A 57671-nucleotide genomic window follows, 5' to 3' on the forward strand; every position below is an offset into this window, starting at 1 on the left:
ACTCCGGGCTGCGCGGCCGGGGCGGCGCGGGCTTCCCGACCGGTCTGAAGTGGGGGTTCATCCCGCAGGGCGACGGCAAGCCGCACTATCTGGTGGTGAACGCCGACGAGGGCGAGCCGGGCACCTGCAAGGACCTGCCGCTGATGACCCACGACCCGCACTCGCTGGTCGAGGGCGTCATCATCGCCTCGTATGCGATCCGGGCCAACCGGGCGTACATCTACATCCGCGGTGAGGCGGTGCACGCCGCCCGGCGGCTGCGCAGCGCCGTCGACGAGGCGTACGCCAAGGGTTACCTCGGCCGCAACATCCTCGGGTCGGGCTTCGACCTGGACCTGGTGGTGCACTCCGGCGCCGGTGCGTACATCTGCGGTGAGGAGACCGCGCTGCTGGACTCGCTGGAGGGCTTCCGCGGCCAGCCCCGGCTGCGCCCGCCGTTCCCGGCGACCCACGGCCTGTACGCCAGCCCGACCGTCGTCAACAACGTCGGCACCATCGCCAGCGTGCCGTACATCGTGCTCGGTGGCGCGGACTGGTGGAAGACGATGGGCACGGAGAAGTCGTCCGGCCCGATGATCTACTCGCTGTCCGGCCGGATCGCCGAACCGGGCCAGTACGAGTGCTCGATGGGCATCACGCTGCGCGAGCTGATCGAGCTGGCCGGCGGCATGAAGCCCGGGCACAACCTGAAGTTCTGGACCCCGGGTGGCTCGTCGACGCCGCTGCTGACGGCCGAGCACCTGGACGTGCCGCTGGACTTCGAGGGGGTGGCGGCGGCCGGCTCGATCCTGGGCACCACGGCCACGCAGATCTTCTCCGACCAGGACTGCCCGGTGTACGCGACCTACCGGTGGCTGGAGTTCTACCACCACGAGTCGTGCGGCAAGTGCACCCCGTGCCGGGAGGGCAACTACTGGATGGTCCGGGTCTACCGGCGCATCCTGGCCGGCCAGGGCACCCACGAGGACCTGGACACCCTGCTCGACACCTGCGACAACATCCTCGGCCGCTCGTTCTGCGGTCTGGGTGACGGCGCTACCAGCTCGGTGACCTCGTCGCTGAAGTACTTCAAGCAGGACTACCTCGACTACATCGAGGGACGTACCGCGCCGAAGCTGTCGGACAAGCAGCTGGTGGGAGCCCACTAATGACCGACGTAGCCAAGCAGACCGAGACCGTCACGCTGACCATCGACGGCGTCGAGGTCACCGCGCCCAAGGGCGCGCTGCTGATCCGCGTCGCCGAGCAGCTCGGCACCGAGATCCCGCGCTTCTGCGACCACCCGCTGCTGGCCCCGGCCGGCGCCTGCCGGCAGTGCCTGGTGGAGGTGGAGGGCCAGCGCAAGCCGGTCGCCTCCTGCACCCAGACCGTCGCCGACGGCATGGTGGTGCGGACGCAGCTCACCTCCCCGGTCGCCAAGAAGGCCCAGGAGGGGGTGATGGAGCTGCTGCTCCTCAACCACCCCCTGGACTGCCCGATGTGCGACAAGGGCGGCGAGTGCCCGCTGCAGAACCAGGCGATGTCCACCGGCCGGACGGACTCGCGGTTCCACGAGCACAAGCGGGAGTACCCGAAGCCGCTGCCGATCAGCACCCAGGTGCTGCTCGACCGCGAGCGTTGCGTGCTCTGCCAGCGGTGCACCCGGTTCTCCGAGGAGATCGCCGGGGACAAGTTCATCGACCTGATGGGACGCTCCTCGCACGAGGAGATCAACATCTACCGGGACGACGCGTACGGCGAGGAGGGCGACGAGGGGGACGTCCCGTTCAACTCGTACTTCTCCGGCAACACCGTGCAGATCTGCCCGGTGGGCGCGCTGACCGGCGCCCAGTACCGGTTCCGGGCCCGCCCGTTCGACCTGGTCTCCACGCCCAGCGTCTGCGAGCACTGCTCGGCCGGCTGCGCCCAGCGCACCGACTGGCGGCGCGGCAAGGTGCTGCGCCGGCTGGCCGGCGACGACCCGGCGGTGAACGAGGAGTGGAACTGCGACAAGGGCCGCTGGGGCTTCCAGTACACCCGCGCGTTCGACCGGATCAGCACGCCGATGGTGCGCGACGAGAAGACCGGTGAGCTGCGCGAGGCGTCCTGGAGCGAGGCGCTCACCCGGGCCGCCGAGGGGCTGCGCGCGGCCCGTGACGGCGCGACCGGCACGGCGGTGCTGACCGGCGGCCGGCTCACGGTCGAGGACGCCTACGCGTACGCGAAGTTCGCCCGCATCGCGCTGCACACGAACGACATCGACTTCCGGGCCCGCCCGGTCTCCCGCGAGGAGGCCGACTTCCTGGCCAGCAGCGTCGCCGGGGTCACCGACGTGACCTACACGGACGTGGAGAACGCGCCCGCTGTGGTACTCGTCGGCCTGGAGCCGGAGGAGGAGTGCCCGATCCTCTTCCTGCGGCTGCGCAAGGCGTACCTGAAGAAGAAGCTCACCGTGTACGCGCTCGCGCCGTTCGCCACGCGCGGCCTGGAGAAGCTCGGGGCCAAGCTGGCCCGGGTGGTGCCCGGCGAGGAGGCCGGTGTGCTGGCCGAGCACGCCACGGTGGCCGAGGCGCTGGGTCAGCCCGGCGCGATCCTCATCGTCGGCGAGCGCCTGGCCGAGGTGCCGGGCGGGCTGTCGGCGGCGGCGGACGTCGCCCGGCGTACCGGTGCCCGGCTGGTCTGGGTGCCGCGGCGCGCGGGTGACCGCGGCGCTGTCGACGCGGGCTGCCTGCCCAACCTGCTCCCCGGCGGCCGGGTCGTCACCGAGCCGGCCGCGCGCGCGGAGCTGGGCGAGGCGTGGGACATCCCGGCCGGGGTGATCCCCAGCCAGGCCGGCCGCGACACCGACGGCATCCTCACCGCCGCCGCGAACGGCCAGATCGGCGCCCTGGTGGTGGCCGGCGTCGACCCGGCCGACCTGGCCGACCCGCGCCTGGCCGAGTCCGCACTGGACGCGGTGCCGTTCCTGGTCAGCCTGGAACTGCGGATGAGCGCGGTGTCCCGCCGCGCCGACGTGGTCCTGCCGGTCGCGCCGGTGGTCGAGAAGGCCGGCAGCTTCCTGGACTGGGAGGGCCGGCTGCGCACGTTCGAGAAGGTGCTGGACACCGGCGCGATGACCGACGCCCGCATCCTCGACGCGCTCGCCGCGCAGCTCGACGTGCGGCTCGGCACCGGTGACGTGCCGAGCATCCGGCGCGAGCTGGGCGCGCTGCCGCGCACCCGGGTCGAGCGGCCGTCGGCGCCCTCGGTCGAGCCGGCCGCCGTGCGGCAGCCCGGACCGGGCGAGGCGGTGCTCGCCACCTGGCACCAGCTGATCGACCTGGGCAGCCTCACCGACGGCGACGAGCACCTCGCCGGCACCGCCCGCCCGCCGGTGGTCCGGCTCGGCAAGGGCACCGCCGAGGCGCTCGGTGTCGCCGACGGTGACCCGGTCACGGTGGGCACCGACCGCGGCGCGATCACGCTGCCGGCGGCGATCACCGAGATGCCCGACGGCGTCGTCTGGCTGCCGACCAACTCACCCGGCTCCACCGTGCGGCGCGGCCTCGGCGCGACGTCCGGCGACGTGGTGAGCGTCTCCGCAGTCGGGAACGAAAGGTGGGTGCAGTGAACCCCGTCATCCTCGCGGCGCAGGACCCGACGCTTGCCGACTTCGGCAAGGACCCGTGGTGGCTGGTCCTCGGCAAGATCCTGTTCGCGTTCGTCGTCGCCGTGGCGGCCACGCTGCTCGGCGTCTGGTTCGAGCGCCGGGTCGTCGGCCGCATGGCGGTGCGGCCCGGCCCCAACCAGGCCGGCCCGTTCGGTCTGCTCCAGACGCTCGCCGACGGCGTGAAGCTGGCCTTCAAGGAGGACATCCTCCCGCGCAAGGCCGACAAGGTCGTCTACTTCTTCGCCCCGGTGATCTCCGTGGTCTGCGCGGTCACCGCGCTGTCGGTGATCCCGTTCGGGCCGATGGTGAGCATCTTCGGGCACCGGACGCCGCTGCAGGTCACCGACGTGTCGGTGGCGGTGCTGGTGGTGCTGGCCTTCTCCTCGCTCGCCGTCTACGGCATCGTGCTCGGCGGCTGGGCCAGCGGCTCCACCTACCCGCTGCTCGGCGGTCTGCGCTCGGCGGCCCAACTGGTCTCGTACGAGGTCACCATGGGCCTGAGTGTGGTCGCGGTGTTCATGACCGCGGGCACCATGTCGACGAGCGGGATCGTCGCCGCGCAGGGTGACGGCACCCGGCTGAGCATCGGCGGCTTCGACCTCGCCGCGCCCGGCTGGTACGCGATCCTGCTGCTGCCCAGCTTCATCATGTTCTTCATCGCCATCGTCGGTGAGACGAACCGGGCGCCGTTCGACCTGCCCGAGGCGGAGTCGGAGCTGGTGGCCGGCTTCCAGACCGAGTACAGCTCGCTGAAGTTCGCGCTGTTCATGCTCAGCGAGTACGTCGCGATGGTGACCATGTCGGCGTTCACCGTGACGCTGTTCCTCGGCGGCTGGCACGCGCCGTGGCCGATCACGATCTGGTCGGGCGCCAACGACGGCTGGTGGCCGATGCTGTGGTTCTTCGGCAAGGTCATCCTGCTGGTGTTCGTCTTCGTCTGGCTGCGCGGCACGCTGCCCCGGCTCCGGTACGACCAGTTCATGCGGTTCGGCTGGAAGGTGCTGCTGCCGCTGAACCTGGTCTGGATCATGGTGCTCGCCGGGCTGCGCTCGATCGAGGACTGGCAGACCCGGGACCGGCTGCTCGTCACCGCGATCGGCGCGGGCGTGCTGCTGCTGGCCACGCTCTTCTGGCCGTCGCGGAAGAAGGAGCCGAAGCCGTCGCTGCAGGAGCAGGCGGACACCCGGCCGTACGGCAGCTTCCCGCTGCCGCCGATGGATCTTCAGGTTCCGCCGAGCCCGCGTACCAAGCGCGTGCTCGCCGAGCGGGAGCCGGCCAACGTGGTCGCCGGCCCGGACTCCAGGGAGGTGTGACGTGGGCGCGATCACCGGAACGTTCAAGGGCTTCGGTGTCACCTTCTCGCACATGTTCAAGAAGGTCGTCACCACCGACTACCCGTTCAAGCCGCCGGTCTCGGCGCCGCGCTACCACGGGCGGCACATCCTCAACCGGCACCCGGACGGGCTGGAGAAGTGCATCGGCTGCGAGCTGTGCGCCTGGGCCTGCCCGGCCGACGCGATCTACGTGGAGGGTGGCGACAACACCGAGGAGCAGCGCTTCTCCCCGGGTGAGCGGTACGCCAGCACCTACCAGATCAACTACGCCCGGTGCATCTTCTGCGGGCTCTGCATCGAGGCCTGCCCGACCCGTTCGCTCACCATGAGCAACGAGTACGAGCTGGCCCGCGACAACCGGCAGGACCTGATCTTCACCAAGGAGCAGCTGCTCGCGCCGCTGCTCGAAGGCATGGAGCAGCCGCCGCACCCGATGCGGCTGGGCGACAGCGAGAAGGACTACTACGTCGGCGCGCTCACCAACCCGGGCACCTCGGCCGGCGCCGAGCACTCGCCGATGGGCCCCGGCCGGTACCAGGTGGAGGAGCACCCGGGCGTGACCTTCCCCGGCGCCGAGCAGGCCGAGCAGCGGTCCGCCGCCGCGGCGGGCAAGGGAGGCAAGGCATGACCTCGGCAACGGTGCTCGCCGCCGCCGGCCAGGTGTCCGGGGGCGAGGAGGTCACCTTCTGGATCCTCGCCCCGCTGGCCCTGCTCGGCGCGGTCGGCATGGTGTGGGCACGCAACGCGGTCCACTCCGCGCTCTGGCTGGTGCTGACCATGCTCTGTCTGGGCGTGTTCTACGTGCTCCAGGCCGGGCCGTTCATCGGCATGGTGCAGATCATCGTCTACACCGGCGCGATCATGATGCTGTTCCTGTTCGTGCTGATGCTCGTCGGCCGGGACGCGTCCGACTCGCTCATCGAGACGCTGCGCGGCCAGCGGGTCGCTGCCGTGGTCCTCGGGCTCGGCTTCGCCGGCCTGGTGGGCACCGGCCTCTACCGCGCGCTCGACGGCGTCCAGCCGGTCGGGCTCGACGAGGCGAACGGCGAGGGCAACGTCCAGGGCATCGCCCGGCTGCTGTTCACCAAGTACGTCTTCGCCTTCGAGCTGACCTCGGCGCTGCTGATCACCGCCGCCGTCGGCGCGATGGTGCTGGCGCACGTGGAGCGGCGCAAGGCGGACCGGATGGACCAGATCGCCACCATGAAGGCGCGGTTCCGCCCCGGCAACTACCCCGGACCGAAGCCCGGCCCGGGTGTCTACGCCACGTCCTCCTCGGTGGCCACCCCGGCCCGTCTGCCCGACGGCCGGCTGACCGACCGCAGCATCCCGGAGATCATGCCGGTGCGCGAGCTGACGGCCGAGGAGACCGCACCGAAGGGGACTGATCGGTGAGCGCGAGGAGTGCAGCGAAGCGGAGCCCCGCAGTCGCGAACGAAAGGCTGGCACGGTGACCCCGGACTACTACCTCATCCTCGCGGCGGTGCTGTTCACCATCGGCGCCGTGGGCGTGCTGGTCCGGCGCAACGCGATCGTGCTGTTCATGTGCATCGAGCTGATGCTCAACGCGGCCAACCTGACCCTGGTCACGTTCAGCCGGATCAACGGCGACCTGAACGGCCAGATCATGGCGTTCTTCGTGATGGTGGTCGCGGCGGCCGAGGTCGTGGTCGGGCTCGCGATCATCATGGCGATCTTCCGGACCCGGCGCTCGGCCAGCGTCGACGACGCCAACCTGCTGAAGTACTGAGGGGCTCGTGGTGGAACAGATTCTGACGATCGCCCAGTCTGAGCCAGCCGAAGCCGTCACCTTCGCCACGGCGGACGGGATGCTGGGCAGTGTCTGGCTGCTGGTGGCGATCCCGCTGGTCAGCGCGGCGATCCTGCTGCTGCTCGGCAAGCGGGCCGACCGCTGGGGCCACTGGCTGGGCGTGGGCGCCATCGGCGCCGCGTTCGTGCTCGGGCTGACCTACTTCCTCCAGCTGCGCGGTCTGGAGAACAAGCAGGTCGAGCTGAGCCTCTGGGACTTCATGGCGGTCGGCAACCTGAAGGTGGACTTCGGTCTGCTCTTCGACCCGCTGGCCGCGGTCTTCGTCCTGCTGATCACCGGGGTGGGCTTCCTTATCCACCTCTACGCCGTGGAGTACATGGCGCACGACGCGGGCCGGCGGCTGTTCTTCGCGTACTTCAACCTGTTCGTCGCCGCCATGCTCCTGCTGGTGCTCGGCAACAACTACGTGATGCTCTACTTCGGCTGGGAGGGCGTCGGTCTGGCGTCGTACCTGCTGATCTCCTTCTGGTACGGCCGGCCCAGCGCGGCCACCGCCGGCAAGAAGGCGTTCCTGATGAACCGGGTCGGCGACGCCGGCCTGGCCATCGGCATCTTCATCATGTTCGCCATGCTCGGCACCACCCAGTACGACGAGGTGTTCAACGGGGTCGGCTCGATGACCTCGACCACCGTGCTGGTGCTCGGCCTGCTGCTCCTGCTCGGCGCGGCCGGCAAGTCCGGTCAGTTCCCGCTCCAGGCGTGGTTGCCGGACGCGATGGAGGGCCCGACCCCGGTGTCCGCGCTCATCCACGCGGCCACCATGGTCACCGCGGGCGTCTACCTGATCGCCCGCTCCAACGCGATCTTCTCGGCCAACGAGACGCTCCAGCTCGTGGTGGTCAGCGTCGGCGCGCTCACGCTGCTGATGGGCTGCATCATCGGCGCGGCCAAGGACGACATCAAGCGCGTGCTGGCCTGGTCGACGGTGAGCCAGATCGGCTACATGTTCCTCGGCGTCGGTCTCGGTGGCGGCGCGTACGCGCTGGCCATCGTGCACCTGCTGGCGCACGGCTTCTTCAAGGCCAACATGTTCCTCGGCGCCGGCTCGGTCATGCACGGCATGAACGACCAGGTGGACATCCGCCGCTTCGGCGGGCTGTCCAAGTACATGAAGGTCACCTGGCTGACGTTCATGATGGGCTGGCTCGCCATCATCGGCATGTTCCCGTTCTCCGGCTACTTCTCGAAGGAGCCGATCATCGTGGCCGCGTTCGAGCGGGAGGGCTGGACGGCCTGGCTGTTCGGCATGGCCGCGCTGCTCGGCGCCGGGCTCACCGCGTTCTACATGACGCGGCTGTTCGTGCTCACGTTCCACGGCCCGAAGCGCTGGACCGAGGACATCGAGCACCCGCACGAGTCGCCGAAGCTGATGACCATCCCGCTGATCCTGTTGGCGGTCGGCTCGGTCGGCGCGGGCTTCCTGCTCGCCACCTCCGTGCCGGACTGGCTCACCGCCACCAACGGGCTCGCCGCCGAGAGCGGGGAGCACGCGCCGGTGCTGGCGCACTGGCTGCTCACCGCGCTGTCGCTGCTGCTCACCGTGCTGGGCGCCGGGCTGGCCTGGTTCCTGTTCCGCTCCGGTACGGCCACCGAGCCGCAGCCGGCCGGCGTGGTGGTCACCGCCGCCCGCCGGAACCTCTACACGGACGCCTTCAACGAGGCGGTCTTCGAGAAGCCGGGCATCTTCCTCACCCGGGCGCTGGTGTTCCTCGACAACCGGGGCGTGGACGGGCTGGTCAACGGCCTGGCCGCCGCCGTGGGCGGGGGCTCGGGCCGGCTCCGGCGGCTCCAGACCGGCTTCGTGCGGTCGTACGCGACCTCGATCCTGACCGGCGCGCTGCTCGTGGTGGCGGCGTTCCTGGCGGTACAGGCGGGGTGGTTGGCGTGATCGACCTCAACGCGGCCGCCCCCGCCGGCGGGCCACGCAGTCACGACGGAGGTAAGGCCGAATAATGTCCAACTTCCCGTTCCTCTCGGTGCTGACCGTGGCGCCGCTGGTCGGCGCCCTGGTGGTGGCACTGCTGCCCCGCAGCCGCCCGGACCTGGCCAAGCTGGTGGCGTTCGGCTGGTCGCTGCTGGTGCTGGTGCTTTCGGTGGTGATGTGGTTCGCCTTCTCCGCCGGTGGTGACCGGTTCCAGTTCCGCGAGTCGTACCCGTGGATCCCGAACTGGGGTGTGAACTTCACCTTCGAGGTGGACGGCATCGCGCTGGTCATGCTGATGCTGATCGCGATCCTGGTGCCGCTGGTGATCCTGGCGTCCTGGCACGACGCCGAGGCGTCGAAGCGCTCGGTGCCCGCGTACTTCGCGCTGCTGCTCGTCCTCGAATGCACGATGATCGGCGTCTTCGCCGCCGCCGACGTCTTCCTGTTCTACGTGTTCTTCGAGGTCATGCTGGTGCCGATGTACTTCCTGATCGGCAGCTACGGCGGCCACCAGCGGCAGTACGCGGCGGTGAAGTTCTTCCTCTACTCGCTGGTCGGCGGTCTGTTCATGCTGGCCGCGGTGATCGGCCTCTGGGTGGTCGGCGGGAAGACCTTCGACTGGCAGGCGCTGAGCCAGGCGGAGTTCGCCACCGACACGGCCCGCTGGCTGTTCCTCGGCTTCTTCGTGGCGTTCGCGATCAAGGCGCCGTTCTTCCCGTTCCACACCTGGCTGCCGGACGCCGGTGGCGCGGCGCCGGCCGGTGCCGCCGCGCTGCTCGTCGGCGTGCTGGACAAGGTCGGCACGTTCGGCATCCTGCGCTACTGCCTCCCGCTGTTCCCGGAGGCGTCGCGCTGGTTCGCGCCGTGGGCGCTGGCGCTCGGCGTCATCGGCATCATCTACGCCGCGCTGCTGGCGGTCGGCCAGAACGACCTGAAGCGGCTGGTGTCGTACACCTCGATCGCGCACTTCGGGTTCATCGGCGTCGGTATCTTCGCGTTCACCACCCAGGCCGGCACCGGCGCGGTGCTGTACATGCTCAACCACGGCCTGGCCACCGGCCTGCTGTTCCTGGTGGTCGGCATGCTGATCGCCCGGCGCGGCTCGGCGCTGATCAGCGACTTCGGCGGCGCGGGCAAGCTGGTGCCGGTGCTGGCCGGTGTGCTGTTCTTCGCCGGTCTGGCCTCGCTGGCGCTGCCCGGTACCGCACCGTTCGTCTCCGAGTTCCTGGTGCTGATCGGCACGTTCACCGTCAACAAGCCGGTCGCGGTGATCGCCACGCTCGGCATCATCCTGGCGGCGGCGTACGTGCTGTGGATGGTGCAGCGCACCACCCAGGGCACGCTGAACCCGGCGCTGACCGAGGTCGAGGGCATGCGACGCGACCTCACGCTGCGCGAGAAGGTGGTCGTCGCGCCGCTGATCGCGCTGATCGTGCTGCTCGGCTTCTATCCCAAGCCGGTCACCGATGTCATCAATCCCGCCGTCCAGGCGACCATGCAGGACGTCGGCAAGTCCGATCCCGCCCCTGAGGTCGGCAGCGTCCAGGAGGCCGCAAAATGACCGAGCTCAAGCTGCCGTCGATCGACTACGCGGCGCTCGCTCCCATCCTGATCATGCTGGGCGCGGCGCTGCTCGGGGTCCTGGTCGAGGCGTTCGTGCCGCGCCGTCTGCGCAACGCGGTGCAACTCGGGCTCGCCCTGGTGGCGATGCTCGCCGCGATCGTCATGGTGATCCTGAACGCCGACGACCGGCTGATCACCATCGGCGGCGCCATCGCGATCGACGGCCCGACGCTGTTCCTGCAGGGCGCCATCCTGGTGCTCGCGGTGATGGCGCTGCTGCTCGTCGGCGAGCGCACGGTGGAGCGGGGCGGCGCGTTCGTGGCGCACGCCGCGGTCACCGCCGAGTCGGCGGAGGACCGCCGGCAGGCCGAGGGCGTCGGCGGTGCCACCGAGGTCTACCCGCTGATGTCGTTCGCGATCGGCGGCATGCTGATCTTCGTGGCGGCGAACGACCTGCTGACCATGTTCGTGGCGCTGGAGGTCTTCTCGCTTCCGCTCTACCTGCTCTGTGCGCTGGCCCGCCGCCGGCGTCTGCTGAGCCAGGAGGCGGCGCTGAAGTACTTCATGCTCGGTGCGTACGCCTCGGCGTTCTTCCTGTTCGGTGTGGCGCTGATCTACGGCTTCACCTCCGGGATCCCGGGCCGTACGGCGGGCGTCGACTTCGCCACCGTGCACGCCGCGGTCACCGACTCGCCGTCCAGCCCGGTGCTGCTGTTCGCCGGTATGGCGCTGCTCGCCATCGGTCTGCTGTTCAAGGCCGCCGCCGCGCCGTTCCACGTCTGGACGCCGGACGTCTACCAGGGCGCGCCGACCCCGGTCACCGGCTTCATGGCGGCCTGCACCAAGGTCGCCGCGTTCGGTGCGCTGCTGCGCGTCTTCCACGTCGCGTTCGCCGGGGCCTCCTGGGACTTCACCCCGGTGCTCGGCGCGATCGCGGTGCTGACCATGCTGGTCGGCGCGGTGCTGGCGGTCACCCAGACCGACATCAAGCGCCTGCTGGCGTACTCGTCGATCGCGAACGCCGGTTACCTGCTCGTCGGTGTGCTGGCGCCCAGCCGTGAGGGTCTCTCCGGCACCATGTTCTATCTGGCCGCGTACGGCTTCTCGGTGCTCGCCGCGTTCGCCGTGGTGACGTTGGTGCGCGACGCCGACGGGGAGGCCACCCACCTGTCCCGCTGGGCCGGGCTGGGCCGCCGCTCGCCGTTCTTCGCGGCGATCTTCACGTTCATCCTGCTGGCCTTCGCCGGTATCCCGCTGACCAGCGGCTTCACCAGCAAGTTCGCGGTCTTCGGCCCGGCCCTGGAGGCGAACCAGGCGTGGCTGGTGATCGCCGGCGTGCTGACCAGCATGGTGCTGGCCTTCCCGTACCTGCGGGTCGTCGTGATGATGTGGCTGTCCGAGCCGGGCGAGTCCACCCCGACGGTGACCGTGCCCGGCGCGCTCACCTCGGCCGCCCTGGTCATCGGCGTGCTCGCCACGCTGGTCCTCGGCGTGGTGCCGGGTCCGCTGCTCGATCTGACCACCGGCGCCGCCGAATTCGTCAGATGACAGAGGTGTTCCCACCGGGGGCCGGTACGCCGTGGCGTACCGGCCCCCGGCCCGTATCCCCGTCGACGAGCAGGTCGAACGGGTGTGGCATGGTTGAGGACGTGGCGAACCCGGCTGGCGAGCGTTCAGGTCAGTTCGGCGCGCTCGGCCTGCACCTCGCCGACCCGCGCGTCGAAGCCTCAGTGCTGGGCGTGCTCGACCGGGTCGAGACGAGCCTGCGGGCGAGCGTGGCGAGCGCCGATCCGTTGGTGACCGAGGCGTCCCGGCACCTGGTCGAGGCCGGCGGCAAGCGGTTCCGTCCGCTGCTGGTGGCGCTGGGCGCCCAGTTCGGCGAGCCAGACGCCGACCAGGTCGTCCCCGCCGCCGTGGTGATGGAGCTCACCCACCTGGCGACGCTCTACCACGACGACGTGATGGACGAGGCCGCCGTGCGGCGTGGCGCCCCGAGCGCCAACTCCCGCTGGACCAACTCCGTCGCCATCCTGGTCGGCGACTACCTCTTCGCCCGGGCCGCGGACATCGCCGCCGACCTGGGCCCCGAGGCGGTACGCCTCCAGGCGCGCACGTTCGCGCGGCTGGTGCACGGCCAGATCGCCGAGACGGTCGGCCCGCGCGACACCGACCCGGTCGCGCACTACCTGCACGTGATCGCCGAGAAGACCGGCTCGCTGATCGCCACGTCGGCCCGCTTCGGCGGCATGTTCGGCGGCGCGGCGCCCGAGCACGTCGAGGCCCTGGCCGCGTACGGCGAGATCATCGGTGTCGCGTTCCAGCTCTCCGACGACCTGCTGGACATCGCCAGCGAGTCGGTCCAGTCCGGCAAGACGCCCGGCACCGACCTGCGCGAGGGCGTACCCACCCTGCCGGTGCTCTACGCGATGGCCTCCGACGACGCGGACGCGGCGAGCGTACGGCTGCGCGAGATCCTGGCCACCGGCCCGCTGGTGGACGACGCGCTGCACGCCGAGGCGCTGGGCCTGCTGCGGGAGTCGCCGGCGCTCAAGCGCGCCCGGGAGACGGTGCGCAGCTACGCCGAGGACGCACGCGCCCGGCTGGCTCCGCTGCCCGAGGGTCCGGCGCGTCGCGCGCTGGAGTCCCTCTGCGACTACATCGCCGACCGCACCAGCTGATCCCCGCGCTGACCCCACGCGCGCCCACCCTCACTCGCTCGGGCTCTCGTCGATCATGAAGTTGACGGTCGCCCATACGGCGTGTCGCGCCGCTAACTTCATGATCGTCGCGACGGGGCTCGGTGCCGGCGCGGACGGTCAGGGGAGAGCGGGGGTGGGGCGTAGGAGGCGGGCGCCCAGCAGCATCAGGAAGGCGGCCAGGAGCATCGCTACGGCGGCAGTCAGCCACATCGCCGGGTAGCCCGCCGCGCCGGCCAGCGCGCCCAGGCCGAGCGGACCGAGGCAGCCGCCCGCGTACACCCCGGTCTGGGTGATCGAGGTGGCGGCGGCCGGGGCCTGCGGGTGGAGCCGGACCACGGCGAAGTTCATCAGCCCCGGCCAGGCCCAGCCGAGACCGAAGCCGAGCACCACGCCCGCTACCAGCGGCGCCGAGCCGGCCACCGCGAGCAGGATGAGGCCGACCGAGCCGGTCAGCAGCATCCCGGCGATCAGCCCGACGTGCCCGCTGGTGCGCCGGTCGGCCAGCCAGCCGACGCCGACCCGGGCGAGCACGCACACCACGCTGCCCAGCGTCAGCGTCAGGCCGGCCAGGCCGGGGGAGAGGCCCCGCGCCGCCGCCGAGTCGACCAGGAACGTGCCGAGGGCGTTCGCCGCGGCTGCCGCGAGCGTCGCGGCCAGCCCGATCACCACGAGCGGGCCGGTGCCGCCGGGACCGCGACCGGAGGCCGCGCGGGCCCGCCGGTCCCGTCCGGCCCGGGGTACGGCCGGCAGCACGGCGAGCGCGGCCACCGCAGCCGCCACGAAGGCCCAGCGCCAGCCGGCGGTGAGCGCGACAGTGGGGACCGCCAGACCGGCCAGCAGCGTGGCGGCCGGTACGGCGGCCTGCTTCACGCCGAACGAGAGGCCCTGCCGGTGGGCGGGTACGTGCTCGGCCAGCGCGGCGTTGCTGGCGAGCTGCCCGAGGGCGTTGGCGGCGGCGCTGAGGGCCAGCAGGGCCACCAGGACCGGGTACGACCGGGCCAGCCCGGCCACCGCCAGCAGCGAGGCGGCGGAGAGCAGGATGGCGGCCCGGGCGACCGGGGCCGACCCGAAACGCTCGACCAGGGCGCCGGAGGGCACCGAGGCGAGCGCGCTCACGCCGAAGTAGATCGAGACGGCCAGGCCCAGCCCGGCCGGGCTGAAGCGGAGTTCGTCAGCGAGCTGGACGGCGAGACCGCCGACCAGGAAGACGGGCAGGACGCACACGATCGTGGTGAGGGTGGCGCCTGCGCCGACCGTGACGGCGTGCCGGGCCGCCGGAGGGGCGGCTCGCGAAACTGTTTCAGTCATCGCGAGCACACCTTACGCCCGGACGTTTTGGCTGCTCATCGTGTCCGTCGACACACTGTCTGTGTCCGGTCTTCTGGCATCCTCCATCCGAACAGGCATTTCGCACTCGGCCGGTTTTTCATATGGTGTAAGTCCCCGGCGGCGGAGGTGGTTGTGCGCGACCCCTTGGCGGAACCTTCGGACCTGATCCGCAGTGTGTCCCGCGCGCTTCGAGTGCTCGAGTCGGTCGGCCGTGCGCCGAGAGGGCTCACCGTGAAGCAGATCGCCCGGCGCTGCGAGCTGACCGTCGCCACCACGTACCACCTGGTGCGCACGCTCGCGTACGAGGGCTACGTGATCCGGCGCGAGGACGGGACGTACATCGTGGGGTTGGAGGTGGCCGACCGCTACCGCGAGCTGGTCACCGCGTTCCGGGGGCCGCCGGCGGTCGGTGAGGCGCTGCGCCGCGCGGCGTCGGACACCGGCTGGAGCCACTACCTCGGCCGTTTCGTCGGCGGGCAGGTGGCGGTGACCGCGTCCGCCGAAGGGCCGCGCTCGCCCTACATGGAAGACCTGGTGCCGGGGTTCGACGAGGGCGCGCACGCCACCGCGCTGGGCAAGAGCCTGCTCGCCACGCTCACCACCGAACAACGCTTCCGCTACCTGCGCGAGTACGGCATGCGCCCGTTCACCACCGCCACCCTCACCACCGTCGAGGCGTTCGAGGCGGACCTGGCCGCCGGTGACCGGCGCGGCATGCAGCTGGAGCTGGGGCAGTTCCGGCAGGGCGTGGCGTGCGCCGCGGTGCTCGTCAGCCCGGACAAGGACATCGAGCGCCGGGTGGTGCTGGCGTGCGCGCTGCCGGCCGGCGAGATGATGACCTCGGCCCGGGTGGTCCGCGCCAAGCTCCTCACCGCCGCGCGCGCCATCGCCGACGGCATCGCCTCGGAGAACTGACTCGCCGCGTGCCGATCGCCGCCGGGACCGCCTCGGAGAACCGACGAGGGGCCGCCGACCTGGTGGGTCGGCGGCCCCTCGCGGGGCGGTCCAGCGCCGGACCGCCCCCGGGGTGGGTCAGCTACCGACCGGGCCGCCGTCGAGGCGCCAGGTGACCACCACGCCGGGCTTGGCGAAGTCGCCGTCCGGCCAGGTGGAGGCGGGGTTCTCCACCGACGCACCGGAGACCTCGCCCGGGTGCTGCACGGCCACGAAGACCGAACGGTTGTCACCGGTGATGAACGGGCCGCAGGTCTCCGCGCCGAGCGGCACGGTGAGGAACTGCTTCAGGTGGCCCCGCTCCGGACCCTCGACGGCGGTGGCGAACAGGCCGTCGTTGCTGCCCAGCGCGTTGCCGTCGGTCGAGATCCACAGGTTGCCGGTGGCGTCGAAGGCGACGTTGTCCGGGCAGGAGATCGGGGAGACCTTGGTCTTGTCGTACCCGGCGAAGTAGGTGGAGGCGTCGGCCGGGTCGCCGCAGACGATCGGCAGCGACCAGGCGAAGGTCTCGGCGGTGTTGTCGCCGCGGTCCTCGACCAGCTCCAGGATCTGCCCGTGCTTGTTGCTGTTGCGCGGGTTCGCCTCGTCGGCGGGCGCCTTGCCGGCCTTGCCGCGGTCGCTGTTGTTCGTCAGCGCCACGTAGACCTTGCCGGTGAGCAGGCTCGGCTCGACGTCCTCGGGGCGGTCCATCTTGGTCGCGCCGACCTTGTCCCCGGCCAGCCGGGTGAAGGTGAGCACGTCGGCGGCGGTCATGCCGTCGACGTACGAGCGGTTGCCGCTGACCAGCTTGATCCAGCGGCCCCGGCCGCCGAACCCGCCGTCGGCCGGGAGCGTGCCGGAACCGTCGATCTCGGCGGCCGGGCTGTCGCCCTCGATCTTCGCGACGTAGAGCGTGCCGGACTCCAGCAGCGTCAGGTTGTGCCGCCGGGCCACCAAGGACTTCCCCGGCATGAACTTCTTGTCCGAGACGAACTTGTAGAGGTAGTCGAAGCGCTCGTCGTCGCCCATGTACGCGACCACCCGGCCGTTGCGGGCCACGATGACGTTCGCGCCCTCGTGCTTGAACCGGCCCAGCGCGGTGTGCTTGCGCGGCTTGGCCTGCGGGTCGAACGGGTCGATCTCGACGACCCAGCCGAACCGGTTCGCCTCGTTGGGGTGCTTGGCCAGGTCGAAGCGCTCGTCCGCCCGCTCCCACTTGCGGCTGCCGCTCGGGTGGCGCACGTCGGTCGGGATGCCGTACCGGGCCAGCTTGGGCTTCTGCTCCTCCGGCACGCCGTCGCCGCCGACGAAGTACTGGTTGAAGTTCTCCTCGCCGGAGAGCACGGTGCCCCACGGGGTGACGCCACCGGCACAGTTGTTGAGCGTGCCGATCACCGTCCGGCCCTTCGGGTCGGCGGCGGTACGCAGCCACGCCGAGCCGGCCGCCGGGCCGGTCAGCTCGAACTTGGTGGCCAGCGCGGTGACCCGGCGGTTGTACTCGCGCCGGCCGCGCCGTACCGGCCGCCACTGCCCGGTGTTCTCCACCCGCTCCAACTCGACCACGGACATGCCGTGCGCGGCCATCGCCACCCGCACCTGCTCCACTGTGAGCGCGTCCTGGCTGGTGAAGCCGGGGAACATCAGGTCCTCGTTCGTGTACTCGTGGTTGACCACGAGCAGCGCGCGCCGCCTGTCGATCGGCAGCACGCCGACGAAGTCGTTGTTGTAGCCGAACTGCTTGGACTGGGCGGCGGCGGTCTGCCGGCCCAGGCTGAACGCGGGCGCGCCGGGCACGACCTCGTCACCCCAGCGGATCACGACGGAGTGGTCGTACCCGTTGGGGACCACGAGGGTGTCGAGCTTGTTCGGCGGGATCGGCTTGAACGTCAGCGCGCCGCTGCCGGGGCGGCCCGCACCGGCGGGCGACACCTCGCCGCCGCCGGGAACCGGCGGGGCGGCGGGCGCGGCGGCGGCCGGCGCGGCGCCGGCCAGCGCACCCGCGGCGGCGCCGCCGAAGCCGAGCACCAGCGCGCCGACCGCGCCGGCCCGGACCACGCCGCGCCGGGAGATCTCGGTGTCGACCACGTCGCCGAAGTACGGGTTGTCGGTCGGGTTCGGCACCGGGTGGTCACACGCGTTGCCGCACCGGTACAGACAGGTCATCGCGTCGCGGCTGCCGTGGCGGGTGCCACCCAGCAGCGGAAGCAGGCGAGGCCGGTCGCTCATGAGGTGGAGCCTCCTGATCTCAACGTCGGACGGCGCGCGGGTGATCGGCTCGCGCGCTCACCCGCCGGACGCTGCCAGGGCACGGTGAGCGGCGATCGGCCCGGACCTGAACCGGACGTGAACAGCTCCGCGTTGACCTGCGGATGAACCGTTCGGCGTCACGGCACGTATGGAAGGGCGAACGCATCGCCGGTTTCCCCGCCGCCGGAAGCGAGGTACCGCCATCAGCGACCACGACGCCCAATTGCTGCGCGCGCTGCACGACGAGCATGCCGACGCGCTGTACGCGCACGCCCTGCGGCTCGTCAACGGCGATCGGCCCCGGGCCGAGGACCTGGTGCAGGAGACGCTGCTGCGCGCCTGGCGGCACCCCGAGTCGCTGGACCCGCGGCGCGGCTCGGTACGCGCCTGGCTGTTCACCACCGCGCGGAACCTCGCGATCGACGCCTGGCGGCGGCGCTCCGCCCGGGTCGGCGAGGTGTACACGGACGAACTGCCCGAGACCGCGGAGACGGTCGACGAGACGGAGCGTGCGGTGGAGGCGTGGACCGTCGCCGAGGCGCTCAACCGGCTCAGCCCGACCCACCGGGAAGTGCTGGTCGAGTGCTTCTACCAGGGGCGTTCGGTGGCGGAGGCGGCGGCGCGGCTGGGCGTTCCACCGGGGACGGTGAAGTCGCGTACCCACTACGCGTTGCGCTCACTACGGTTGGCGCTGGCCGAGATGGGGGTGACCGGGTGACAGGCTGCGAGTTCGCGCACGACGACGGGGCGTACGTGCTCGGTGCCCTCGCTCCGGCGGACCGGGTCGCCTACGAGCGGCACCTGGCCGGGTGCGCGCAGTGCCGGGAGGCGGTGGCGGAGATCGCCGTGCTGCCCGGCCTGCTGGGCCGGCTCGACCCGGCCGGGCTGGAACAGTTCCTGGAGGTCGGGCCGGAGACGTCGCGGGTGCCCGCGCTGCTCGACGCCGCGCGCGAGCGCAAGCGCCGCGAGCGGTCCCGCTCCCGCCGACGGTACGCGCTGACAGCGCTCGCCGCCGCCGCGCTCGCGGTGCTGGCGGGCGTCGGCGTGGGACTCGTGCAGTCGCCGGCCGAGCCGACCAAGCCGCCGGTGGCGCTGGCCTCGATGCGGCCGGTGGCCGGGACGGTGCCGGTGCACGCCGAGGTGGGGCTGACCGAGACGCCGTGGGGCACCGAGGTCACCATGCACTGCGGGTACGACAGGCGGGCCGGGCACCGGGAGGCGTACACGTTCCGGCTGGTGGCGCACGGCCCGGACGGCGCGACGGAGCAGATCGGCTCGTGGCTCGCCGCTCCCGGTGACGACCTGCGCTTCTCCGGCGTCACCCGCTTCACCAAGGGTGAGTTGGTCCGCCTGGAGTTGCTCCGAGGCGCTGATTCCCCCGTCCTTGCCTACGACCTCCGCTGAGGCCTCGGCGATCTTGCACTTGCGGCCCTCGGCGCGGGTGTTGTCACCCGTTCTGCCCGGGCAGCAAGTGCAAGATCAGCGGGGAGAAAGGACGGAGGGCTCGGTGCGGGCGGCCTGGCGGGTGCGGTGGGAGTGGCGCAGGGCGTCGGCGGTGAAGACCACCAGGGCGAGCCAGACCAGGGCGAAACCGGCCAGCCGAGCCGGCGGCATCGGTTCGTGGAAGATCAGCACGCCGCAGCCGAGCTGAAGGATCGGCGCGAGGTACTGCAACATGCCGACAGTGGACAGCGGCAGCCGGTTCGCGGCCCCGGCGAACAGCAGCAGCGGAATCGCGGTGGCGGCCCCCGCCAGCACCAGCAGCGCGGTGTGCCCGGCCGAGACGTGCCCGAACGTCGAGTCGCCGCGCGCCGACAGCCACCCCAGGTACGCCATCGCGGGCAGCGCCAGCACCGCCGACTCGACGAACAGCCCTTCCGTGGCCGGCAGCGCGAGCCGCTTCTTGACCAGCCCGTACCCGGCGAAGCTGAACGCCAGGGTGAGCGCCAGCCAGGGCAGACGGCCGTAGTCGGCGGTGAGCACCGCGACCGCGAGCGCGCCGACGCCGAGTGCCGCCCACTGCGCCCGGCGCAGCCGCTCGCGCAGCACGAGCACGCCGAACAGCACGGACACCAGCGGGTTGATGAAGTAGCCGAGCGCCGTCTCCACCACCCGGTCGGAGTTCACGCCGTAGATGTACGCGCCCCAGTTGACGGCGATCAGCGCGGCGGCGAGCCCGATGCCGGCGAGCGCCCGGGGTCGCCGGGCCAGCTTGCGCAGGAAGCCGGCGTGCCGCGTGGCGGCCAGCAGCAACGCCACGAACGCCACCGACCAGAGGATCCGGTGCGCGAGGATCTCCACCGGCCCGGCCGGGCGCAGCAGCTTCAGGTAGATCGGGAAGAAACCCCAGATCAGGTACGCGCCGACGCCGTAGAGGTAGCCGAGCCGGAGCTGGTTCACCGCTCCACCGTAAGTGGTGAATCCTTATCCTGGTCCTTATCGGTGATCGGCGTCACCCGCTGATCCAGCTCCATCCACCGATCCGCCGCGACCGGCTTGAAGCCGATCTTCGCGTAGACCCCGTGCGCATCGAGTGTGGCGAGCAGGATCCGGCGTACGCCCAGCTCGTTCAGGTGGTCGCGGACCGCGCCGGTCAGCCAGGTGCCCAGCCCGCCACCCCGCTCGGCCGGGTCCACGTACACGTCGCACAGCCAGGCGAACGTGGCCCCGTCGGTGACCACCCGGGCGACGGCGACCTGCCGGCCGTCACCCGGCCGGTAGACGCCGAAGCCGATCGAGCCGGCGAACGCGCGCGCGACAGTCTCCCGCTCCCGTCCCAGCGCCCAGTACGCGTCGGTGGAGAGCCAGACGTGCACCCGGTCCAGGTCGATCCGGGCCGGGTCGGTGCTGATCTCGTAGCCGTCCGCGCGGGTCACTGTGAACACGCGGCCGAGGCTAATACCACCGCCCCGCCCTCTCGCCAGCCAATTCCCTGCTACTGGCCTGGTGGGCCCGGCCGGCCGCCGTGGCGACCGGCCGGGGCCCGGCGTCAGTCGCGGTCGAGGACGGCGCCGAGGATCCAGGTGACGATGCCGACGAACAGTGCGCCCAGCACCGCCTCCGGCCAGAACCCGTCCACGTGGAAGGGCAGCCCGGCCTCACCGGCGATCCAGCTGGTGAGCAGGAAGAGCAGGCCGTTCACCACGAGCGCGATCAGGCCGAGGGTCAGCAGGTAGAAGCCGCACCCCACGGTCTTGATGATCGGCTGGAGCACCGCGTTCACCACGCCGAAGATGACCGCGACGAGCACCAGCGTGATCACCGTCTCGGTGGCCGAGTCGGAGTCGAGCGAGATGCCCGGGATGAGCAGGGTGGCGAGCCAGAACGCCACCGCCGTCGAACCCACGCGAATCAGAAGACCCTTCAGGAAATCCATGGCCGGGATCGTGCCACGGCCGTACCACCAGGGGAAGGCTCGACCTGGTTGGCGGCGGTGCGGCGCGTCAGTGCCGCGCCGGGCGACCGACCAGTTGCGACTCGACGGGCGTGGGCGAGAGCAGCGCCCAGCGCAGTGCCCGCCGGTTGACCACCGCCACCATGTCGTCCCGGATCCGGGTCAGCCACTCCGCGGAGCCGCCCAGGCCCAGCGCCGCGCCCGCCAGCGCGGCTTCGTCCGGGTCGAGCGGCTGGAGGATCGCCAGGTCCGCGCGGGCCAGCGCCTGCGTGTCGGCCGGGGTCAGCTCGTCGCGGACCACCAGGACCGACTGCCAGGCGGCGGCCGGGCCGGGCTCCGGCGGCACCGGGCCGGCGTCCACCACCACCAGCAGCGGGTGCAGCGGCGAACCGGGCGTGCCGCCGGCCGGACGACCGGGCGGAAGCAGCGGTACGCCCCCAGCGAGCGTCCCGACACCCCGTACGAACGGCTCCCAGAACCGGGGACGGCCGGTCTGCACCACCACGCGCGCGCCGAGCGCCAGCGCCCGCAGCACGAGCAGTTGCGCCGCGGCCACGCCGCCGACGAGCAGCACCCGGGTCGTGGCCGGGCGGAACAGGCGGACGGTGAGCGCGGCGCCGTGCCGGTTCGCGCCCACCATCAGGCCGGCGGTGGCAGGGGGCAGGTCCAGCGCGGGCGGAGGCGACCCGGCCGGGGACGCGACTCCGCCGATCACCGCCAGCGGCAGCGTGGCGGCCAGCCCGGCCAGGTGCTCGCCGTCGAGCCGGCGCAGCTCGCCGCCGACGTCACCGGCGACCCGGCGCAGCGTGCGCTCCGCAGTCGACAGTTCGGCCGCGCTCCCGGCCGCTACCCGTACCGCCAGCTCGGCCGGGACCGGCGTCGCACCGATGCGCGGACCGGCGGTCAGCGCGACGGTGGTGGCGGTGGCCGATAGCGCGAGCAGCCGCCCCACCAGCCCGCGGGCCGCCTCACCGCGCGGATCCGGCCACCGGCGCAGACGCCAGGTGGCCTGCGTCAAGCCGCCGACGGCGAGCAGCGGCCATGTCTCCCGCACCGGGGCGCCGGCCTCGTGGTGGGCCAGTTCGGCGATCACCCGCAGCGCCGCGTCGCCGCCGAGCGGCCGTGCGGTGAGCGGGCCCAGCCGGCGGACGAGCCGCCGCAGGGTGCCGGACAGCGCCCGCAGCAGATCCTCGTCCGGCCAGCCGTCGGCACGCAGCACCTGGACGGCCAGCACCACGCGGGTCCGCCCGGCCACCCGGCCGTCGGTGAGCTGGCGGTACGACGTACCCGCCGGGCCACCCGCGACGGCGGGCGCGGGTGCGGGCGACGACGAGAACACCAGCTGCAACCGGATCGCGGGGGCGTCCGGGCCGGCCGGGGGAAGCAGGTCGAACGGCGTGGGCAGCTCGGGCGCGTGGTCGCCGAGCAGATCGTCCGGGTCGCCCAGCTCCAGCAGCGCGGTCAGGCCGGCGGCGTCGTGCACCACTGCCGCACCGCCGGACGCCTCGGTCGCGCCGACCACCGTGCCCGGCCGGAGCAACTCCAGCAGCGCCGCCGGCTCGGCCGTCGCCGGCAGGGCGCGGCGCCGGGTCAGGTACGCGGCGGCGGTGACGAGCCACTCGTGCAGCCAGCGGCCACGCACCCGTACCCAGGCGGCCAGCAGCAGCAGGGCCGCAGCCAGCAGCGAGACGGCCGTCGGTACGACACCTCGCCCGGCGGCCGCCACCAGCGCCGCCACCGCGACCTGGGTCGCCACGATCTGACCGGCGCGCAGCCGCGCTGCCGGCCGGCTCGTCCACTGCGGTGTCCGGACCGGTACGGACGCGGGCCGCTCGGACGTACTGGCGGTCACCGCACCTCCTCGCCGGGCCTCCGCGTGACGTTGTCGTGGCTCATCGTAGTGGGCGAGTTGTCCACAGGGGAGCCCGAAGGGGTAGCAGAACCGAAGTCGGACGGCTACCGTCAGCGACGAAATCGTCGAGTTGCGTGTCCGCCGCCGCCGGGCTTCCCCCTCCACCGGCCCCGGACCCCCGCCGACGAGTCCACGGTGGTCACACGGTGGCCAGCCACGACCGAGGAGACGAGGTGACGTCCGGGATGTCCCAGACCCAGGCAGAAGCCGCGGTGATGCAGCAGACCGCCGCGAAGTTCGAGCAGGTCGACCAGTCGCTCCAGACCATGCTCAGCGGCCTGATGGCCGAGCTGGAGGTGCTGCAGCAGGCCTGGCGGGGCGCCGGTGGGCGCTCGTTCGCGCAGGTCAAGCAGCAGTGGGCACAGGATCAGGCCGCCCTTCAGCGGGCGCTGCGCGAGACCGCCACCGCGATCCGCAGCGCCGGCCGCCACTACGACGTCTCCGACACCGAGGCCGCCGGCCGGGTGGCGGGCACCAACCGCGGCATCCAGCTGCCTCTCTGACAACCGGAAGGATCGAACTCATGGAGCACGGTGTGCTGGTCGTCAACTTCGCCGCCCTGCAACAGGCGGGCGCCGACATCCAACGGGCGCTGTCCACCCTGGAGAGCCAGCTCGGTCAGCTCGAACGCGACGCCGCCCCGCTGGTGGCGAGCTGGAACGGCGAGGCCCGCGAGGCGTACGAGGTGCGGCAGTCCCGGTGGCGGGCCGCCTCGCAGGACCTCCAGGCGATGCTGCGCGACATCAAGCTCGCCGTGGAGGACTCCGCGGCCGACTACCTCGACACCGAGAAGCGCAACGCCAACCTGTTCCAGTGAACCGACGCCGCGCGGCACGGGCAGGTGACCCGGGCCGCGCGGCGTCGCACGTGATCCGCTGTCATCTCGGCGCGACAGTGCCGGCCGGGTCGGCCGCCCGCCAGCGTCGGCGCGCGCCGCGCGGCAGCACCAGGGCGAGCGCCGCCACGAGTACCACCGCCCCGCCCGCCACTGCGGCGGCCAGCAGCGCCCGGTCCCGGGCCGAGTCCCGGCGGGACTGGCGGGCCAGCGCGGCCGGATCCGGGCGGTCCTCGGGGAGCGCGGCACCCGGCCGGGTACGGGAATCCGTCGCGCCGGCCGACTCGGTCACCGCCCGGTACGGGTTCAGCACCCCCGCGCCGTAGCCCGCGTCCCGCCCCGGTGCCGGGTCGGCGGCGGCCACGATCCGCCCGGCCACCTCGTCCGCGCTCAGCCGGGGCCGGTACTGGCGCAGCAACGCCGCCGTACCCGCCACGAACGGGGTGGCGTAGCTGGTCCCCTCCGCCCGCTGGTGCCCCGACCGGGGCGCCGCCATCAGCACCTCGCTACCAGGGGCGACCACGTCCACGTACGAGCCGGTCTGGGAGAACGCCGAGCGTGTCCCGTCCCGCCCGATCGCGCCGACGCCGAGCACCCCGTCGTACGCCGCCGGGTACGGCCGGGGATCACCGTTGTCGTGCAGGTTCCCGGCGGCGGCCACCACGACCACGTCTCGCCGCACCGCGTAGGCGACGGCGGCGCGTACCGCCGGGTCGTCCGCGTACAGGACCACGGAGAGGTTCAGCACGTCGGCGTCGTGGTCCACGGCCCAGCGGATGGCCCGGGCGAACCCTGCCGCGTCGACCGTACGCCCCGACTCCCGTCCCTCGACCACCTGCTGCTCGCTGACCCGTACCGGCAGGATGCGCGCGTCCGGCGCGAGGCCGCGGAACGCGACGCCGGGCTGCGGGGCGGCGGCGATGATGCTCGCCACCCCGGTGCCGTGCCCGGCGCAGTCCCGGGTGCCGTCCCCGCCCCGGTCGAGGAAGTCGGCGCCGTCGAGTACGCGGCCGGCGAGCTGCGGATGGGACCGGTCGACACCCGAGTCGACGACCGCGACCACGACTCCGGCGCCCGTCGCGAGCGGGGTGAGCCGGTCCGGGGCGTACCGCTGCTGCGGCCACGGCTGGTCCGCGACCGGGCGGGCCGGCGCGGGCGGCGAGGCGCAGCCGGCCGGCGCGCGAGCCGCCGACGCGGCGGCCGGAACTCCGGTGACGAGGAGCGTCGCCAGGGCGGCCACGACGGGGTACGCGACTGGCCGAGACATCGACGACCTCCGTAACGTGTCGGCTCCGGAACGGGATGTTAGCGCCTCGCTCACTCCGGGGCCGCCCGTCGATGGGCAAGAGTCCTGATCTTGCCGCCACCTTGTAGGTTGTAGGCGATGCCTGTGGCCTGTTCGCGGAAGGAGAGGTGGCCGTGACCGGATGGGAGCCGGCCACCGAGGCCGAGGTGGCGATGCGGGATGCGCTGCGCGCGCAGGACCAGCAGCAGTACTTCCGCGTGCTGACCCGCGTCGATCTCCTGCTTCCGATCGCGAGCGGGCCGTCCGCCGGGTGGGGTACCTGGACCGCCGGGGGTCGTACCCACGTCCTGGCCTTCACCTCCGTCGCGGCGCTGCGCGCGAGCCTGGGGGAGAACGCGGGTGCCACCCGCCGCGTCCCCTACCCGGATCTGGCAGCCGGCTGGCCCAACCCCGAGTGGTGGCTGGCGGTCGATCCCGGCCTGCCGATCGAGGGCTACCTGCCCGCCTGGTACGTGGCTCAGCTCTCCCGGGGCGACGTCCGGCTCCCCGGCCGCACCATGGGCGCCCGCGCGCGGCTGGAACGGGTGGAGAACGCCACCCGGGGAGCCCGGAACACGGTGCCCGAGGCCGCGCCCCGCCCGCCTGCCGTTCCCGTCCCACCGGCCGCCGTCCCGCCCGCGACCGTGCCCCATTCCGTCGTCCCGCCGGCCGCTGTTCCGCCACCGGCCGTGCCGCCGCCCGCGATGCCGCCTCCGGCCGTGCCGCCGGTGGCCGGTGCGCCGGGCCGGGACGAGCGGCTGATGGAGGCCGGCGAGCCGCCCACGGTGCCGATGCGGGCCGCCTCGGTCCTGGGGCGACGCCTGCCCACCGTGCCGCCCCGCCGCCGAGGGCCGGACGGCGACGTCCCGAGCCGGACCGCTCCCGGCGCCGAGCCGGAGACGGACGCCCTCGACGGCTGGCTCACCGACCTGCGCCGCCGCCCGGACGAGCCGGACCCCTTCGCCGCCGCCCCGGCGGCACCCGCCGACGAGCCACCGGCCGCCGCCGCTCCGCCGCCGGCGCGTTCCTTCTTCGAGCCCTCGTCCGGTGGCCGCTCGGCCCGTCGCCCGTCGCCGCTGGATCCGTCGCGCCGGGCCGGTGAGCGTGCCGCCCCGCCGACCCGGTTCGCCGGCGGGCAGCCGTTTCCGCGCCGGCGGCCGCTGAACGAGCCGGTACGCGAGGGCCCGACCCAGGCCTTCCCGACACGGACGGACGAGCCGTCGACCGTGCCCCGGTCGGAGGAGGCCACCCAGGCGTTCCGGCCGACCCGCCCGTCCGAGGACGCGACCGAGGCGCTGCCCCGGCGGCACACCGGCCCGACCCCGGCTGCGCACACCGCACCGGCCTCTGCGGCGCAGGCCGGACCGGCCACCGCCGCGCACGTCGGACCGGCCACTGCCGACGGGTGGGGGGCCGCGCCGGGCAGCACGGATGGCGACACCGCGCGGTGGGAGACGATCGACGAGCCGGTGGAGGAGTTGCCTCCGTCGATCGCCGAACCGGTGTCCGCACCGCCCGCGTCGCGCCGCGACTTCACACCCATCGTCATCGAGGGCACCGTCATCGAGGCCCGCGACCTGACCGAGCCGGAACCGGTCTGGTCCGCGCAGCCGACCGGCCCGGTACGCGCGGAACCGGCCGAGGGTGGGCCCTGGGCCGGCACCGCCGACCCGACGATGCCGGTCTCCGTGGACCCGCCGGTCGCCGACGACACGGTGAGCCTCGCCGAGCCGGCGCCGACCCACCTCGGCGCGCCGGACCGGAGCGCGGAGCCCGACGAGCCGACGGTGTCGCTCGCGTCCGCGTCCGAGCCGACGACGTCGCTGTTCGAGTCGCCGCCGCAGGCAGCGGAGCCGACGACGTCGCTGTTCGAGCCGCCGGCACCGGCAGCGGAGGCCACGGCGCCGCTGCTCGCGTCATCGTCGGCTGAGCCGACCGTCTCGTTGTTCGACCGGGTGCCGGCCGAGCCGACCGCGCCGCTGTCCCATCCAGCTGAGGGCGAGCCGACGGTGTCGCTCGCGTCGGCGTCCGAGCCGACCACGTCACTGTTCGACGCGTCGTCCTCGGCGGGTGAGGCCACAGCGCCGCTGTTCGCGTCGTCGGCTGAGCCGACCGTCTCGCTCTTCGAGCCGGTGTCGACCGAGCCGACCGCGCCGCTGTCCACGTCGCCGGCTGAGGCTGAGCCGACGGTGTCGCTCGCGTCGGCGTCCGAGCCGACCACGTCACTGTTCGACGCGTCGTCCTCGGCAGACGAGGCCACGACGTCGCTGTTCGCGTCGTCGGCTGAGCCGACCGTCTCGCTCTTCGAGCCGGCGACAAGCGACGACGAGCCGGTCACCACGTCGCTGTTCGCGTCCAGCGACGCGACCGCCGCGCTGTCGACGCCGACGGCGGAGCCCGCGGCACCCACCACGACAGACGCCCCGGCGGCCGCCGAGTTCGTACCGGCGAACGACGTCGAGGAGGACCTGCTGGCCGCTGCGGGCAGCGGCAGCACCGACGGGTTCCTCACCACGCTGCTGCTGGCCCGGGTGCTGCTGCCGGTCGCGCCCGACTCGGCCGCCGGCAGCCGGCCGGGCGACAGCGGCTTCGTCTGGCACGCCGACCAGGTCGACGGCGAGAGGTGCGTCACGGTCTACACCTCGCCGGAACGTCTGGCCGAGCACACCGAGGGCCAGATCGAGACGGTACGGGTCAAGTTCGTGCAGCTCATCCGCAGGTGGCCGGACGTGGCCTGGTCGTTCCGGGTGAACCCGGGCAGCCCGGTCGGCGCAACGTACCCGGGGGAGCAGGTCCTCGCGCTAGCCAACTGGGCGGCCGAGGTGGGTCTCGGCGACGATCCGGAGCCGGCCGCCGCGCCGCAGCCGGCGGAACGACAGCGCCCGGAGGCGCCCACCATCGCCGCGAACCGGCCGGTGACCATGCAGAAGGCGATCGCGGCGAGCCAGCTCGCGTACTACCTGGAGCGTGGCTACGACCGGGTCTCCGGGTTCGTGCACCGGGCCGGGGAACTGGCGCATCTGCGTACCCCGGCGGAGCTGTACGGCGCGCTCGGGCTCGGCCACCCGGGTTCGCCGTTCTCCCCGGACGACGAGGAGATCTACCTGCTGCGCTGGCCCGCCTACCGGCCGAGCCTCTACCGGATCCCGTACGGCGGCCCGAACGAGGCGGCGATGCGGGCGATGGAGGGCTGGGTGATCGAGCGGCCCCCGTTCCGCGGCAACGGCTTCGCGCCGGGGGAGAGCAGCGACGTGATCGCCGAGTTCAAGGTGGACAGCGCCCGGCTCCCGCACGGCGCCGAGCTGTGGCGGGTCGGCGCGGACGGCGACAGCAGGCTGGTCGCGGTCCTGGACACCGACGAGCTGCTGTGGCGCAAGGCGGACGAGGCGTGACCCGCGACGGCTACGTGGCCCGCTGGCGGGGCCGGGAGTACCAGGCCAGCCCCGACGGCGACGACATCCGCCTGTACCAGCCGGGCCCGGACGAGGGATTCACCGAGGTACGCCCCGGCCGCTACGTCCGGGTGGTGCCGGCCGCCGAGGTCGACGATCTGGCGTACGTGCGGACCACCTGCACCTGGCAGGGACAGCCGTTCATCGTGCTGGCCGAGCACGAGGGGTGGCTGCGGCTGGAGTACACCGGTGGGCGCTGGCCGGTGGCCGAGGCGATGGGGCTGGAGGCGTTCGACTTCGGCGTCTACCAGGGCTGGGCGCCGGCGGCCGAGGTGGCCGACCTGGGCGAGCAGCGGGTCTGAGTCAGGACTTCGCCCAGCGCAGGATCTCGCCGAGCACCAGGTCGCGCGCCTCCACGTGCGGGAAGTGGCCCACATCGTCGAGCAGCCGCCATTCGTACGGGGCGGTGACGTAGCGGCCGGAGCCCTGGGCGGTACGGGGAAGCGAGGCCCGGTCGAGGGCGCCGTGCAGCTGCAGGGTCGGCGTGACCAGCGGCTTCTGCATCAGCTTCACGAAGCGGTAGCCGTGCAGCCGCAGCACCGAGCGGAACGCCCAGCGGTAGCCCTCCATCGCGCAGAACGCGGCCTGCGGGATCTGCATCGCCACCCGGCAGCAGTGCGCGTAGTCGGTGAAGTCGGGGCCGGACACCCAGCGCGGCCCGCCCCACCGGCGCAGGATCTCCTCCACCTCGGCGGCGTCGTCGCGGGTCAGCACGTGCTCGTAGCGGGGGAGCTGGAACTTCAGCGTCGCGGTGGCCGAGGTGAACTGGCCGCGCGGGTCGGCGAAGATGGCCGCCCGCAGTCGCAGCGGGTGCGGCGCGCCGAGCACCACGAGCCGCCGGACCAGGGTCGGGTGGAAGGAGGCGGCGGTCCACCCGATCAGCCCGCCCGCGCCGGTGCCGACAACGGTGGCCGACCGCTCACCGAGCGCGCGGATCAGGCCGGCGACGTCGGCGGCGAGCGTGTAGCCGTCGTACCCCCGGGGTGGTTTGTCGCTCGCGCCGTAACCGCGCAGGTCGACCGCGACCGCCCGGAAGCCCGCGTCGGCGACCGCCGGCAGCATCTCGTGCCAGGCGTACCAGTATTCGGGGAAGCCGTGCAGGAAGAGCACCATCGGACCGGTGCCCGCCTCGACGACGTGGAACCGGCTGCCGTTGGCGCCGACGAACCGGTGCGTCCACGGCCCTTCGGGCAGGACACAGGAGTCGTCGACGGGCCCGCCGCGCTGGTCGGTCATGGGGCACAGCCTAGGGCCGCCGGTCGCCCACCGGACCCGCAGGTGACGAGGATCAGGGATTTCTCCGGGCGGTCACCCGGAACCGCGCATCGGGGCTGTCACTCCTCGATGATCCGCATCGGGATGCCCGGTCCGCAGTCGACGGAACGGTCCCGCGCGGTGAGCCGCAGCGTGACCAGGTCGCCCTTGCGCAGCTCACCGGCGTTCGGGCCGTACACCGCGTACTCCGTGCCGTTCTCGTCGATCAGCCCGTAGCACGGCCCGGAGCCGCCCCGGGTGATCCAGCCGGCGACGACGCCCGTCGGCCGGTTGTCGGTCGGCGTCTTCGGCGGCCCGGCGGGCCGCCGAAGCGTCGGCAGGTCGGTCGCGGACAGCGGGGTGGGGCGACCGGCGGGCGAGGCGGGGCCGCTCGCGGCCGGCTGGTGGTCGTCGGACACGGATCCTCCGTCTCGGCCGCGCCGGCGATCAGCCCGTCGCAGGGCGGCCGGCAGCGTGGTGCGGGTGTCGAACGGATGGGACGCGGGCGGGGTACGCCGGGTTCCCGGAAAGGGCGATGCCCGGGCGGGTGAACCGCCCGGGCATCGTGTGGTGCGTCGATCAGTGGATCAGGAGAAGCGGACCTTCAGCGAGGTGCCGTTCTGCTCCAGAACCTTGATCTTGGTGCCGGTGGCCGGGAGCTTGACGCCGTGGTTCGGCAGCTCCGGGTACCAGTACTGCTTGGTGTCGTCGAACAGCGGCTGCGCCGCCTGGCCGCGGATGTACTGCGGCTGGCTGTTGAGGTGCAGCGTGAACGAGTCGGCCTTCTTCAGGCTGAACGGCGCGTCGTAGACCTGGACGCGGGCCCGCCAGGGCGCCCCGGTCAGGTTGTAGATCGGCCGCGGGTGCGCGTCGATGATCATGTTCCGACCCTCACCCGGGTGCGCGAACGTGTCGTTGTCCGCGAACCGGAGGTTCCAGTAGGAGATCAGCAGACCCTCCTGGTACGCGTAGTGGTCCACGTAGTCCGGGCGGGTGTTCGCGTAGCCGAAGAAGTACGGGCCGGTCTTGAGGTACTTGTCGTACGAGACGTACGACCGGTTGCCGGCGATGTAGTAGTTGTCGAACTTACGGGTGTAGGTCTCCTCGACGATGCTGAAGCCGCTGAGGGTCCAGCCGTTGGCACCGGCCTCGGCGCCGTCGGTGAGGAGGGTCTGACCGTCGGCGGTCACGGTGATCGCGTCACCGTAGAAGCCGCCCTCGGAGACACCGCCGTCCGTCTGGTAGCGGAGCCGGAACTGCACGACGTTGCCGGCGACCGCGTCCATCGGGATGTTGACGTCGACCCACTGGTCGTTGCTGGAGCCGTCCAGGGCGTAGCGCCCGGGGGAGATCTCCTTCAGCGGGGTGCCGTTGGCCGTACCGGGCAGCGAGGTCCAGGTCTGGCCACCGTCGGTGGACGCCTCGAAGAACAGGTAGTCGTAGTCCGCCTCGATGCTGTAGCGACCCTTCATCGACAGCGCGGCGCTGGTCTTCCCGGTGAGGTCGACAGTGCGCGTCATCGTGGTGTTCAGGTCGTCGTCGTTGCCCGAGAAGAACTGCTTCGTACCCTCGAACGGCTTGCCGTTCTGGAACGTGTACTCCCGCTGCGGCAGCACCACCACGGCGGCCTGGGCCTTGTTGGAGTTGTACTCCTGCGGGCCCAGCTCCAGGGTGCGCTTCTGGCCGGCCACGACGACCTCGTAGTCGAGCCAGCCGAGCTGGAGCTTGTTCCAGGCGCCGAGGTCGCCACCGCGCTCGCCGATGCCGCCGTCGTTCTTGGCGCCGAGCCGGCTCTGGGCCATCAGGGTCCAGTGCTCGTTGTTGTTGTCCCCGCCGCTGACCACGTTGTAGTCGTCCGGCAGACCGAGGTCGTGGCCGTACTCGTGGTAGAAGACGCTGCGGCCACCGTTCTCCGGCTGGATGGTGTAGTCACCGATCCAGACGCCGGTGTTGCCGATCTGGGTGCCGCCGGCCGGGAAGTTCTCCGGGCCGGTGTTGCCCTGGTCGCTGGCGAAGGCGTACCACCGGTGGCTCCAGATGGCGTCCTCACCCTGGTACGGGTCACCGTCGGCCTCGTCACCGCCGGCGTGGACGATCTGGAAGTGGTCGATGTAGCCGTCCGGCTCGTTGAAGTTGCCGTCGCCGTCGAAGTCGTACCGGTCCCACTCGTCCATCGCCTTGACGTCCGCGGCGATCTCCGCGTCGGAGCGGCCCTGCGCCTTCTGGTCGGCGACCCACTGGTTGGCGGCGTCGCGGACCAGCGCCCAGGTGTTGGTGCAGACGTTCGAGGCGCACGGGTAGCCGCCGGAGCGGCCGTAGCGAGCCTCGTTGTACCGCACCTTCACCCAGTTGGTGACCTCGCCGTCGACGCTGTACCGACCCGAGGACTGGGCCTCGTAGTACTGCTTCAGCGACTCGTCACCCGGGTTGGTGCCGAAGTACAGCTGCCGGTAGTGGTCGGCGCTGTAGTCGGCCTGCCACACCGTCGAGTTGTCCACCGCCCGGTTGGGCTGCGGAATCTGGTTACGGAGCGGACCGTCGAACCGGGACGGGCCCGGGGTGTCCGGGTCGGTGTCCTGGTCCGGGTAGTTCGGGTGCCGCTCGTCGCCGAACTCCGCGAGGATGACGAAGATCTTGTCGGTCCGCTCGCGGGAGAGTTCGACGTACTGGTCCTTGGTCGGACCCTTGCCGGCCTTGGTGCTCTTGGCGGACCTGCCCGCCGCGGCACCCTCGGCAGCCCGCTCGCCGACCTTGACGACCGTGCTGCCGTTGATCTTCTGGGCCTTCGCCCTGCCGGACAGGACCTCGCTCAGGCCCTCCTGGCGCAGCGCGCGCCGCTTCTCCTCGAGCGGGTTGGGCAGGTCGTGCTCAGCCTGCGCAGGCTCGGCCACCGACGGAGCGGCGGCCGGCAGCTTCAGCGTCGGCGCGGCGCTGGCGGACGTGCCTGCCATCAGCCCCGTCGCGGTCAGCGAAAGCCCGAGCAGACCCACTGCGACTTTGCGCACGTGGTACCTCCGGTGTGAGGGAACCGGCCCAACTGGGGGTACGGGCCGGTGGAACGTCCCACTAGTGGGACCAAGGGTGAACATAGACACTGCTGCGACTGGTGGGAAGATGTGTGCGTCGATTTGTAGCAACTTTTTGTTGGGGATGCTTTCCGCCGTCACACGCCGCACCGCCACCGAGCCGTTGACCAGCAGCGATGCGTCGATCATGCAGTGCAGTGACAGTCATGGATCAATTGGTTACGCGGAAGGGCCGGGAGCACTCACGCTCCCGGCCCTTCCCCCATCGATGCCGTTCAGATCATTTTTCGGTCATTCCGGTTCCGGTTTGACCGTACCGTTCAGTTGCGCGGCGGAACCACGTACACCTGGGCGTACGAGTTGTCCTTGGCGGCCCGCTTGATGATGATCGAGACGCCGTACTGGACGCCCGCGTCACCCGGGTTGCCGGTGCCGAGCACGATCGCCCCGCCACCCAGCGTCGAACCGTAGTAGTCCGTCGCCGGAGTGCCGTCCGGGTTCACCACCCGGGTCGTGTACTGCTGGTTGCCCCGCGACGGGATGACCACCGAGGCGTCGTTGTCCCGCGAGTACGCGGCGCCGTCACGGATCTCGATGCCCGGGTACCAGCCCTTGGCGTCGGTGAAGCCGCGCACCGGAGCCTGCGGGCCGAACTTCGTGCAGTACTCGCTGTACGGCTCGTCCGCCGCCTCCAGGCACTCCTTGAACGGGTACGTCGGCTTGAGGCCGAACGCGGCGTTGGAGGACTGCGGCCGGCTGGGCAGGTTCTTCAGCACCGACGGATCCTTCTCGGCCGCGACGCCCTTGCGGCGCAGCGGGTCGTTGTGCGAGTCGACGATCAGCAGACCGCCCTTGGCGCCGTAGCTGGGCAGCGCGGTCATCTGCGCGGTGACGTGGTTGACGTCGCCGAGCTGGGTGTCCCGGTACCAGACCAGCATGCCCGGCGCGTTGTACGCGATCCGGTCGACCTTCCAGGCCTCGTGCGAGTAGACGGTGTCGTAGGTGTACTTCAGGCCCTTGTCGAAGCCGTCGAAGTTCCGCCACTCGGCCAGGTAGTAGTGCGACTTCACCTGGGTGCCCGAGTCGATGTACCAACCCGCGCCGCTGGTGTCGGTGAAGGTGCCGCCGGTCTGGGTCCAGCCCGCCGCGCCGCTCTCCACGTCGTCGCTCCAGGTGGTGGCGCCGCCGCCGGTCACCGAGAAGTCGTCGGCGAACCAGCCGCGCTCCACGAACGCCTCGTCGGTCGCGTACCGCAGCCGGACCTGCACGGTCTGCCCGGCGTACGACGACAGGTCGACGTAGTCGTGCCGCCAGCCGTCCGTGCTGCCGGTCAGGCCGTACTTCTTGTTGCCGAAGTCGACCATGCGGCCGTTCGGGTCGGCGTAGCCGTCGTTCGTGGAGACCAGCGCGCCGCCCTCGGCGTACACCTTCTGCTCGTTCCAGGTGGCGCCGCCGTCGGTGGAGACCTCGACGAAGCCGAAGTCCCAGTCCGCCTCGATGACGTAGTTGTTCCACATCCAGAACTTCGCGTCCGCGGCGTTCGGGACGGTCACCGTGCGGCTGAGCTTGACGTCGGCCCAGTTCTGGTCGGCGCCGGAGTACCACATGTTCGAGCCGCTGTGCGGTGTCGCCAGCGAGATCACCTTGTCCGGCAGGTCGATCTTGATGCCGTCCTCGGTGCCGACCGGCGTACGCGACGTCTGCCCGAGTTTGACCAGCTTGGACCGGTCACCCGGCCCGAACGTCTTCGGCTCGGCCCAGCCGAGCACCCACTTGTCCCAGAGGCCCATGTGCGTGGGCAGCGCCTGGAAGATCTCGCCGGAGTGCGAGCCGGACGCCATCAGATCCCAGAAGTCCACGTCGGAGTCGGCGTTGCCGGAGGTGTCGTATAGGTCCGGCAGGCCCAGGTCGTGCCCGAACTCGTGGGCGAAGACGCCGACGCCGGCGTCCTCCGGCTGCACGATGTAGTTCGACACCTTCAGGTTGGTGCCCGGGATCGTGTAGCCACCGGCCACGGTCGAGGAGTGCGCCCAGACCGAGTAGATGCCGACGTCGCCGCCACCGCGGGACTTGCCCTGGTTGGCGTGCACCAGCACCAGGTGGTCGATCACGCCGTCCGGCTCGTGGTAGTTGCCGTCGCCGTCGCGGTCGCTCTGGTCCTCGATGTCGTAGTCGGCCCAGGGGAAGTCCGGGTCGGCCGCGGCCAGCGCGTCGATCGCGTCGGTGGCGAGCCGGCCGGCACCCTGCGGGTTGTCCGGGTGGCCGTTCATCGACTGCTCACGCCCGGCGACCCAGTTGCCGTTCTCGTCCTGGAAGCAGCGCGAGGCGGCGTACCAGCCCTCCGAGTGCGGCACCGTGATCCACGGGCTGGCCTGCCCGTCCACGGTGTACGCGCCCTTGGACATCTCCAGGTACATGTTGTGCATGGTCCGGCCGGCGAGGCTGATGCCCGGCTTGCCGTCCGGCCCCTTCAGATCCTTGCGGACCCGCTCGGTGATGCCCTTCTTGCTGTACAGCATCTTGTCGTAGTGGGCCGGCGAGAAGTCCGGCACCCACATCGAGTTGTTGTCCTTGTGCGGCAGCGTGGCCGGGTTCGGGATCGTGTTGTGTCGCGGCCCGTTCTGCACGGTGCCGGGAACGCAGGTGCGGTCCTCGAACACCGTCTTCGGGACCATCACGTTCGTGAAGTCGTCGTTGGCCTGGTCGTTGAACTCGACGAGCAGCGTCAGCAGCTTGGCGGTCTGCGTACTCTTCGCCTTCTTGATCTTGCGAGGGCTCTGGCCGGTCCGGATGGACTTGGCCTCCAGCTTGGCCAGCTCACGCGCCGCGATCGGGTTACCCCCGGCGTACTTGCGGTCGTAGGCGCGGGCCTCGTCCGCCGGCGAGGAGAAGATGCCGTCGCGGCCCTTGACCTCCTTGCCGCCGGTGTCCGGCTGGACCTCGGGCTCGGCGTAGTTGATGTAGTGCTCGTCCGCCCCGATCGTGACCGGTGCGGACCGGGCCGGCTGAGCCGCCGCGCTGCCCGTCACGGTCAGCGACGTGGCCGCGAGCGCGATGGCGGGCAGTGCGACGAGTAAGCGTCGCCGTGCCCTGTGCTGCGACATGGGGAGCATGCCACTCCGTTCGTAGGGAATGGTGAGGGACCGGCCGTCTCAGTGACGCTCGTCGAAATCCGCCGGCTGGCTGAACGTAACCGACGACGAGCGACATCGACAGAGTTGATCAGGCCCTCTGGCCGATCAGGTCAGTCCCGGCTCCCCCGATCGACCGGCGCGGATCCCGGATGCGACGAGGGGGCGGACCGTCCGGCGGCCCGCCCCCTCGTCGTCGGTCGGCGTCAGTCCTCGTCGGACTTCCCGCCGCTCATCCCGGACGAGATCAACTCCATCACCGAGGAGTCCTGGAGCGTGGTCACGTCGCCGAGCGACCGGTTCTCCGCCACGTCCCGCAGCAGCCGGCGCATGATCTTGCCGGAGCGGGTCTTCGGCAGCTCCGGCACCAGCATGATCTGCCGCGGCTTGGCGATCGGGCCGAGCGTCTTCGCCACGTGGTTGCGCAGCTCGGCGATGAGCTGCTCGCCCGCGTCACCGGAGATCTCCGCGCTGCCGCGCGGGATGGCGAACGCGACGATCGCCTGGCCGGTGGTCGGGTCGGTCGCGCCCACCACCGCCGCCTCCGCCACCGACGGGTGGCTGACCAGCGCCGACTCCACCTCCGTGGTGGAGATGTTGTGGCCGGACACCAGCATCACGTCGTCCACCCGGCCGAGCAGCCAGATGTGCCCGTCGTCGTCCTTCTTCGCGCCGTCACCGGCGAAGTAGACCCACTCGTCGCCGGTGTTCGCGCCCGCGCCGAACCGGGACCAGTACGTCTCCAGGAACCGGTTGTCGTCGCCCCAGATCGTCCGCAGCATCGACGGCCACGGCTCCTTCAGCACCAGGTATCCGCCGCCGCCGTTCGGCACCGACTGGCCCTGGTCGTCGACCACGTCGGCGACGATGCCGGGCAGCGGGCTCATCGCCGAGCCGGGCTTCGCCTCGGTCACACCGGGCAGCGGCGAGATCATGATTGCGCCCGTCTCGGTCTGCCACCAGGTGTCAACCACCGGCAGCTCGCCGCGGCCGACGTGCTGCCGGTACCAGATCCACGCCTCCGGGTTGATCGGCTCACCGACGCTGCCGAGCAGGCGCAGCGACGACAGGTCGTACCCGGCCGGGATGTCCTCGCCCCACTTCATCATGGTGCGGATCAGCGTCGGCGCGGTGTACAGGATGGTCACCTTGTACTTGTCGACGACCTCCCAGAACCGGCCCTTGTGCGGGGTGTCCGGCGTGCCCTCGTACATGACCTGGGTGGCGCCGTTGGAGAGCGGGCCGTACACGATGTAGGAGTGCCCGGTCACCCAGCCGATGTCGGCGGTGCACCAGTAGACGTCCGTCTCCGGCTTCAGGTCGAACACCGCGTGCGTGGTGTACGACGCCTGGGTCAGGTAGCCGCCGGTGGTGTGCAGGATGCCCTTCGGCCGGGCGGTCGTGCCGCTGGTGTAGAGGATGAACAGCGGGTGCTCGGCGTCGAACGCCTGCGCCTCGTGCTCCGGCGACGCCGTCTCCACCGTCTCGTGCCACCAGTGGTCCTTCGCCGACCAGGCGACCTCCTCACCGGTACGCCGGACCACCAGCACGTGCTCCACCGACGGGCAGTTCGCCACCGCCTCGTCCACTGTCGGCTTGAGCGCCGACGGCTTGCCCCGGCGGAAGCCGCCGTCCGCGGTGATCACCACCTTGGCGCTGGCGTCCTGGATCCGGTTGGTGAGCGCGTCGGCGGAGAAGCCGCCGAACACCACGCTGTGCGTGGCGCCGATCCGGGCGCAGGCGAGCATCGCCACCGCCGCCTCCGGGATCATCGGCAGGTAGATCGCCACCCGGTCACCGGCGGTCACGCCCAGTTCGGTCAGCGCGTTCGCCGCCTGACAGGTGAGCTTGTGCAGGTCGGCGTAGGTGACCGTACGGGTGTCGCCCGGCTCGCCCTCCCAGTGGATCGCCACCTTGTCGCCGAGGCCCGCCTCGACGTGCCGGTCCAGGCAGTTGTACGCCACGTTGAGCCTGCCCCCGGTGAACCACTTCGCGAACGGGGCGTTCGACCAGTCGAGCACCTGCTCCCACGGCTGGGCCCAGGCCAGCCGGCCGGCCTGGCGCTCCCAGAAGGCGAGCCGGTCACCGGCCGCCTCCTCGTACGCCTCGGCGGTCACGTTGGCGTTCGCGGCGAGTTCAGCCGGCGGCGGGAACTGGCGCGTCTCGTTCAGCAAGTTGGCCAATGCCTCGCTCATGCGGTGACTCCTTCGTCGCGTGACCTGCGTCTCCTACTCCGGGGAAGGTTAGTCCCGCCGTACCCCGCCCGCGACCGCCCGGCCCCTCACCGCGCGCCCAGTGGCCCTCCCCTCGCGCCGAGGTGCAAGGAAGGGCACCTTATTAACGCCTCCGGTAGAGGAAGGGCCCCTTATTAACAACCCCGGGCTTGGGGGGAGCCCGGCGGTCGCTAGCGTGACGGGGTGACCACCGATCCGCTCGCCCCGCTGCTCGCGCTCGCCGACGTCGCCACCGCCGTCGAGCAGGCCCGCGAGCGGGTCGACCTGGCCCACCGGCACCGCGCGCTGCGCCGCCAGGGCGGCCAGGTCGCCGCCGAGGTCAGCCTCCGCTCCGCCGTGGCCAGCGCCGCTCTGGAGGGCCGCGTCCACGACCGCGAGGAGGTACGCGCCGGCACCGTCACCGACCCGGTGCTCCAGGGCGCGCTGCGGGTCGCCGGGGCGCTACCCGGACTGAGCGACCTCTGGCCCAAGGCACCCCGGCAGGTGATGGCCCGGCTGCACGTACTCGCCGCCCGCGACGTGGTGACCGAGGAGGAACTGGGCCGGCCGGTCGCCGACCCGGTGGTCGCGGCCCGCCTCGACGGACTGGCCGCCCTGGTCGCCGGCGGCACCAAGGTGCCACCGCTGGTGCTGGCCGCCGTCGTGCACGGTGAGCTGCTGAACCTGCGTCCGTTCCCGGGCCCGTCCGGGGTGGTGGCCCGCGCCGCCGCCCGGCTGGTGCTGATCTCCACCGGGTTCGACCCCCGCGGGCTGGTCGCGGTGGACGTCGGTCACCGCGAGCGCGAACCGGAGTACGTGGGCGCGGCCGGCGCGTTCGCCACCGGCACGCCCGACGGCCTGCGCTCCTGGCTGCGGCACTACATGACGGCGGTGGAGGTCGGCGCCGACCAGATCACGCTGATCGGAGACGAGATCCTCGCCGCGTCCTGACGGGCGCGGGGTGTCAGGCGGTGGGTGCGGCGGCGCGGGTGCGACGGTGCCGGCCGTACCAGGCGATGCCGATGGCGACGCCGACGCCCACGCCGAGCGCCGCCGCCGCGACCGGCACCGCCGGCCGCTCACGCAGCCGGCGGCCCAGCGGGATCGGGTGCCGGAACTCCAGCACCGGCCACGCGTTCTCCACCGCCAGCTTGCGCAGCGCCCGGTCCGGGTTGACCACCGTCGGATGCCCCACGCACTCCAGCAGGGGCCGATCGGAGTACGAGTCGGAGTACGCGTACGAGTCGGCCAGGTCGTAGTCGCGCTCCAGAGCCAGTTGGCTGACCGCCTCGACCTTGCTCGGGCCGGCGGCGTAGAACTCGACCTCGCCGCTGTAGCGGCCGTCCACCACGCCCATCCGGGTGGCGATCACGTCGGTGATCCCGAGCAGCTCACCGATCGGCCGGACCATCTCGTCGCCGGACGCGGAGACCAGCACCACGTCCCGCCCGGCGGCCTGGTGCTCCTCGATCAGGGCGGCCGCCTCGGCGTACACGTAGGGGTTGATCAGTTCGTGGAGTGTCTCCGCGACGATCTGGCGGACCTGTTCCACCGGCCAGCCCTTGCAGAGCGTGGCGAGGTAGTCCCGGGTGCGGGCCATGGTCTGCTCGTCGGTGCCGCCCAGCCGGAACATCAACTGCGCGTACGCCGACTTGACCACGTCACGCCGAGTGATCAGCCCGTCCCGGTAGAACGGCCGACCGAACGCCAGGGCGCTCGACTTGGCGATGACGGTCTTGTCGAGATCGAAGAAAGCGGCGCTACGGCCCACGGCGCGAAAGTCTAGCCCGACCGGAGGCGTCGAGGCGTCCGCCCGGGTCGCGAAAGCCGATGAGCACCCGGTGGAGTGACGGCGGTCACAGGTAGCTATCGATGAATTTAGCTTTGCGTGGAGTGAACAACACTCGACGTATAAGGGTCGACTGCGGCATGCTTGTCCTCGCGACGGGAGTTCGCATACCCGGCGCCGATTGGCCTCGGCGGTTGCACCCCCCGTAACCGCTGAGTCGGTTCGGCTCGACCCCCCCGGAGCCGAACCACAAGACGACCCCCGTCTCCCCCCGACGGGGGTCGTCCCTTTGCGGCTTCCTCTTCTGGCGCAGGTGGAGATGCGTTCTCCGGGTCGGCAGGGTGCGGCGTCGGGCGGAAAGTCAGCGAATCGTCAGCGAACGTCAGCCGGACCCGATCGGCGTAGTCGTCGGGCGTGTGGGTGTACCGGTCCAGCGTCGTCGACGCCTTCTCGTGGCCCACCACCCTCCGCACCACGTTGACCGGCACCCCGTCCGTCACCAGCCACGTGATGTACGAGTGCCGCAGGTCGTGGAACCGCAGCCCGCCGACCGCCGAGGCCGCCGCGTGCGCAACCGCCGCTGCCTCCGTGGCGAACTCCGTCCGCTGCTCCCGCCCGTCCCGGTCCGGCCATACCGCCAGCCACCGGCCCGGCGCCACCTCGGTCACGCGACCGAGCAGGCTGGCCCGTACCAGCGACGGCAGCCACACCCGGCGCCGGAAGTTCGACCGCCGCTGCGGCCCGCCGTCCCGGTCGGCGAAGACCAGCGCCCGGCCGTCCGGCGAGCCGGCCCCGCGCCGCCGGCGTAGCTCGTCGACGAGGAACTGCGGCATCGGCACCGCGCGCACGCCGGCCCGAGTCTTCGGGTGCGCCCGCAGCACGACCCCGCCGTGGGTCTCGACCGCCACCTGGGCGATGTGCACCAGCCCTCGGTCGAGGTCGACCGCTTCCCAGGGCAGGCCCGCGCACTCACCCCAGCGCAGTCCCGCCCCGGCGGCGGCGCATACGATCCCCCGGTGTTCGGCCGGCACGGCAGGCAGCAGCCGGCCGAGGAAGACCTCTCGGCTGATCGTGCCGGCGCGAGCCTCACCAGCCCGGTTTCGCGGCATCCGCACCCCCTCGCACGGGTTCACCGCGATCAGCCGCGCCCGGATCGCCGTCTGCAGGATCATCGACAGCATGCCGAGGTGCTTAGCCGTCGTCGAGGGCGCCAAGGTCCGGCCCAGGTTCGTCACCCACTCCTGCACCGCCAGGTAGTCGATCCGCGCCAACGGCCATTCCGCCCACTGTGGCAGCAGATGCGCCCGCAGCATCGATTCCGTCCGCTCGGCCGTCCGAACCTCCACCGACCGCCCGGCCAGCCACCGCGTCACGAACTCGCCGAACCGCATCCGCCCGGCGTGCGGGTCGACGTACGTGCCCCGGTTGATCGCGCCTTCCACCTCAGCGAGGTACGCGTTCGCCTCTTTCTTCGTGCGGAACGTCTTGGCCTTCTGTCGGTTGGCCGAATCCCGCCAGTTCGCCCGGTAGGTCCCGGCCGGCGTCTTGCTCACGAAGCCCACGGTCACCAACCCCCACGCGGCGAGTCGGTCCCGGTCGCCGAAAGCCCGCCGGCCGCACCGTCCAGCCAGGCGTGGAAGCGGCTGCGCGGCACCACCCAGCGGCGCCCCAGACGCTCGGCGGGAATCTGCCCGGCCCGGACCAGGGCGTAGGCCGAGCTGACCGAGAGAGACAGCATCGCGGCCACCTCCTTGACCGTGTAGACGGCACGGACCGGCTTGACCTCGGAGGCGGCTTCGCCCATCCAAGGGCCGGCCTGCCGCAGCTCGATTGGCACGACGTTGGACAAGATTTCCCCCATGGTTCAGGCCGCGAGCGCGGCAGGTTGATCGGATGACGGCGCGACCGCGGCTGTTCGTAGCCGTGCGGTGTCGAGGTCTGTGCGCCAGCGGATGCGCGCGGATATGGCGCGCAGGAGTCGGTGTTCCAGTGGCGGTACGTCGGGGTCTTCGGGTCGGGCGAGTTCGAAGCGGTATCGCTTGGATCCGTCCGTGTCGTCGGCCGCCTGGTCGTGCTCTTGGGTGTCGGCCATGCCGCCGGCGAGGATGGCGCGCACCCATGCCCGGTTGTCCGCGCGGTGGTCGGCGAGGGTCTTGCCGGACCATTGGCGGGAGACGAGGACGCGGCGGCCGGTGAAGCCGAGGGTGGAGCGTTGGTGGACCTTCCCGGTGCACCGACCCGGGGTCAAACCGGCCTTGACGCCGTCCGGCTGAACGCCGTAGAGCAGCCAGTTCGCGCACGTCGGGGAGCACGGCAGGACCGACAGTTCCGCGTGGAGCCGGTCGAAGTGCGCCTTCTGCGGGTCCGAGCGGGGCCTGGCCAGGTCGGTCAGATCCTTCGTGACGTACTTGGTCACGTACCGGATGGACCGTTCGGCGTCCTTGGTGCCCTGCTCGATGCCGCGGGCGTCGATGCGGCCGAGGCGGGCGACGTAGGCGGGTCGGCTGTCGGGTTCTTCCAGGGCGTCGAGGGCTTCGCCCCAGGTGGGCAGCGGCTCGCGGGTTTTGGGGTCGACGTATGCCTGTCGGTCGACGTCCCAGACCGGCGGCTTGTCCACGCGGTAGACCGGCTCGTTGAAGGGTGGCCACCACACCTGGTGGTAGGTGGCGGCGGCGATCTGCTTGAGCAACCGGCGCGGGAGAGTGCCCCGGATGGCGAAGTGCGCGTGTGGGGCGAGACGGCGTTGCAGCTCGACCGCTCCGGCGTATTGGACGTTCCAGCCGGCGGCACGACGGACGTTCTGCCACCACCGGTCGAGGACCCGGGCGAAGTGGATCGCGTCAAGGGCCGCCCGCCGGTAGTCGTAGCCGGCGGGATCGACCGGGGTGCCGAGGAGGTCATCGTGCGGGCCGTGCCGAGTGCCGCATTCACACGGCGCGACGTAAGCGCCTCGACGGAGGTGGGAGTGCACCGGCCCGTGCGAGCCGAGCGTCAGCGTGACCAGCATCGACGGCCGGTAGGTCTTGCCCGCCCGGCCCGAGTAGGCGCGGCCCACCGTGCGGGGGTCGACGGGTAGGCGGGGCAGATCGGGCGAGTCTTGACGCCGCCGGGTGGACCGCTTGCGGCGGGGCCGATCGTCCCGCTCTTTCGGGGTGAGGTGGCCGCGCAGGCTGGTGTCGCCGAGGGCTTCGTCCAGCTCGGCGATCGCGGCATCGATCTCCGCCACCTGCGCGGCCCGCTCATCCGGGGTCATCGGCTGGTATTGGACGGCTTCGCGTTCGAACTCCAGATGCGCCCGCACCCGCACCAGGGCGAGCGCGTCCTCACCAGGCTTGTCGGGGCGCACGGCCGGCTCGTCAGCGAGGTGCCAGCCCTCCCGGATCTGCTGGATCCGCAGCCGCCGGCCCTTCTCCGCGCACGGCTTGCACTTCACGGCCAGCGTCGCGCCGCACGGCACCTCCACTACCTCGGTCAGGCCGGTGGCGGTGTCGGTACGGCGCAGGGCGAGAGGGCGGACGCAGACGCCGTGCGACTCGGCGAGTTGCTTGAGCGCGTCCTTGGCGACGGGTTTGCGCATCCGGTCGGCCCGCGACCCGGGCCGCGGCAGCGCCTCCGACGGAATCTCGGGAATGAGGGGAAGTTGGGTCACCGGTCACGCTCCGCGCCGTACGAGGTGCCGTTGCGGGCCGTGAACGCCGCCGCGGGCACGGGCACCAGGCCGGGCCGCTGCACCGCTACCGCCGCCGGCCGGACCGGTTCGACGGTGACCGCCTGGTCCTCGTCAACGGCGTCGACCACGACGGGCCGGTGATCCTCGGTCGGGTCGTAGCCGGGTGGCACCTCACCCCGGTCGCCGCTCGGCTGCTCGGAGGCTTCCGGGGCGGTGGAGAAGACGAGCTTGGACAGGCCGAGAAACGCCAGCGCGGGCACGGCCGACAGCAGCCACCCGGACGGGCTCGGCTTCGCCACCGCCAGTTGCGCGGCGAGAGACAGAGCGACGGCGCAGACGAGCAGGAACAGCGGGTACCCGATCGGGCCGCCGGTGCGGCGGCGCCGCCGGATGGTCAGCAGCGCCGCGAGCGGGAGTAGCTCGGATATGGCGGCATTCGCCCAGCCGAACCAGTCCCCGGTACCGGCTGGCGAGTTGGCCATGGTCCAGTCGTGCACGTGAGTGAACGATGCGGCCCCGGCCAGTCCGCCCACGATGAGGACGATGAGCACCAGGACGAGCCCTTCCACGCGCTCGGTGTCGGCCTTCATGGGGTCACCTCCTGGTCGGTGTCGTCGCAGAGGCGGCGGTAGTCGCGGCCGAGCTGACGGATGTCGTCATCGGTGAGGTAGGCGAACCGCACCCGGACGGGTTCACGGACGCCGTCGAGGACCACGAATCCCACCCCGGGCGACGACTCCGGAATCCGGTCGCAGAGGGCTCCTCGGTCGCGGGCGGCGTCGCCGAGGACCATGTCCACCTGTTCCGGCTCGGTCAGCCGCAGCCCGATGCGGGTGGGGAACAGGTCGCGGAACGGCAGGACATCCTTACGCGGGTCCTGCAAGGCTGCGACCACGTGCACGCCGACCGCCCGGCCCTGCGACAGCAGCAGCCCGAGCGATTCCTTGATCCGGTCGCGGACCTTCCGATCGGTGATGTAGGCGGTGAGCGCGGCCAGCTCGTCGACGACCAGGACGAGCAAGGGATCCTCCGGGGTCGGCACATGCTGACGGGTCACCCCGCGCAGCCGGGCCGCCCGCAGCCGCATCCGCTTCACAGCTTCGTCCAGGACGCCGGCCATGCTGTCTGGGTCGTCGTAGGCGAACCGGGTGAACAACGGCACCCCGGCCGCCAGCTCCATTCCGCCCTTCGGGTCGAACGCCCACACCTCGATCAGGCCCGACCGGATGCCGCCGGCCAGAGAGCGGAGCAGTGACCACAGCACCGAGCCCTTCCCCGAACCGGTCGCCCCCGCGATGAGCACATGCGACCCGGCCAGCCGCAGCCGGTAGGGCTGCCCGTCCTCGTCGACGCCGAGCGGCAGCGCGTCCAGTTCCGGCACGTCGATCACCGGCAGCGGCGCCACGACATTGGCGAGGGGGTCACGGCGCACGAGGCGTACCACCACGCGATCCGGTCGCGTCGTCGAACGGGCCTGTCCGCTGCGCAGGCGGAAGGCGTAGGCGAGGCGTTCCGCGGCCTGCCCCCAGTCGTCGGGAATCTGCCCCGGCAGCAGGCGGACGGTCAGCTCATCACCGAAGCGGTCACTCCGGACCTTGAGCAGTTGCGGCACGTAGCGTTCACCAGCGAACGCGGTGGCAAGGCCACAGGTGGCCATTACCGACGCCCACCGCCGTCGGTAGACGACCAGCGCGCGGACCCGGCTGACGAGCGGGTACCAGCCGAACCGCAGCCACGACGACGGATGCCACCGCCACCAGGCCGCGCAGCCGACGGCGACGGTCAGGACGACGCCGGCCAGGACCAGGTCGCCGAACTCCGCCCGCACCCATAGGGCCAGTGCGGCGGGGGCGGTGAGCCACCAGTGCCGGACCGCCAGGACGGTGAGGCGGAACAGGCCCCGGGCCAGCCACCAGAGCACCAGCAGCCAACCCGGAACCCGCCATGCAGGAAGGCGCACGTTCATCGGCGCCATGGGGATCTTGTCCCCGGGAATGACGTTGATCAGAGGCACAGGTCACCACCCCGAGCCGCGCGCCCGAGCGTCGCGATGCACGAGTGGCAGGACATGCGGCGCAGGTCGAACCGGCGCGGCTTCACCCACCGGCAGCAGCGGGGGCAGCGAATCGCGCACACGCGCGCCGAAGCCGGCGGCAGATGCAGCACCGACCGGACGGCGGCCTCCACCTCCCGGTACGCGTGCCGCACACCGACCAGACGAGTACGCGACATCAGGACCACCACCCCGACGAGCGGCGGCGCAAGGGGTTCAGGGCAGCAGGAACTACGGTGGGCACTACGCCCTCCTTCATGAGATGAGGGGTGGGAGAGCGCGGGACGGGTCGGGACTCTTGGCGGGGAAACGACCCGCCCCGCGCGCACAACAACCGGGTCAGGCAGCCACCGAACCCGGCACCGTCGATGCCGGGCGGATCGAGGTGGCCCGCAGCGAATACGCCATGCGGGAACGGCAGTCACCCGAGGAACGGCCCGGCTTGCACCGCTGCGAGTCGACATACGGCGTGAGGGTCAGGCCCTCGAACTCCACCGCCGGCGGATAGCCGGGAACGGTCGACGGCGGCGGGACCGGCTGCTGCGGAGCCACGACCTTGACCTTCACTTCGGTCGACCGGCCGAACTTCCCGGCTTCGGGGTCGAGGTCCATCACTCGCACCACCCAGACCCGCTCGCCGGTGTCCTTGTCCCGCGCCTGGTTATCCGCCTCGCCTCGCCGCTCGAAGTCGATCTGCGGGGAGACGCCGAGGCAGAGCGCCCCAGCGGGGAAGACGTACTCGGACGGGACCGGAACCTTCAGCGTCAATGGAACCACTCGGACAGCCTCCTAGCTTCACCAGTCGTCTTGCTGACAACCGGTTGAGCTAACAAGTTACGTCAGCTTGTAAACACAAGCAAGAGGAACATGAGTTGAGTGCACAATGTGGAGGCGGGCCGGACCGGACCGTGAGCCCTGAGGGAGCCGCCATGCAGGAGCGGGTGACGATCGAGCGTCTGACGCTCGTGGACGCCGTCAACAGGTGGTTCTGCCTGGACCGGCCGGTGTTCATCGCACCTGGGCAGTCGTACTGGGTTGACTGGGAGGCCGACGAGCTGTGCATTGATCGGGGAGGCGGCCGGATCTCGCGGATCCCCCGCGGGCCATACCGCCCCGATCAGCCGCGCTGAACCGTCGATCAGGACAGGGCGTACGTGTCCTCGATCTCGTGGCGGCTGCCCGGCATCACTAGCACTGACGTCATGATCGGGTCGCCGGAGGCTTGGTGGACGGTGATAACGACGCTCATCACCGGCTCGTCCGCCGGCACGTCCAGGGCTTCGGCCTCGACCGGGCTCGCCCGCCGGGCGGTCATCCGTTCAGTGGCGTAGTCAGCGCGCAGGCCCTTATGGCGCGCGATGAGGTCGAGCAGACCGCCTGGGATCGGGGCTGGCTTGATGATGTCGGTGCCGGCGGCGATGTCCACCGGCACGAACGTGGCGATCAGGTCGACCGGGCCGACCTCCGAGACTGTCCGGCGGCGTCGCTCGTAGACCGGCGTGCCTTCGGGAATCTTCAACTCGGCCGCGATCCGCGGCGAAGCCAGCACCGGGCCGACGTGCAGGATCTCCGTCTCGCCGGCCTCGTCCAGTTCGACTGCGTCCCGCGCGTACTCGGGAGAGGTGCGACCGGAGGCGGGCCGGCCGCGAACGAAGCTGCCCTTGCCCTGCTGCGACTCGATCCAGCCGTCCTGCTTGAGTATGCCGAGGGCCTTGAGCACCGTGGGCCGGGACACCCCGAACTCCGTGCAGAGTTGGTTCTCTGACGGTAGTGCCGCGCCGGGGGCGTAGTCACCGTCTTCGATGCGCTTCCGCAGCGTGTTCAACACGCGCAGGTATTTCGGCGTCGGAATCTCGTACGCCATTGCGGGCCACCCCACCTAGGAACGCTGCATGAGTTACAGCAGCTTATGAGTTGTTTGCATGTCAGGACAAGTTGCGTCGACCGTGCGGCTTCAACCGCGGCATAGCGGAGTGGAGGGATCAACGGGTCGGACTGTGGGGAGAGAACAGCCGAATGGGCACGAGGATCTGGGTGCGTTCGCCTCGCTGGTTGCGCGGTGCCACCTTGGTTCCCTCGACCCAGATCCACTCCTCGCGCTCCGGGCGGTTGAGCACCAGTCGGACGCCGGTCACGCGAAGCAATATCGGTCCGTCGGCAGGGCGGTAGCGGTCGGCCGCCTCCACCCGGAGCACTGTGCCGAGCCGTACCCGAAGGTCAAACACCACGCCTCCTTGCCGTCCGCGCCAGGGCTGGCGACGGAACGCTGGACGGGGGGCCGAGCTGAAGTCCCGCGATCTGCGCAAGGACTTCGCGCCGGGCCAACGCTTGCCCGTCTCTTGGGTTGATGACGTACCCAATCAGCCACACCCAGCCGTCAAAGGCCGGCCAATCGCCGACGGCGGTCACCCGTAGCCATAGAGCCCGATCGCCACCGAATTGCACCGACGCGCGACCGTCAAGGAAGACCAGTGCGCCCGGCTTGGGTGCGCCTGGCGGAACCGGCTGTCGTCGGCGGGGCGCCGGGGTTGGCGGGCTCTCTCGGGACCGGCGTTCGGGTCGCGGTCCCTTGCCAGCACCCACCCCGGGCCAGCCTCAGCAGGTCGCCGCGCGACCGGAGCCCGCGCAGTCCATGCAGGACCGCCGGGCCAGGGAACGGTTCCGCTCCGACCCCTGCCCCAAGACCCGCACAGCGGACCGCGCAAGGGTGTACTTCCAGCCGGCACCCGAGCAGGATTGGCAGTTGGTCGATACGTTCAGCCCCGTCATGGAGACAGGTTGTGGCACAAACCGCCCAGTGACCCGGAAAATCCTTCCGGGGTCGCAGCCGGCCGAGGGGAGAAGGTGAAACGGTGCAGGGGACAACCAAAACACTGACCATCGGCGAGCGCGTTGCCTGGTACCGCCGCCGACGCGGCCTGTCGCAGGAAGTCCTTGCCGGGCTCATCGGCCGCACCGCTGATTGGCTCGGGAAGGTCGAGAACAACCGCATCGAGCTGGACCGGCTCTCCGTCATCAAGTCCCTCGCCGAGGTCCTGGACGTATCCCTCGGTGACCTACTCGGCGAACCCGTGCTGCTCGACTGGACCGCCGACACCGGCACCGAAACCGTCCCCGCTCTCCGGGCGGCGCTGATGAACTACCGTGCCATTGCCCCGTTCGGCGGCACTCCCCACGGCGAGCCCCCGACCGTTTCCGTGCTCCGGAAGGACGTCGGCGCACTTTGGGACGCCTACCAGGACTCCCGATTCGGATACGTCACCGGCCGACTACCCGATCTGCTCCGCCGCGCCCAGGCCGCCGCCGACCACCACGACGGTGACGACCAGGACCAAGCCCGCCGGCTCCTCGGCCTGGCTTACCAGCTGACCGCGACCCAGCTCACCAAGCTCGGAGAGGCCGACCTTGCCTGGATCGCCGCCGACCGCGGCTTGGCAGCCGTTCGGCCCACCGGTGATCCGCTCATCACCGGCTCGTTGTTCCGGTCCGTCGGTCACGCCCTGCACGCCACCGGTCGCTACACCGAAGCCGTACGCCTCACCGAAGACGCCGCCGGCTACCTGGAGCCCCACCTGGCGCATGCCTCGCCGGCCCTGCTCTCCGTCTACGGAACTCTGTTCCTGTCCGGCTCCATGGCCGCCGCCCGCGCCAACGACGCCGGCACCACCCGTACCTTCCTCGCCGCAGCAGAGCACGCCGCCGGCCAGCTCGGGACCGATGCCAACCACCTCTGGACGGCGTTCGGCCCGACCAACGTCGCCATTCACCGCGTCGCCACCGCAGCCGAGTTGGGCGATGTTCAGGTTGCCGTCGACCTCGGCCCGCGCGTCGACACCACCGGACTCCCGATGGAACGGCGGGTGCGGCACGCCCTCGAAGTCGCCCGCGCCTACAGTTCGTGGAACCGCGTCGACGACGCCCAAGCTGTGCTGCTCGAAGCCGAGCAGATGGCGCCCGAGCAGGTGCGGCACCACTTCCTCAGCAGGCAGCTCGCCCTGACCTGGGTCCGCCGGCAGCGCGGCAAGCCGCCAGCCGAGCTGGTCGGCATGGCTCGCCGGCTGAAGGTGCTCGACTGAACCGAGGCATTTAGGCTGCCCTGGTGACGGCCAACGAGATGCCACCCGTGGCGACCCCACGCGTCGCCGCCGGCGCCCTGTTCTTCGACGACGAAGGCAGGGTGATGCTCGTGCGCCCCAGCTACAAGAAGCATTGGGACATCCCAGGCGGCTACGTCGAGCCCGGCGAGTCACCGCGGGCAGCCTGCGTCCGGGAGGTCCGCGAGGAACTCGGCCTCACGCCCGCACTCGGACCGATGCTGGTCGTGGACTGGGCGCCAGCCGAGCACGAGGGCGACAAACTGCTCTTCATCTTCGACGGCGGGTCACTCGGCGCCGAGCAGGAGTGCGCGATCCGCTTCGCGGACGGTGAACTGACCCAATGGCAGTACGTCGACGCAGAGTCCGTAGAACAGTACGGTCCCTCCCGGCTTGGCCGTCGGATCCGCACCGCAATCGCAGCCCGCAGCAGTAGCGTCTCCGCGTACGCCGAGCACGGCAGCGCTGTCTGACACGCGGACCTACTCAGAACCGCGCACAAGGGTCCCCTCACTGCGCCGCGAATGCGCGGCCCCTAGTCGACGCTTGCCGTAGCACTCAGCGCGTGGAGTCGGCACGAGTACGACGTCCTTCGAGCACCTCGACGAGACACCTTCCGAGAGGTTCTCGTATCGTCGCGCAGGTGATCTTGGGGGAGGTTCCGCAGTGGTGGCGGTCGCGTGGAGTCCGACAAGTTGGGAGTCCGCGGCGGTGGCCCTGGGTGCTGTTGGCGTTGGTGGTGATCAGTTGCGCTGGCCTTGTTGCGGTTCCGGCCTCGTGGGCAGTGCGTAAGCAGTTGGAGGCAGAGCGGGGCGAGGCGACGCCGGAGGCCGCCGCCCGGGTGTGGCTGTTGAAGCTCAGCGCTGGTGAGGAGTTGGGGCTGTCGCGGGTGCTGGCTGGCGCGCGTCATGACGAGTTGCGGCAGCAGTGGCGCGACTACCGAGCCGAGATGACCGGTACTGGCCGGGGGCCTTCGAAGCTGGAGAGCGTGGGGCCGAGCGCGATCGAGCACCAGGCCGACGACCGGGCCACGGTGACCGAGCAGGTACGCGCGGTCTGGTGGGATGACGCGCAGATCCTCGCCGGCACCGCGCACCCGTGGCGGTGGGAGCTGCGCAAGGATCGCGGCGGGTGGCGGGTGTGGTCCGTCGAGCTGCCGGCATGGTGCGGGGTGCACGTCCGAGCGAACCTGTGCCCGTGACGAGCGGCGAGCGAGTCCCGGATGGTCAGCCGCGAGGGAGGTCGTCGCGCTCCTCGGGGGTCATCTGCTGGTACGCGTTCCAGAAGGTCACGAAGGGGCCGGCTAGCTCGTCGCCGTAGGTGCCGCTGGTAGCTGCTTCGCGGAGGGTGAGTTGCCCGTCCTGCACTGCGGTGGCCATCTCCCGAAGTAGCGGGTTGTTACTGCTGGCGAGTTGGTCCAGAAGCTCACGCAGGGCTTGCGTCCGCTTCTCGTCGCCGCCGGTGATGTCGTCCAGGTCGTCCACTGCGGTTCAGCCCTTGGCGCCGGCGAGCGGGTGGTCGTAACGGCCGCCGTCGGGCAGTGCGGGGAGGGCCGCGGTGTCGAGGTCGCTGAGTTCGCGGGTGAGGGCGGCGCGGAAGATGAGGACGGCGGCGGAGATCTGCTGGCAGAGCTTGGTGGCTTCGCCCCAGAGGCGGAACATGTTCGCGATCTCGGCTGCGGCGACGCCGTAGCCGACGAGCGCGCCGACGCCGGTTTCGGCGCTGATGGTGCCCGCTGCGGCGGCGACACCGGTGATGATGGCGGCGTCGATGAGGCTCTTGACGACGCCGCCGAGGGATTCACCGGCGGACCACACCGCGTCGGCCATCTCCCGGTAGGCGCCGCTGATGGCGGTCAGTGGGGTGTGCAGGTCGGCGGTGACGTTGGCGGTGGTGGTGAAGTAGCGGAAGGCTCCGTCGCCGGCGATGCCGTGCCAGAGGGGGCGCAGGGTGGTGGTGCCGGACTGGACGTTGTAGGCCAGGTCGTGCAGGGCGCCGCCTATGTTGTCGACGACGGGCGCCATGGTGGCCAGGGCTTCCCAGTCGCCGGACACCTCGGCTTGGATCTTGCCGATGGGGTCGAAGCCGAAGACGTGGTTGAAGACTTCGTTGAGCCAGTTCGCGGGGCTGATGTAGTCCATCCAGCCCAGGGGGTTCGCGGGCTTGTCCGGGTCGCCGGGCGTGTCAAGGTGGCCGCGGACGTCTCGGACGTCGACGAAGTTCGCCGGTGCGCAGGGGTTGTTCGCCAACTCCAGTTCCAGGGCGGTGATGCAGCGGTCGGCCGCCGGCGGGAGGGTGCGGTCGAGGCGTTCGGCGTTGGCTGCGTCGGTGGTGCGGTAGTAGCCGGCGGCTGCTCGTAGTTCGGGGGCGGAGTTCTCCAGGAGGCAGGCGAGCCGGTTGAGGGTGCCGTTGATGACCTGGACCGCGTGTTCGTGCGCGGCTTTCGCGATCTTGAGCTGTTCGCCGCCGGTCGCGACGTCGGCATACCGATTGAGGTAGGTGCGGATCTCCCACACGTCGGCGGCGGCGCGGTCGACCTGCCGGGCGAACCCGACCAACGCTTCCGGGTCGACCGACAACGTCATGAGGGCCGCCCCTAGCTCGTGAGGAACATGCCGGTCACGCCCACCACCGCCAGGACCACGGCAACGGCGAGCACGTACAGCCGCGGACGTGATTGCCGAACGAAGTACGTGGCCAGACCGAACGCGCCGCTGAGGATCGCCACGGCGTACCAGGGGAAGGTCGCCGGCGTGGCCTGTCCGATGAAGAGCATCCACGTGGCGATGACCGCGACGAAGATCGTGGCGTAGGCAACCGTTTGCCGCATGTTCCGGTAGGCGGTGTGCTGCAACCGGCCGACCGACTCCCGGTAGTCCTCCACCGCAGCAGCGTGTTCCTGCTCGCTGACTTGCCGCCGCTTGTTGGGGCTACCAGCACCCCGGCCCCGACTCATGCCACAGAAGATATCAACGACCGTCACACCACCGCTGCCCTCAGTAATATGACGAGCCTTCAGACGGTCCTTCAGACGCGACTGCCGAAACACTCTCTTTAGGATCAAGCGCGCTCCGCGCGGCGCGGGCCGGGGCGCGGCAAACGGCTCCTGCCGAGCCGCCGCCCCGGCGCAAGGGCGCCGGGGCGGAAAAGTCAGCCGGCCCGAACCCCACGCCCCGCCCCGCGCGTCACTTCTGGGTCAGTGAGGTGACCCGGTGACGAGTCCCTGATAACGACCAGGGCCAGGCGGACAAGCTCTCACCCGTTCCCGACGATCCAGAGGCTCACGAAGAGCAGGGCTACCACGGGTGGACGAAGTTGCCGAACGACCGCGGTTGGCCGCTGGAGCCCCAAGGAGGGAAGGGGTGAGGTGGTTGGAGGGGGTGTGGGGTGAGTGAGGGGACCGGGTTAGAGCTGCGCCTCCGGCGGGGGCCAGACGACTCCGAGATGGAGTTGCCGAACGGTTCCGGTGGGTGGGTGGTTGAGGTGGGATGCCATCCCGCCAGCCACCGACCCAGGCAAGCCGAGCAGACCAGGGCCAGGGCGACAAGGTCGTACGTCCGGTGGGGCGCTCCACCTTGTCGCCCTGGCCCTGGCCCGCTCCACGGTGTGTGGGTCGGCGGCAGACGGGATGGCAGTCGGGAATCCTTGATGCCGTGCGTGCCCGAGCGTTACTGGTTCTAGCTCAGCTTTGCGATTCGCCGGAATTAGGCTTGACTGAGCGGGATGCTGAGAAGGCGTCAAGCAGGGGAAGGTATTCGTGAACAATTAGCTTACGGTACCCGGAACTGCTTCTCCTTTCTTGGAGTTCGGCGATTCTCGTGGGCGTAAAGCCAACTCGCTCAAGGAACAGGCACTCCAGCAGGTGGAGCAGCACTTCGGTGGCAACCTCCGGTGCTCTCGTGTCCCCTACGAACTGCTCCGCATCCTCTAAGCCGTGACTCGCTACATGCCGGAGCCGGGCTATCCTTTGTTCCCAAGCGTGCTCACCTACCAAGGCTTCCATTGCCACGCTGACACGTTCCGCAAGCCGCGTCATGCGAGCGTCAAGTGAAGCCTCTCGCGGCCTCAACAACGATTCTTTTACTTTGCTTCTGACGACCTTATTGAAATGCGCCTCCTTCAGCGCCTCGTTTACCCTTTCCGCCAGCTCAGTGTCCGGCGTGAAGGGTGCAGCAGGATAAAGAATGCGATCCAGCGCCTCTACCGCTTGCACAGAATTTGCGAAGCGCGCAAGTGGCCAAAACAGCTTCGAGCTTGCAAGGCTTGCCCAGAGCTCGATTGGATAAGCCCACTCATCGGTAATATCGAAGAAGTGTGGGGCCTGCGTCTTCCAATCAAGGTCGCCCAAGTTGAACAGCAAGTCGTGGATGCTTAGCGGCTTGGTATCCTGCGAGCTCTTCCCGACTCGCATGGTCACCCATCGGTCACCTGGATGGCGCTCACCCTTGACCACCCACTCCGAAGAGGTGCATCGCACCTCCAGGACTCCGCAATCTCTTCCGGTAGCAGCAGTCATCATCAGCAGCAGACTGCGAATGTGCCGCTTGGCAAAATCTTCGAAGGAAACTTCCTTGTCGAACTTCAGCTTGAACTTCGACCGTGATTGCAACGAGAGGTTGGATCCCTGTGGGTGGTAAGCGGAGGCGTCCTCAACGGAAATTTCCCCGCCCGGAATTTCAGCAATTTCGGTTTGGAGTGGAGTGTAGGTGAAGGTGGAAGGGAACCCGCTCTTCCGAAGGGCTGAAGGGCGAAAGCTATCGTAGTTGTCCCAAAGATCTTGATTCTCAACGCGCACCGTCGCATCGGTTAGGCAGAGTTCTCCATGGTTCAGCCTAATGCCCTCTACCGCAACCCACGGGCGCAGCGTTGTGTTGACGTGTCTGCTAGTAAGGCTGGCCTTTCGGCCGATGGCCCGCGAGTTGATCAGCGTTACAGGCAAGCCAAAGGCGGCACCATGAATTAGCGGGTACTCGATATCTTCGTTTGAGAATAGGTCCTCCAGGCCCTGATTCGGTAGGGCGCGGTGAAGCTCCACCCTGACCTGTCCATTCTCTGTCACCTCATATGTGCCCGGGACGGCATCCTCAGGGTTCATATCAGGGAGCCACCACTCCGCCGTGCGCTTCTCCCCGCGCTCCACGACAACTTACTCCTAATTAGGTGATGGTTGAGGCGGTCTGCTCTTTCTTGGGGGGTTAAGGAACCCGTTAAGGGGCAGGGTGGAAGCGATTATCAAATCCTCGGACCCTGACCCTGTGAAGCCAGATATTGCCTTCCTTGTCTGAGGCTAGCGCCGCTCGCTAATCTTGTACACGTTGTCCGCTCTGCTGCGCGTCGGTGTCGGGGCCTTCTTTTGAGACCAGATTTGGCTTGCCAAAACGCGCCGAATGTAAATTGCGGGCCAATAGCCAGTTGCGGCAGACATCTCGCTTAGGCGGAGTCCATCTCCGAAGACCGCTTCGGACATGCGCGCCACCAACCGCGGACGTTCCACATCTCTGTCCTCGTGGCCGGGTTCCTGTTCCCGCCACCTCAGACCAGTGCGAGGATCCTTACGGTTCGACAACTGTTTGTAGAAGTTCAGTCGCCTGTCCTCGTCTATAAGGCCGGTCCGCCATGCATGCTCAATGATGCTCGCCAGCGACATACCGTACTGCGCCTTAATTGGCATGATGCTGTTGAGCGTCGCCGCCCGAGGCCACAACTCTTTAAGAACTCCCGATGGGAGCATGAAGCTCCGAGCAAAGTCGAACGCTTCCTGCTCTGCCTGCTTGTCTTCGGGGGCCCCATTGCGATGTAGCACCAAGTGGCCCAATTCATGCGCTACCGAGAACCTGGTTCGCTCCCAGGAGTCCATTACACGGACTACGGTAAGCGGCCATTCGGTTAGGTCGCCCCAATTTCGGCCAACCCAACAGCTAACAGCATCGTGCTTGGCGATATCCGCTTCGATCTGTAGCGCAATGATTGGTATTCCATTGCGTTCCATGACGCGCATTAGGTGTGGGATAGGAGAGGCTTCGTCCAGCCCGAATCGTCGGCGCGTTGCTTGAGCGGCGCTGTCGGCGTCTTCGAAATCCATACGAGCGGGCAAGGCTAGGGAAGGGATTTTCACCTTGGATGTGGTTGCCATCAGCATTTCGCCAGCGAGCCTCAGCCAAGTGTGTAGCTGCTCTTCTTCCCTCTTCGGCATTGTTCTTCGAGCGCGAAAGAGCGTTGACCCTGGCTTGACGTATGCTACCGCTTCATAGGAAAAGAAGTCGAGCGGAAAGGCTAGGCATTCCGCCAGCCTTTCCGCTGTGTCCTCATTAACTTCAGTATAGGCAGCGCGTTCCAAGCGGGTCAGCTGGGATGGAGCTATACCCGCTCGGTCGGCTACGTCTTTAGAAAGCAGAGATTGAACTACGCGTGCATCCCTTAGCCGTTCGCCATAAATGCGAACCTTCATGCGGTATCAATATCCTCCGTTCCGGTTCGGTCGTCCACCGAATTGACCACATCGGCCAAATCGTCGTCGTCATTGGAGGATCCAGCGGGCGGCGCGTAGGACTTCGCAGCCGGCGGAGGAAGCGGTGCCTCCTCGAAGATCACCCACTCCTTCTTGTTCCACGACGCCGCATCCACCCGTGCCAGCACAATGCTGCGCAACTGCTGCTGCTGCTCGTCCGGTTCCCAGAGGATTGCGAGCTCGCCCGGACGGAAGCCGGCGAACATCTCCAGCTGTGGCATGTTGCTCAGGACGAGGGAGTTCGGGTTGCGCTTGCGGACCCGTGCCACGTCGCCTCCGTGAGCAGAGAAGATCAGCCTGACCGCATCAAACTGGATGACCTTCAAGGCGAGCCCCGTGTCGGCCAGGTCCGCTCGCAGCTGAGGGCCCAGACCGCGACGCACCACCGGTGCCAACACGTGGCCAGGATGCTCGCCGGCGTCGGCAGCGTTGACCTCATCCAGGGCCCCGGCAGCGAGGCTGACCTTGTCGAGGATGGCGCGGTGGAGGATGGCGAGGCCGGCTTCGTACAGCTCGACCACATCAGCCACGGGCAGGACCAGGAGTGAAGTCACGGTGTGAATTTTGACGGCACTTCTTCACCTCGGTCAAGCTGAGCATCCTTCACCGGCGTGTCGCGGACGATGAGGGTGCAGGTTAGAACGCCCGTTCTAGAAGGTCAAGATCCATATGGCCGCGAGGATCTTGCGCTAGTCCGAGCACGGGAGCCGTCGGCGACGGTCGACCCCCTAGGAGTTGGCTGTACAGCCATTCGTACAGCCAAGCCCGTGGGCGGACCGCGACGGCGATCGGCAGCAACAGGCAGTCCGAGCAGGTCAGCATCAGTGGCAGACGCCGGCCGACAACAGGCTTGATCTTTGCAAGGCAGAGGCAGCGATGCTCGACAACCGGACAGCCGCTCTTTACAGGGATGTCAATCGATCGACATGATCGTCAGGGACGGTTGCTGTCCCCCTGACGAAAGGCCGCAGCCATGCCAAACGCGCCCGTTACCCCCACCACGCGTGCCAGGCGCCGCGCCGCCGCGATCACTGTCGCCGCCCTCGCGGGTGCCGTTCTCGCCGTCGTGAACGGACAGTCAGCCTCGGCCACCCCTCCCGGCATCCCATCCAAAGCGACGGCGCAGTCGCAGCTCAACGCCCTGACAGTGGCAGCCCAGGGCTCGACGGCCGGCTACTCGCGGGACCTGTTCCCCCACTGGATCACCATCACCGGCACCTGCAACACCCGCGAACAGGTCCTCAAGCGCGACGGCACCTCCGTCGTGGTCAACAGCTCCTGCGCCGCTACGTCCGGCCGCTGGTACAGCCCCTATGACGGTGCGACCTGGTACGCCGCCTCCGACGTCGACATCGACCACGTCGTGCCCCTGGCGGAGGCATGGCGATCCGGAGCCAGCTCCTGGACGACGAGCCGCCGGCAGAGCTTCGCCAACGACCTGACCCGCCCGCAACTGATCGCGGTCACCGACAACGTCAACCAGGCCAAGGGCGACCAGGACCCCTCGACGTGGCAGCCACCCCTGACGTCGTACCGCTGCACCTACAGCAAGATGTGGATCAGCGTG

General features: G+C 70.5%; 50 protein-coding genes (2 of these 50 cut by a window edge). 23 read left to right on the forward strand and 27 right to left on the reverse strand.

All coding sequences use genetic code 11. The features are described from left to right. From nuoF to NMK34_RS02000, 10 genes are all read left to right on the forward strand, one after another. Positions 1 to 1148 carry the 3' portion of an NADH-quinone oxidoreductase subunit NuoF gene (gene nuoF, locus NMK34_RS01955; protein WP_318331971.1) on the forward strand. 169 nt of this gene lie to the left of the window's left edge, so 1148 of the gene's 1317 nt are visible here — the last part of the coding sequence; its start codon lies off the left edge, out of view; its stop codon occupies positions 1146 to 1148. Further along, positions 1148 to 3589 carry an NADH-quinone oxidoreductase subunit G gene (locus NMK34_RS01960; RefSeq protein ID WP_194802035.1) on the forward strand — a complete coding sequence of 814 codons (2442 nt, stop codon included), beginning with the start codon at positions 1148 to 1150 and terminating at the stop codon, positions 3587 to 3589. The genes nuoF and NMK34_RS01960 overlap by 1 nt, the downstream gene beginning before the upstream one ends. Next, entirely contained in the window at positions 3586 to 4941 is a 1356-nt protein-coding gene (gene nuoH, locus NMK34_RS01965; RefSeq protein WP_318331972.1) for an NADH-quinone oxidoreductase subunit NuoH, read from the forward strand. The genes NMK34_RS01960 and nuoH overlap by 4 nt, the downstream gene beginning before the upstream one ends. Position 4942: 1 nt before the next feature. Beyond that, on the forward strand, positions 4943 to 5590 hold the full coding sequence (nuoI, locus tag NMK34_RS01970) for an NADH-quinone oxidoreductase subunit NuoI (RefSeq protein WP_318331973.1): 648 nt from the start codon (positions 4943 to 4945) through the stop codon (positions 5588 to 5590). Continuing rightward, on the forward strand, positions 5587 to 6357 hold the full coding sequence (locus tag NMK34_RS01975) for an NADH-quinone oxidoreductase subunit J (protein ID WP_135242896.1): 771 nt from the start codon (positions 5587 to 5589) through the stop codon (positions 6355 to 6357). Before nuoI ends, NMK34_RS01975 begins: the two co-directional genes overlap by 4 nt. A 55-nt stretch (positions 6358 to 6412) precedes the next feature. Beyond that, on the forward strand, positions 6413 to 6712 hold the full coding sequence (gene nuoK / locus NMK34_RS01980) for an NADH-quinone oxidoreductase subunit NuoK (RefSeq protein WP_013283611.1): 300 nt from the start codon (positions 6413 to 6415) through the stop codon (positions 6710 to 6712). 7 nt (positions 6713 to 6719) lie between these two features. Then, positions 6720 to 8681 (forward strand): NADH-quinone oxidoreductase subunit L, encoded by a 1962-nt coding sequence (gene nuoL, locus NMK34_RS01985; RefSeq protein ID WP_396882026.1) that lies wholly within the window; start codon positions 6720 to 6722, stop codon positions 8679 to 8681. A 64-nt stretch (positions 8682 to 8745) separates the two neighbouring features. Continuing rightward, on the forward strand, positions 8746 to 10278 hold the full coding sequence (locus NMK34_RS01990) for an NADH-quinone oxidoreductase subunit M (protein WP_013473559.1): 1533 nt from the start codon (positions 8746 to 8748) through the stop codon (positions 10276 to 10278). Then, positions 10275 to 11828, forward strand: a complete 1554-nt coding sequence (nuoN, locus tag NMK34_RS01995) for an NADH-quinone oxidoreductase subunit NuoN (protein ID WP_318331974.1) — start codon at positions 10275 to 10277, stop codon at positions 11826 to 11828. The genes NMK34_RS01990 and nuoN overlap by 4 nt, the downstream gene beginning before the upstream one ends. Positions 11829 to 11917: 89 nt before the next feature. Continuing rightward, entirely contained in the window at positions 11918 to 12958 is a 1041-nt protein-coding gene (locus tag NMK34_RS02000) for a polyprenyl synthetase family protein (RefSeq protein ID WP_318331975.1), read from the forward strand. A 138-nt stretch (positions 12959 to 13096) separates the two neighbouring features. Here NMK34_RS02000 and NMK34_RS02005 read toward each other — a convergent pair whose 3' ends face one another. Continuing rightward, positions 13097 to 14287 carry an MFS transporter gene (locus tag NMK34_RS02005; RefSeq protein ID WP_318331976.1) on the reverse strand — a complete coding sequence of 397 codons (1191 nt, stop codon included), beginning with the start codon at positions 14285 to 14287 and terminating at the stop codon, positions 13097 to 13099. Positions 14288 to 14440: 153 nt separating this feature from the next. Here NMK34_RS02005 and NMK34_RS02010 point away from each other — a divergent pair, with 153 nt between their 5' ends. Next, the gene (locus tag NMK34_RS02010; RefSeq protein ID WP_013283617.1) at positions 14441 to 15223 is read left to right on the forward strand and encodes an IclR family transcriptional regulator; all 783 of its coding nucleotides are present in this window, start codon (positions 14441 to 14443) and stop codon (positions 15221 to 15223) included. Positions 15224 to 15340: 117 nt separating this feature from the next. Here the strand turns inward: NMK34_RS02010 and NMK34_RS02015 are convergent, their stop codons facing one another. Beyond that, positions 15341 to 17467: a PhoX family phosphatase gene (locus NMK34_RS02015; RefSeq protein ID WP_318331977.1), complete on the reverse strand. Its 2127-nt coding sequence runs from the start codon at positions 17465 to 17467 to the stop codon at positions 15341 to 15343. Between the two features lie 169 nt (positions 17468 to 17636). On the opposite strand from NMK34_RS02015, the gene NMK34_RS02020 reads away from it, so the two are divergent. Both NMK34_RS02020 and NMK34_RS02025 read left to right on the forward strand, forming a co-directional pair. Then, entirely contained in the window at positions 17637 to 18206 is a 570-nt protein-coding gene (locus NMK34_RS02020; RefSeq protein ID WP_013283619.1) for a sigma-70 family RNA polymerase sigma factor, read from the forward strand. Next, the gene (locus tag NMK34_RS02025; RefSeq protein WP_318331978.1) at positions 18203 to 18892 is read left to right on the forward strand and encodes a zf-HC2 domain-containing protein; all 690 of its coding nucleotides are present in this window, start codon (positions 18203 to 18205) and stop codon (positions 18890 to 18892) included. The genes NMK34_RS02020 and NMK34_RS02025 overlap by 4 nt, the downstream gene beginning before the upstream one ends. A 75-nt stretch (positions 18893 to 18967) precedes the next feature. On the opposite strand, the gene rarD is transcribed toward NMK34_RS02025, so the two are convergent. From rarD to eccE, 4 genes are all read right to left on the reverse strand, one after another. Continuing rightward, the gene (gene rarD / locus NMK34_RS02030) at positions 18968 to 19888 is read right to left on the reverse strand and encodes an EamA family transporter RarD (protein ID WP_318331979.1); all 921 of its coding nucleotides are present in this window, start codon (positions 19886 to 19888) and stop codon (positions 18968 to 18970) included. After that, entirely contained in the window at positions 19885 to 20373 is a 489-nt protein-coding gene (locus tag NMK34_RS02035; protein WP_318331980.1) for a GNAT family N-acetyltransferase, read from the reverse strand. Before NMK34_RS02035 ends, rarD begins: the two co-directional genes overlap by 4 nt. A gap of 104 nt (positions 20374 to 20477) precedes the next feature. Beyond that, a complete protein-coding gene (locus tag NMK34_RS02040) occupies positions 20478 to 20864 on the reverse strand; it encodes a phage holin family protein (protein ID WP_013283623.1) in 387 nt (128 codons plus the stop codon). Between the two features lie 67 nt (positions 20865 to 20931). Beyond that, positions 20932 to 22734 carry a type VII secretion protein EccE gene (gene eccE, locus NMK34_RS02045; protein ID WP_318331981.1) on the reverse strand — a complete coding sequence of 601 codons (1803 nt, stop codon included), beginning with the start codon at positions 22732 to 22734 and terminating at the stop codon, positions 20932 to 20934. Positions 22735 to 22979: 245 nt separating this feature from the next. Here eccE and NMK34_RS02050 point away from each other — a divergent pair, with 245 nt between their 5' ends. Continuing rightward, positions 22980 to 23297 (forward strand): WXG100 family type VII secretion target, encoded by a 318-nt coding sequence (locus NMK34_RS02050; protein WP_018787788.1) that lies wholly within the window; start codon positions 22980 to 22982, stop codon positions 23295 to 23297. Between the two features lie 20 nt (positions 23298 to 23317). Further along, positions 23318 to 23611: a WXG100 family type VII secretion target gene (locus NMK34_RS02055; RefSeq protein ID WP_135242906.1), complete on the forward strand. Its 294-nt coding sequence runs from the start codon at positions 23318 to 23320 to the stop codon at positions 23609 to 23611. Between the two features lie 61 nt (positions 23612 to 23672). Here NMK34_RS02055 and mycP read toward each other — a convergent pair whose 3' ends face one another. Beyond that, the gene (gene mycP, locus NMK34_RS02060; RefSeq protein WP_318331982.1) at positions 23673 to 24896 is read right to left on the reverse strand and encodes a type VII secretion-associated serine protease mycosin; all 1224 of its coding nucleotides are present in this window, start codon (positions 24894 to 24896) and stop codon (positions 23673 to 23675) included. 152 nt (positions 24897 to 25048) lie between these two features. Here mycP and NMK34_RS02065 point away from each other — a divergent pair, with 152 nt between their 5' ends. Then, positions 25049 to 28306, forward strand: a complete 3258-nt coding sequence (locus tag NMK34_RS02065) for an SseB family protein (RefSeq protein WP_318331983.1) — start codon at positions 25049 to 25051, stop codon at positions 28304 to 28306. Beyond that, positions 28303 to 28668: a hypothetical protein gene (locus NMK34_RS02070; protein ID WP_114919301.1), complete on the forward strand. Its 366-nt coding sequence runs from the start codon at positions 28303 to 28305 to the stop codon at positions 28666 to 28668. The genes NMK34_RS02065 and NMK34_RS02070 overlap by 4 nt, the downstream gene beginning before the upstream one ends. A gap of 1 nt (position 28669) precedes the next feature. On the opposite strand, the gene NMK34_RS02075 is transcribed toward NMK34_RS02070, so the two are convergent. The 5 genes from NMK34_RS02075 to acs all read right to left on the reverse strand — a co-directional run bounded on the left by NMK34_RS02075 (position 28670) and on the right by acs (position 37972). Next, positions 28670 to 29602 carry an alpha/beta hydrolase gene (locus NMK34_RS02075; protein ID WP_318331984.1) on the reverse strand — a complete coding sequence of 311 codons (933 nt, stop codon included), beginning with the start codon at positions 29600 to 29602 and terminating at the stop codon, positions 28670 to 28672. Between the two features lie 98 nt (positions 29603 to 29700). Then, positions 29701 to 30039, reverse strand: coding sequence for a hypothetical protein (locus NMK34_RS02080; RefSeq protein WP_135242910.1), 339 nt, complete (start codon positions 30037 to 30039; stop codon positions 29701 to 29703). A 168-nt stretch (positions 30040 to 30207) separates the two neighbouring features. After that, entirely contained in the window at positions 30208 to 32610 is a 2403-nt protein-coding gene (locus NMK34_RS02085) for an immune inhibitor A domain-containing protein (protein WP_318336250.1), read from the reverse strand. 356 nt (positions 32611 to 32966) lie between these two features. Beyond that, complete coding sequence (locus NMK34_RS02090; RefSeq protein WP_318331985.1) at positions 32967 to 35750, reverse strand: immune inhibitor A domain-containing protein; 2784 nt, start codon at positions 35748 to 35750, stop codon at positions 32967 to 32969. A gap of 233 nt (positions 35751 to 35983) precedes the next feature. After that, positions 35984 to 37972 carry an acetate--CoA ligase gene (gene acs, locus NMK34_RS02095; RefSeq protein WP_318331986.1) on the reverse strand — a complete coding sequence of 663 codons (1989 nt, stop codon included), beginning with the start codon at positions 37970 to 37972 and terminating at the stop codon, positions 35984 to 35986. A 222-nt stretch (positions 37973 to 38194) separates the two neighbouring features. On the opposite strand from acs, the gene NMK34_RS02100 reads away from it, so the two are divergent. Next, positions 38195 to 38941 carry an oxidoreductase gene (locus tag NMK34_RS02100; protein WP_135242913.1) on the forward strand — a complete coding sequence of 249 codons (747 nt, stop codon included), beginning with the start codon at positions 38195 to 38197 and terminating at the stop codon, positions 38939 to 38941. Positions 38942 to 38954: 13 nt separating this feature from the next. Here NMK34_RS02100 and NMK34_RS02105 read toward each other — a convergent pair whose 3' ends face one another. From NMK34_RS02105 to NMK34_RS02135, 7 genes are all read right to left on the reverse strand, one after another. Beyond that, positions 38955 to 39761 carry an HAD-IB family hydrolase gene (locus NMK34_RS02105; protein ID WP_318331987.1) on the reverse strand — a complete coding sequence of 269 codons (807 nt, stop codon included), beginning with the start codon at positions 39759 to 39761 and terminating at the stop codon, positions 38955 to 38957. 107 nt (positions 39762 to 39868) lie between these two features. Further along, positions 39869 to 41332 (reverse strand): tyrosine-type recombinase/integrase, encoded by a 1464-nt coding sequence (locus NMK34_RS02110; protein ID WP_318331988.1) that lies wholly within the window; start codon positions 41330 to 41332, stop codon positions 39869 to 39871. Positions 41333 to 41343: 11 nt separating this feature from the next. Next, complete coding sequence (locus tag NMK34_RS02115) at positions 41344 to 41628, reverse strand: helix-turn-helix domain-containing protein (RefSeq protein WP_318331989.1); 285 nt, start codon at positions 41626 to 41628, stop codon at positions 41344 to 41346. A gap of 15 nt (positions 41629 to 41643) precedes the next feature. Continuing rightward, complete coding sequence (locus NMK34_RS02120) at positions 41644 to 43428, reverse strand: replication initiator (protein WP_412098843.1); 1785 nt, start codon at positions 43426 to 43428, stop codon at positions 41644 to 41646. After that, positions 43425 to 44039 (reverse strand): DUF2637 domain-containing protein, encoded by a 615-nt coding sequence (locus NMK34_RS02125; RefSeq protein ID WP_318331990.1) that lies wholly within the window; start codon positions 44037 to 44039, stop codon positions 43425 to 43427. The genes NMK34_RS02120 and NMK34_RS02125 overlap by 4 nt, the downstream gene beginning before the upstream one ends. Beyond that, complete coding sequence (locus tag NMK34_RS02130) at positions 44036 to 45415, reverse strand: FtsK/SpoIIIE domain-containing protein (RefSeq protein ID WP_318331991.1); 1380 nt, start codon at positions 45413 to 45415, stop codon at positions 44036 to 44038. Before NMK34_RS02130 ends, NMK34_RS02125 begins: the two co-directional genes overlap by 4 nt. A gap of 426 nt (positions 45416 to 45841) precedes the next feature. After that, the gene (locus NMK34_RS02135; RefSeq protein ID WP_318331992.1) at positions 45842 to 46279 is read right to left on the reverse strand and encodes a hypothetical protein; all 438 of its coding nucleotides are present in this window, start codon (positions 46277 to 46279) and stop codon (positions 45842 to 45844) included. A 152-nt stretch (positions 46280 to 46431) separates the two neighbouring features. Here NMK34_RS02135 and NMK34_RS02140 point away from each other — a divergent pair, with 152 nt between their 5' ends. After that, positions 46432 to 46632: a hypothetical protein gene (locus tag NMK34_RS02140; protein WP_318331993.1), complete on the forward strand. Its 201-nt coding sequence runs from the start codon at positions 46432 to 46434 to the stop codon at positions 46630 to 46632. 8 nt (positions 46633 to 46640) lie between these two features. Here the strand turns inward: NMK34_RS02140 and NMK34_RS02145 are convergent, their stop codons facing one another. Beyond that, a complete protein-coding gene (locus tag NMK34_RS02145; RefSeq protein ID WP_318331994.1) occupies positions 46641 to 47366 on the reverse strand; it encodes a GntR family transcriptional regulator in 726 nt (241 codons plus the stop codon). Positions 47367 to 47484: 118 nt separating this feature from the next. Beyond that, positions 47485 to 47688 carry a hypothetical protein gene (locus NMK34_RS02150; protein ID WP_256092876.1) on the reverse strand — a complete coding sequence of 68 codons (204 nt, stop codon included), beginning with the start codon at positions 47686 to 47688 and terminating at the stop codon, positions 47485 to 47487. A 666-nt stretch (positions 47689 to 48354) separates the two neighbouring features. Here NMK34_RS02150 and NMK34_RS02155 point away from each other — a divergent pair. The 3 genes from NMK34_RS02155 to NMK34_RS02165 all read left to right on the forward strand — a co-directional run bounded on the left by NMK34_RS02155 (position 48355) and on the right by NMK34_RS02165 (position 50797). After that, positions 48355 to 49578: a helix-turn-helix transcriptional regulator gene (locus NMK34_RS02155; RefSeq protein ID WP_318331995.1), complete on the forward strand. Its 1224-nt coding sequence runs from the start codon at positions 48355 to 48357 to the stop codon at positions 49576 to 49578. 23 nt (positions 49579 to 49601) lie between these two features. Next, positions 49602 to 50069 (forward strand): NUDIX hydrolase, encoded by a 468-nt coding sequence (locus tag NMK34_RS02160; RefSeq protein WP_318331996.1) that lies wholly within the window; start codon positions 49602 to 49604, stop codon positions 50067 to 50069. Positions 50070 to 50380: 311 nt separating this feature from the next. Beyond that, positions 50381 to 50797 carry a hypothetical protein gene (locus NMK34_RS02165; protein ID WP_318331997.1) on the forward strand — a complete coding sequence of 139 codons (417 nt, stop codon included), beginning with the start codon at positions 50381 to 50383 and terminating at the stop codon, positions 50795 to 50797. Positions 50798 to 50822: 25 nt separating this feature from the next. Here the strand turns inward: NMK34_RS02165 and NMK34_RS02170 are convergent, their stop codons facing one another. The 6 genes from NMK34_RS02170 to NMK34_RS02195 form a co-directional block, all read right to left on the reverse strand. Continuing rightward, a complete protein-coding gene (locus NMK34_RS02170) occupies positions 50823 to 51080 on the reverse strand; it encodes a hypothetical protein (protein WP_318331998.1) in 258 nt (85 codons plus the stop codon). Between the two features lie 6 nt (positions 51081 to 51086). Next, positions 51087 to 52175, reverse strand: coding sequence for a hypothetical protein (locus NMK34_RS02175; protein WP_318331999.1), 1089 nt, complete (start codon positions 52173 to 52175; stop codon positions 51087 to 51089). A gap of 17 nt (positions 52176 to 52192) precedes the next feature. Next, positions 52193 to 52480 (reverse strand): hypothetical protein, encoded by a 288-nt coding sequence (locus NMK34_RS02180; RefSeq protein WP_318332000.1) that lies wholly within the window; start codon positions 52478 to 52480, stop codon positions 52193 to 52195. A 798-nt stretch (positions 52481 to 53278) separates the two neighbouring features. Continuing rightward, positions 53279 to 54736 carry a HEPN domain-containing protein gene (locus NMK34_RS02185; RefSeq protein WP_318332001.1) on the reverse strand — a complete coding sequence of 486 codons (1458 nt, stop codon included), beginning with the start codon at positions 54734 to 54736 and terminating at the stop codon, positions 53279 to 53281. Positions 54737 to 54883: 147 nt separating this feature from the next. Beyond that, on the reverse strand, positions 54884 to 56044 hold the full coding sequence (locus NMK34_RS02190) for an XRE family transcriptional regulator (RefSeq protein ID WP_318332002.1): 1161 nt from the start codon (positions 56042 to 56044) through the stop codon (positions 54884 to 54886). Further along, positions 56041 to 56658 carry a hypothetical protein gene (locus tag NMK34_RS02195; protein WP_318332003.1) on the reverse strand — a complete coding sequence of 206 codons (618 nt, stop codon included), beginning with the start codon at positions 56656 to 56658 and terminating at the stop codon, positions 56041 to 56043. Before NMK34_RS02195 ends, NMK34_RS02190 begins: the two co-directional genes overlap by 4 nt. A gap of 419 nt (positions 56659 to 57077) precedes the next feature. Between NMK34_RS02195 and NMK34_RS02200 the strand changes: the two genes are divergently transcribed. Then, positions 57078 to 57671 carry the 5' portion of an HNH endonuclease family protein gene (locus tag NMK34_RS02200; RefSeq protein WP_318332004.1) on the forward strand. Its footprint extends 78 nt past the window's final position, so only the first 594 of its 672 coding nucleotides appear in the window; the start codon lies at positions 57078 to 57080; the stop codon falls past the right edge of the window.

The organism is Micromonospora sp. BRA006-A (genome assembly GCF_033433935.1).
Classification (GTDB): Bacteria; Actinomycetota; Actinomycetes; order Mycobacteriales; family Micromonosporaceae; genus Micromonospora; species Micromonospora aurantiaca.

Coding starts and splice junctions, on each gene's coding strand:
- NMK34_RS01960 (WP_194802035.1), top strand. CDS start 1,148: ATGACCGACGTAGCCAAGCAGACCGAGACCGTCACGCTGACCATCGAC.
- NMK34_RS01975 (WP_135242896.1), top strand. CDS start 5,587: ATGACCTCGGCAACGGTGCTCGCCGCCGCCGGCCAGGTGTCCGGGGGC.
- NMK34_RS01990 (WP_013473559.1), top strand. CDS start 8,746: ATGTCCAACTTCCCGTTCCTCTCGGTGCTGACCGTGGCGCCGCTGGTC.
- nuoN (WP_318331974.1), top strand. CDS start 10,275: ATGACCGAGCTCAAGCTGCCGTCGATCGACTACGCGGCGCTCGCTCCC.
- NMK34_RS02000 (WP_318331975.1), top strand. CDS start 11,918: ATGGTTGAGGACGTGGCGAACCCGGCTGGCGAGCGTTCAGGTCAGTTC.
- NMK34_RS02005 (WP_318331976.1), bottom strand. CDS start 14,287: ATGACTGAAACAGTTTCGCGAGCCGCCCCTCCGGCGGCCCGGCACGCC.
- NMK34_RS02015 (WP_318331977.1), bottom strand. CDS start 17,467: ATGAGCGACCGGCCTCGCCTGCTTCCGCTGCTGGGTGGCACCCGCCAC.
- NMK34_RS02020 (WP_013283619.1), top strand. CDS start 17,637: ATGGAAGGGCGAACGCATCGCCGGTTTCCCCGCCGCCGGAAGCGAGGT.
- NMK34_RS02040 (WP_013283623.1), bottom strand. CDS start 20,864: ATGGATTTCCTGAAGGGTCTTCTGATTCGCGTGGGTTCGACGGCGGTG.
- NMK34_RS02050 (WP_018787788.1), top strand. CDS start 22,980: ATGTCCCAGACCCAGGCAGAAGCCGCGGTGATGCAGCAGACCGCCGCG.
- NMK34_RS02055 (WP_135242906.1), top strand. CDS start 23,318: ATGGAGCACGGTGTGCTGGTCGTCAACTTCGCCGCCCTGCAACAGGCG.
- mycP (WP_318331982.1), bottom strand. CDS start 24,896: ATGTCTCGGCCAGTCGCGTACCCCGTCGTGGCCGCCCTGGCGACGCTC.
- NMK34_RS02075 (WP_318331984.1), bottom strand. CDS start 29,602: ATGACCGACCAGCGCGGCGGGCCCGTCGACGACTCCTGTGTCCTGCCC.
- NMK34_RS02090 (WP_318331985.1), bottom strand. CDS start 35,750: ATGTCGCAGCACAGGGCACGGCGACGCTTACTCGTCGCACTGCCCGCC.
- acs (WP_318331986.1), bottom strand. CDS start 37,972: ATGAGCGAGGCATTGGCCAACTTGCTGAACGAGACGCGCCAGTTCCCG.
- NMK34_RS02125 (WP_318331990.1), bottom strand. CDS start 44,039: ATGAAGGCCGACACCGAGCGCGTGGAAGGGCTCGTCCTGGTGCTCATC.
- NMK34_RS02130 (WP_318331991.1), bottom strand. CDS start 45,415: ATGAACGTGCGCCTTCCTGCATGGCGGGTTCCGGGTTGGCTGCTGGTG.
- NMK34_RS02140 (WP_318331993.1), top strand. CDS start 46,432: ATGCAGGAGCGGGTGACGATCGAGCGTCTGACGCTCGTGGACGCCGTC.
- NMK34_RS02145 (WP_318331994.1), bottom strand. CDS start 47,366: ATGGCGTACGAGATTCCGACGCCGAAATACCTGCGCGTGTTGAACACG.
- NMK34_RS02190 (WP_318332002.1), bottom strand. CDS start 56,044: ATGAAGGTTCGCATTTATGGCGAACGGCTAAGGGATGCACGCGTAGTT.